54 protein-coding genes and 8 pseudogenes (1 of these 62 running past the window's edge) are annotated in these 54,002 nt (G+C 74.5%); 33 read left to right on the forward strand and 29 right to left on the reverse strand.

Going from position 1 to position 54,002, the window contains the following annotated elements:
* Positions 1-79 precede the first annotated feature (79 nt).
* The 5 genes and pseudogenes from IE245_RS02020 to IE245_RS02040 all read left to right on the forward strand — a co-directional run.
* Positions 80-202, forward strand: a pseudogene (locus IE245_RS02020) (IS5/IS1182 family transposase); the annotation flags it as partial.
* A 121-nt stretch (positions 203-323) separates the two neighbouring features.
* Positions 324-1,951 (forward strand): annotated as a pseudogene (locus IE245_RS02025) (ISAzo13 family transposase).
* 59 nt (positions 1,952-2,010) lie between these two features.
* Positions 2,011-2,202 (forward strand): hypothetical protein, encoded by a 192-nt coding sequence (locus tag IE245_RS02030; protein WP_189944865.1) that lies wholly within the window; start codon positions 2,011-2,013, stop codon positions 2,200-2,202.
* The gene (locus tag IE245_RS02035) at positions 2,190-2,396 is read left to right on the forward strand and encodes a hypothetical protein (protein ID WP_189944867.1); all 207 of its coding nucleotides are present in this window, start codon (positions 2,190-2,192) and stop codon (positions 2,394-2,396) included. The genes IE245_RS02030 and IE245_RS02035 overlap by 13 nt, the downstream gene beginning before the upstream one ends.
* Before the next feature lie 131 nt (positions 2,397-2,527).
* Positions 2,528-3,610 (forward strand): serpin family protein, encoded by a 1,083-nt coding sequence (locus tag IE245_RS02040; RefSeq protein ID WP_189944869.1) that lies wholly within the window; start codon positions 2,528-2,530, stop codon positions 3,608-3,610.
* Positions 3,611-3,668: 58 nt separating this feature from the next.
* Here IE245_RS02040 and IE245_RS02045 read toward each other — a convergent pair whose 3' ends face one another.
* The 3 genes and pseudogenes from IE245_RS02045 to IE245_RS02055 form a co-directional block, all read right to left on the reverse strand.
* Positions 3,669-4,337: an O-methyltransferase gene (locus IE245_RS02045; RefSeq protein WP_189944871.1), complete on the reverse strand. Its 669-nt coding sequence runs from the start codon at positions 4,335-4,337 to the stop codon at positions 3,669-3,671.
* Positions 4,334-5,428 (reverse strand): DUF2330 domain-containing protein, encoded by a 1,095-nt coding sequence (locus IE245_RS02050; protein WP_189944873.1) that lies wholly within the window; start codon positions 5,426-5,428, stop codon positions 4,334-4,336. The genes IE245_RS02045 and IE245_RS02050 overlap by 4 nt, the downstream gene beginning before the upstream one ends.
* 100 nt (positions 5,429-5,528) lie before the next feature.
* Positions 5,529-6,783 (reverse strand): annotated as a pseudogene (locus tag IE245_RS02055) (cytochrome P450).
* A 324-nt stretch (positions 6,784-7,107) separates the two neighbouring features.
* On the opposite strand from IE245_RS02055, the gene IE245_RS02060 reads away from it, so the two are divergent.
* A complete protein-coding gene (locus tag IE245_RS02060) occupies positions 7,108-8,286 on the forward strand; it encodes a steroid 3-ketoacyl-CoA thiolase (RefSeq protein ID WP_189944878.1) in 1,179 nt (392 codons plus the stop codon).
* A gap of 166 nt (positions 8,287-8,452) precedes the next feature.
* Positions 8,453-8,908, forward strand: a complete 456-nt coding sequence (locus IE245_RS02065) for a Cif family virulence factor (protein WP_189944879.1) — start codon at positions 8,453-8,455, stop codon at positions 8,906-8,908.
* Between the two features lie 149 nt (positions 8,909-9,057).
* Here IE245_RS02065 and IE245_RS02070 read toward each other — a convergent pair whose 3' ends face one another.
* The 7 genes and pseudogenes from IE245_RS02070 to IE245_RS02100 form a co-directional block, all read right to left on the reverse strand.
* Positions 9,058-9,459 carry an aggregation-promoting factor C-terminal-like domain-containing protein gene (locus IE245_RS02070; RefSeq protein WP_189944883.1) on the reverse strand — a complete coding sequence of 134 codons (402 nt, stop codon included), beginning with the start codon at positions 9,457-9,459 and terminating at the stop codon, positions 9,058-9,060.
* 334 nt (positions 9,460-9,793) lie between these two features.
* Positions 9,794-10,651 carry an ECF transporter S component gene (locus IE245_RS02075; protein ID WP_189944885.1) on the reverse strand — a complete coding sequence of 286 codons (858 nt, stop codon included), beginning with the start codon at positions 10,649-10,651 and terminating at the stop codon, positions 9,794-9,796.
* On the reverse strand, positions 10,648-12,411 hold the full coding sequence (locus IE245_RS02080; protein WP_189944889.1) for an ABC transporter ATP-binding protein: 1,764 nt from the start codon (positions 12,409-12,411) through the stop codon (positions 10,648-10,650). The genes IE245_RS02075 and IE245_RS02080 overlap by 4 nt, the downstream gene beginning before the upstream one ends.
* Positions 12,408-13,562 carry an energy-coupling factor transporter transmembrane component T gene (locus IE245_RS02085; RefSeq protein ID WP_189944890.1) on the reverse strand — a complete coding sequence of 385 codons (1,155 nt, stop codon included), beginning with the start codon at positions 13,560-13,562 and terminating at the stop codon, positions 12,408-12,410. Before IE245_RS02085 ends, IE245_RS02080 begins: the two co-directional genes overlap by 4 nt.
* Entirely contained in the window at positions 13,559-14,257 is a 699-nt protein-coding gene (locus IE245_RS02090) for an SCO2322 family protein (RefSeq protein ID WP_189944891.1), read from the reverse strand. The genes IE245_RS02085 and IE245_RS02090 overlap by 4 nt, the downstream gene beginning before the upstream one ends.
* Positions 14,254-15,513: an SCO2321 family membrane protein gene (locus tag IE245_RS02095; RefSeq protein ID WP_189944892.1), complete on the reverse strand. Its 1,260-nt coding sequence runs from the start codon at positions 15,511-15,513 to the stop codon at positions 14,254-14,256. Before IE245_RS02095 ends, IE245_RS02090 begins: the two co-directional genes overlap by 4 nt.
* 246 nt (positions 15,514-15,759) lie before the next feature.
* A pseudogene (locus tag IE245_RS02100) lies at positions 15,760-16,422 on the reverse strand (MBL fold metallo-hydrolase); the annotation flags it as partial.
* Between IE245_RS02100 and IE245_RS02105 the strand changes: the two are divergent.
* The 3 genes and pseudogenes from IE245_RS02105 to IE245_RS02115 form a co-directional block, all read left to right on the forward strand.
* Positions 16,336-17,205, forward strand: a pseudogene (locus IE245_RS02105) (aldehyde dehydrogenase family protein); the annotation flags it as partial. The pseudogenes IE245_RS02100 and IE245_RS02105 sit on opposite strands and share 87 nt — an antisense overlap.
* Positions 17,205-17,438 carry a ferredoxin gene (locus tag IE245_RS02110; RefSeq protein WP_189944893.1) on the forward strand — a complete coding sequence of 78 codons (234 nt, stop codon included), beginning with the start codon at positions 17,205-17,207 and terminating at the stop codon, positions 17,436-17,438. The pseudogene IE245_RS02105 and the gene IE245_RS02110, both read left to right, overlap by 1 nt.
* 85 nt (positions 17,439-17,523) lie before the next feature.
* Positions 17,524-18,099, forward strand: a complete 576-nt coding sequence (locus tag IE245_RS02115; protein ID WP_189944894.1) for a hypothetical protein — start codon at positions 17,524-17,526, stop codon at positions 18,097-18,099.
* Between the two features lie 14 nt (positions 18,100-18,113).
* Here IE245_RS02115 and IE245_RS02120 read toward each other — a convergent pair whose 3' ends face one another.
* Positions 18,114-18,746: a TetR family transcriptional regulator gene (locus tag IE245_RS02120; protein ID WP_189944896.1), complete on the reverse strand. Its 633-nt coding sequence runs from the start codon at positions 18,744-18,746 to the stop codon at positions 18,114-18,116.
* Positions 18,747-18,986: 240 nt separating this feature from the next.
* On the opposite strand from IE245_RS02120, the gene IE245_RS02125 reads away from it, so the two are divergent.
* From IE245_RS02125 to IE245_RS02140, 4 genes are all read left to right on the forward strand, one after another.
* On the forward strand, positions 18,987-20,300 hold the full coding sequence (locus tag IE245_RS02125) for a glycosyltransferase family 4 protein (protein WP_189944898.1): 1,314 nt from the start codon (positions 18,987-18,989) through the stop codon (positions 20,298-20,300).
* 67 nt (positions 20,301-20,367) lie between these two features.
* Positions 20,368-21,099, forward strand: a complete 732-nt coding sequence (locus IE245_RS02130; protein WP_189944900.1) for a class I SAM-dependent methyltransferase — start codon at positions 20,368-20,370, stop codon at positions 21,097-21,099.
* Positions 21,096-22,184, forward strand: a complete 1,089-nt coding sequence (locus tag IE245_RS02135) for a prenyltransferase (protein WP_189944902.1) — start codon at positions 21,096-21,098, stop codon at positions 22,182-22,184. Before IE245_RS02130 ends, IE245_RS02135 begins: the two co-directional genes overlap by 4 nt.
* 176 nt (positions 22,185-22,360) lie before the next feature.
* Positions 22,361-22,909, forward strand: a complete 549-nt coding sequence (locus tag IE245_RS02140) for a hypothetical protein (RefSeq protein ID WP_189944903.1) — start codon at positions 22,361-22,363, stop codon at positions 22,907-22,909.
* Positions 22,910-22,917: 8 nt separating this feature from the next.
* Here the strand turns inward: IE245_RS02140 and IE245_RS02145 are convergent, their stop codons facing one another.
* Positions 22,918-24,033: an alkene reductase gene (locus IE245_RS02145; protein WP_189944905.1), complete on the reverse strand. Its 1,116-nt coding sequence runs from the start codon at positions 24,031-24,033 to the stop codon at positions 22,918-22,920.
* A 66-nt stretch (positions 24,034-24,099) separates the two neighbouring features.
* Here IE245_RS02145 and IE245_RS02150 point away from each other — a divergent pair, with 66 nt between their 5' ends.
* Positions 24,100-24,468 carry a MerR family transcriptional regulator gene (locus IE245_RS02150; protein ID WP_189944907.1) on the forward strand — a complete coding sequence of 123 codons (369 nt, stop codon included), beginning with the start codon at positions 24,100-24,102 and terminating at the stop codon, positions 24,466-24,468.
* Here IE245_RS02150 and IE245_RS02155 read toward each other — a convergent pair.
* From IE245_RS02155 to IE245_RS02165, 3 genes are all read right to left on the reverse strand, one after another.
* Positions 24,465-25,463 (reverse strand): LLM class F420-dependent oxidoreductase, encoded by a 999-nt coding sequence (locus IE245_RS02155; protein WP_189945257.1) that lies wholly within the window; start codon positions 25,461-25,463, stop codon positions 24,465-24,467. The genes IE245_RS02150 and IE245_RS02155 overlap by 4 nt on opposite strands.
* Before the next feature lie 125 nt (positions 25,464-25,588).
* A complete protein-coding gene (locus IE245_RS02160) occupies positions 25,589-26,428 on the reverse strand; it encodes a hypothetical protein (RefSeq protein ID WP_189944909.1) in 840 nt (279 codons plus the stop codon).
* A gap of 100 nt (positions 26,429-26,528) precedes the next feature.
* Entirely contained in the window at positions 26,529-27,440 is a 912-nt protein-coding gene (locus IE245_RS02165) for an N-acetylmuramoyl-L-alanine amidase (RefSeq protein WP_189944911.1), read from the reverse strand.
* Between the two features lie 360 nt (positions 27,441-27,800).
* Between IE245_RS02165 and IE245_RS02170 the strand changes: the two genes are divergently transcribed.
* On the forward strand, positions 27,801-29,972 hold the full coding sequence (locus IE245_RS02170; RefSeq protein ID WP_189944912.1) for a hypothetical protein: 2,172 nt from the start codon (positions 27,801-27,803) through the stop codon (positions 29,970-29,972).
* Positions 29,973-29,985: 13 nt separating this feature from the next.
* Here the strand turns inward: IE245_RS02170 and IE245_RS02175 are convergent, their stop codons facing one another.
* Entirely contained in the window at positions 29,986-30,564 is a 579-nt protein-coding gene (locus tag IE245_RS02175) for a TetR/AcrR family transcriptional regulator (protein WP_189944914.1), read from the reverse strand.
* Between the two features lie 158 nt (positions 30,565-30,722).
* Between IE245_RS02175 and IE245_RS02180 the strand changes: the two genes are divergently transcribed.
* A complete protein-coding gene (locus IE245_RS02180; protein ID WP_189945258.1) occupies positions 30,723-31,358 on the forward strand; it encodes a dihydrofolate reductase family protein in 636 nt (211 codons plus the stop codon).
* Positions 31,359-31,377: 19 nt separating this feature from the next.
* Here the strand turns inward: IE245_RS02180 and IE245_RS02185 are convergent, their stop codons facing one another.
* Together IE245_RS02185 and IE245_RS02190 are read right to left on the reverse strand one after the other, a co-directional pair.
* The gene (locus IE245_RS02185; RefSeq protein WP_189944916.1) at positions 31,378-32,010 is read right to left on the reverse strand and encodes a class I SAM-dependent methyltransferase; all 633 of its coding nucleotides are present in this window, start codon (positions 32,008-32,010) and stop codon (positions 31,378-31,380) included.
* A 50-nt stretch (positions 32,011-32,060) separates the two neighbouring features.
* On the reverse strand, positions 32,061-32,468 hold the full coding sequence (locus IE245_RS02190) for an ATP-binding protein (RefSeq protein WP_229851042.1): 408 nt from the start codon (positions 32,466-32,468) through the stop codon (positions 32,061-32,063).
* 86 nt (positions 32,469-32,554) lie between these two features.
* On the opposite strand from IE245_RS02190, the gene IE245_RS02195 reads away from it, so the two are divergent.
* Genes IE245_RS02195 through IE245_RS02205 form a run of 3 tightly spaced genes read left to right on the forward strand, consistent with a single transcriptional unit; the run spans position 32,555 to position 34,094 of the window.
* Positions 32,555-33,403: a helix-turn-helix domain-containing protein gene (locus IE245_RS02195; protein ID WP_189944918.1), complete on the forward strand. Its 849-nt coding sequence runs from the start codon at positions 32,555-32,557 to the stop codon at positions 33,401-33,403.
* The gene (locus tag IE245_RS02200; RefSeq protein WP_189944920.1) at positions 33,363-33,644 is read left to right on the forward strand and encodes a DUF397 domain-containing protein; all 282 of its coding nucleotides are present in this window, start codon (positions 33,363-33,365) and stop codon (positions 33,642-33,644) included. Before IE245_RS02195 ends, IE245_RS02200 begins: the two co-directional genes overlap by 41 nt.
* A gap of 24 nt (positions 33,645-33,668) precedes the next feature.
* On the forward strand, positions 33,669-34,094 hold the full coding sequence (locus IE245_RS02205; protein ID WP_189944922.1) for a hypothetical protein: 426 nt from the start codon (positions 33,669-33,671) through the stop codon (positions 34,092-34,094).
* Here the strand turns inward: IE245_RS02205 and IE245_RS02210 are convergent.
* The 3 genes from IE245_RS02210 to IE245_RS02220 form a co-directional block, all read right to left on the reverse strand.
* Positions 34,054-34,662, reverse strand: coding sequence for a DUF1349 domain-containing protein (locus IE245_RS02210; protein ID WP_189944925.1), 609 nt, complete (start codon positions 34,660-34,662; stop codon positions 34,054-34,056). The two genes, IE245_RS02205 and IE245_RS02210, sit on opposite strands and share 41 nt — an antisense overlap.
* 127 nt (positions 34,663-34,789) lie before the next feature.
* Complete coding sequence (locus IE245_RS02215) at positions 34,790-35,110, reverse strand: hypothetical protein (protein WP_229851050.1); 321 nt, start codon at positions 35,108-35,110, stop codon at positions 34,790-34,792.
* A gap of 65 nt (positions 35,111-35,175) precedes the next feature.
* Positions 35,176-35,586 (reverse strand): DUF4259 domain-containing protein, encoded by a 411-nt coding sequence (locus IE245_RS02220; protein ID WP_189944928.1) that lies wholly within the window; start codon positions 35,584-35,586, stop codon positions 35,176-35,178.
* Positions 35,587-35,732: 146 nt separating this feature from the next.
* Here IE245_RS02220 and IE245_RS02225 point away from each other — a divergent pair, with 146 nt between their 5' ends.
* A complete protein-coding gene (locus IE245_RS02225) occupies positions 35,733-36,824 on the forward strand; it encodes a hypothetical protein (RefSeq protein WP_189944929.1) in 1,092 nt (363 codons plus the stop codon).
* Positions 36,825-36,872: 48 nt separating this feature from the next.
* Here IE245_RS02225 and IE245_RS02230 read toward each other — a convergent pair whose 3' ends face one another.
* Positions 36,873-37,289 carry a cupin domain-containing protein gene (locus tag IE245_RS02230; RefSeq protein ID WP_189944930.1) on the reverse strand — a complete coding sequence of 139 codons (417 nt, stop codon included), beginning with the start codon at positions 37,287-37,289 and terminating at the stop codon, positions 36,873-36,875.
* A 52-nt stretch (positions 37,290-37,341) separates the two neighbouring features.
* On the opposite strand from IE245_RS02230, the gene IE245_RS02235 reads away from it, so the two are divergent.
* On the forward strand, positions 37,342-38,364 hold the full coding sequence (locus IE245_RS02235; protein ID WP_189944931.1) for a GlxA family transcriptional regulator: 1,023 nt from the start codon (positions 37,342-37,344) through the stop codon (positions 38,362-38,364).
* Positions 38,365-38,446: 82 nt separating this feature from the next.
* Here the strand turns inward: IE245_RS02235 and IE245_RS02240 are convergent, their stop codons facing one another.
* A complete protein-coding gene (locus tag IE245_RS02240) occupies positions 38,447-39,118 on the reverse strand; it encodes a DUF4097 family beta strand repeat-containing protein (RefSeq protein WP_189944932.1) in 672 nt (223 codons plus the stop codon).
* 244 nt (positions 39,119-39,362) lie between these two features.
* Here IE245_RS02240 and IE245_RS02245 point away from each other — a divergent pair, with 244 nt between their 5' ends.
* The 3 genes and pseudogenes from IE245_RS02245 (at position 39,363) to IE245_RS02255 (ending at position 42,504) form a co-directional block, all read left to right on the forward strand.
* Positions 39,363-40,100: a GbsR/MarR family transcriptional regulator gene (locus IE245_RS02245; protein ID WP_189944933.1), complete on the forward strand. Its 738-nt coding sequence runs from the start codon at positions 39,363-39,365 to the stop codon at positions 40,098-40,100.
* 387 nt (positions 40,101-40,487) lie between these two features.
* Positions 40,488-41,015 (forward strand): annotated as a pseudogene (locus IE245_RS02250) (thiolase C-terminal domain-containing protein); the annotation flags it as partial.
* Between the two features lie 61 nt (positions 41,016-41,076).
* Positions 41,077-42,504: an MFS transporter gene (locus IE245_RS02255; RefSeq protein WP_189944934.1), complete on the forward strand. Its 1,428-nt coding sequence runs from the start codon at positions 41,077-41,079 to the stop codon at positions 42,502-42,504.
* Here IE245_RS02255 and IE245_RS02260 read toward each other — a convergent pair.
* Positions 42,501-43,133, reverse strand: coding sequence for a response regulator transcription factor (locus IE245_RS02260; protein ID WP_189945260.1), 633 nt, complete (start codon positions 43,131-43,133; stop codon positions 42,501-42,503). The two genes, IE245_RS02255 and IE245_RS02260, sit on opposite strands and share 4 nt — an antisense overlap.
* Before the next feature lie 90 nt (positions 43,134-43,223).
* On the opposite strand from IE245_RS02260, the gene IE245_RS02265 reads away from it, so the two are divergent.
* Entirely contained in the window at positions 43,224-43,460 is a 237-nt protein-coding gene (locus IE245_RS02265; protein ID WP_189944936.1) for a hypothetical protein, read from the forward strand.
* Here IE245_RS02265 and IE245_RS02270 read toward each other — a convergent pair.
* From IE245_RS02270 to IE245_RS02280, 3 genes are read right to left on the reverse strand one after another with little or no spacing between them, the layout of a single operon-like run.
* Complete coding sequence (locus IE245_RS02270; protein WP_189944938.1) at positions 43,441-44,589, reverse strand: sensor histidine kinase; 1,149 nt, start codon at positions 44,587-44,589, stop codon at positions 43,441-43,443. The genes IE245_RS02265 and IE245_RS02270 overlap by 20 nt on opposite strands.
* A gap of 15 nt (positions 44,590-44,604) precedes the next feature.
* Positions 44,605-45,345 carry an ABC transporter permease gene (locus IE245_RS02275; RefSeq protein WP_189944940.1) on the reverse strand — a complete coding sequence of 247 codons (741 nt, stop codon included), beginning with the start codon at positions 45,343-45,345 and terminating at the stop codon, positions 44,605-44,607.
* A complete protein-coding gene (locus tag IE245_RS02280) occupies positions 45,342-46,259 on the reverse strand; it encodes an ABC transporter ATP-binding protein (RefSeq protein ID WP_189944942.1) in 918 nt (305 codons plus the stop codon). The genes IE245_RS02275 and IE245_RS02280 overlap by 4 nt, the downstream gene beginning before the upstream one ends.
* Before the next feature lie 296 nt (positions 46,260-46,555).
* Here IE245_RS02280 and chsH3 point away from each other — a divergent pair, with 296 nt between their 5' ends.
* The 3 genes and pseudogenes from chsH3 to IE245_RS37890 form a co-directional block, all read left to right on the forward strand.
* Complete coding sequence (gene chsH3, locus IE245_RS02285; protein WP_189944944.1) at positions 46,556-47,410, forward strand: enoyl-CoA hydratase ChsH3; 855 nt, start codon at positions 46,556-46,558, stop codon at positions 47,408-47,410.
* Positions 47,411-47,431: 21 nt separating this feature from the next.
* A pseudogene (locus IE245_RS37885) lies at positions 47,432-48,005 on the forward strand (alcohol dehydrogenase catalytic domain-containing protein); the annotation flags it as partial.
* Positions 47,993-48,400 (forward strand): annotated as a pseudogene (locus IE245_RS37890) (SDR family oxidoreductase); the annotation flags it as partial. The pseudogenes IE245_RS37885 and IE245_RS37890, both read left to right, overlap by 13 nt.
* Positions 48,401-48,497: 97 nt before the next feature.
* On the opposite strand, the gene IE245_RS02300 reads toward IE245_RS37890, so the two are convergent.
* On the reverse strand, positions 48,498-48,635 hold the full coding sequence (locus tag IE245_RS02300) for a hypothetical protein (protein WP_189944947.1): 138 nt from the start codon (positions 48,633-48,635) through the stop codon (positions 48,498-48,500).
* 52 nt (positions 48,636-48,687) lie between these two features.
* On the reverse strand, positions 48,688-49,863 hold the full coding sequence (locus IE245_RS02305; RefSeq protein WP_189944950.1) for a hypothetical protein: 1,176 nt from the start codon (positions 49,861-49,863) through the stop codon (positions 48,688-48,690).
* 236 nt (positions 49,864-50,099) lie between these two features.
* Between IE245_RS02305 and IE245_RS02310 the strand changes: the two genes are divergently transcribed.
* From IE245_RS02310 to IE245_RS02325, 4 genes are all read left to right on the forward strand, one after another.
* Entirely contained in the window at positions 50,100-51,137 is a 1,038-nt protein-coding gene (locus IE245_RS02310; RefSeq protein ID WP_189944952.1) for an ABC transporter substrate-binding protein, read from the forward strand.
* A 67-nt stretch (positions 51,138-51,204) separates the two neighbouring features.
* On the forward strand, positions 51,205-52,023 hold the full coding sequence (locus IE245_RS02315; RefSeq protein ID WP_189944955.1) for a Nif3-like dinuclear metal center hexameric protein: 819 nt from the start codon (positions 51,205-51,207) through the stop codon (positions 52,021-52,023).
* Entirely contained in the window at positions 52,020-52,763 is a 744-nt protein-coding gene (locus IE245_RS02320) for a zinc ribbon domain-containing protein (protein WP_189945261.1), read from the forward strand. The genes IE245_RS02315 and IE245_RS02320 overlap by 4 nt, the downstream gene beginning before the upstream one ends.
* Positions 52,763-54,002: the 5' portion of a bifunctional RNase H/acid phosphatase gene (locus IE245_RS02325; RefSeq protein ID WP_189944956.1), read on the forward strand. It continues 173 nt past the right edge of the window; the window shows 1,240 of its 1,413 coding nt (coding positions 1-1,240); it begins with the start codon at positions 52,763-52,765; its stop codon lies off the right edge, out of view. Before IE245_RS02320 ends, IE245_RS02325 begins: the two co-directional genes overlap by 1 nt.

Consider the following 54,002-nt stretch of genomic DNA (forward strand, 5'->3'; position numbering starts at 1 on the left):
CCCAGCCTCACGGGCACCGCGACCCTGCACTCTGGGAAACCAGCGATAACCCACCGATGCAGGTGAAAACGACCTCTAAGAGCACGTTTTCGCCCGCCTGAAGACCTGGAAGATCCTCCGCGACTGCCGCCTCAAAGGCGACGGTGTCCACCACGCCATGCTCGGCATCGCCCGGATGCACAACCTCGTCCTCGCCGGGTAGACCGGCGGTCACACCACGACTGATCCTGCCCAGGAGGACCCGGAGATCATTTACGGGACAGCTCTTAGGGCCTGCCGATCATCAAGGTGTTGCTTTCAGAACTGGGGCTCGTTGGCGTCGTATGCGCATCCCGGACGAGATCCATGATCAACTTGCTGTGAAGTTCGCGGTGTTGTTCCCGCACCTGGACGAACGACAGCGGCGGCTGCTGATGGCCGCGGAGGCCCGAGGACTGGGCCATGGCGGCATTCGAGCCGTGGCCCGGGCGGCCGGGGCGAGCGGGACAACGGTTCGCAAGGGCATGTCCGACCTGGAGGCGGGCCAGTTCCTGACCGGGCGGGTGCGGCGGCCGGGCGGTGGACGCAAACGCGTCACGGAGCTCGGCCCCGGACTGCGGGGTGCCCTGCTGAGCCTGGCCGAGCCGGACGAACGTGGTGATCCGATGTCGCCGTTGCGGTGGACGACGAAGTCGACCCGCACGCTGGGGCCGAGCTGACCCGTCAGGGTCACCGGGTCGGTGCGGACACCGTCGCCGGGCTGCTGCGGCAGGAGGGGTTCCGGCTGCAGGCCAACGCCAAGACACTCGAGGGCAGCCAGCATGCCGACCGGGATGCCCAGTTCCGCTACCTCAATGAGCAGGCACGCGATCACCGGGATGCCGGCCAGCCGGTGATCAGCGTGGACACCAAGAAGAAAGAGCTGGTCGGCGACTTCCACAACCATGGCCGTTCCTGGCGGCCCACGGGCGATCCGGTGCCGGTCCGCGTCCACGACTTCGCCGATCCGCAGCTGGTCAAGGCCATCCCTTACGGCATCTACGACCTGGCGGCCAACACCGGCTGGGTCCATGCCGGCACCGACCACGACACCGCCGCGTTCGCGGTGGAGTCGATCCGACGCTGGTGGCACGACCAGGGCCGGACCGACTACCCGCACGCTTCCCGGCTGCTGATCACCGCCGATGCGGGCGGCTCCAACGGCTACCGCACGAGGGCCTGGAAACTCCACCTCGCCCGCCTGGCCGCGGAAACCAAGCTGGTCATCACGGCCTGCCACCTGCCGCCGGGCACGTCGAAGTGGAACAAGACCGAGCACCGGCTCTTCTCCCACATCACCATGAACTGGCGCGGTCGCCCGCTGACCAGCCACGAAGTCATCCTCGAGTCGATCGCCGCGACCACCACCCGCACCGGACTGCGGGCGAAGGCCGAGCTGGACACCCACACCTACCCCACCGGCCTCGGTGTCGGCGACGCGGAGATGGCGGCCCTGCCGTTGACCCGGCACACCTTCCACGGCGAATGGAACTACACCCTGCACCCCCAGCCGACCCCGGCCGTCCCGGCAGCCCGCAACGGCCGGCCACCGACACCGCGGTGGAGCCCAGCCCTCCTGTCCGACCCCGAACTGACCGGGCTGGCCCCGCACCAGTTGCAGCACCTCATCCGCACCCTGGCACCGGCAGGAGACACCCGGCGCGGACGCCCGCCCCGCCTCACCTTCGCCGACCAGGTCCTGGCCACCGTGCTCCACCTGCGCGTCAACCTGGCCGCGGAACCTCTTGCCGTTCTGTTCAACAGCAGCCGCACTGCCATGCACCGCACCCTGCTGAAGACCAGGAAACCGCTTGAAGCACAGGGCATCACCATCTCGCCGGCCATCACCCCACCAACCGCCCTGACAGCCCTCCGAGCCCGAGTGGCCACCCAAAGCAGCAGCCCCAACACCAAGATCAAAGCGGCAGGTTAATGATCGGCAGACCCTTAGCGTCCTCGGTAAGAACGCAGACGGACCGAGGGGACGACGACATGCCCGGCAAGGCTCAGGAGCGTGAAACGGACGCACGGCAGCGGGAGTACACGACCTACGCCCCTTCGGGCGAGGTGTGTCCCGCCTGCGACAAGCCGATCACCTCACTCGAACGCTGTCGCCGGGGAACGCTGCGCGAACCGTCCCAGCCCGACAGGGCCGTCTACCAGCACGTGAAGTGCCCCAAGTGATCGGCCCGGACGACATCGGCCGGCGCGTCGAGGACGGCGCGGGAAGGGTCGGCATCCTGCGTGACGTGATCCGGGACTACGAGGACCCCGCCGAGTTGCCCCGCGAGCGCCGGCAGCGCGCCATGGCGTTCCTGCGGCCCGAGCGCGGCGGGCGGGAGTGGCTGGTCCCGCCCGACCATGTGCGGCGAGCGTAAGGGGGCGTGGGCCGGCAGCGGGGGCCGGCGGCTTCTAGGCTGGCCGACCACGACGGCGCTCACGGTGTGAAGTTCTATGTGAGTGGCTTGACCCATTCGCTGATCTTCACGATGCTCATGAAAGGCAGGATATGACCGGGAACGGCGGGGCCGTGCGGGCGGGGGCGGTGCGGGAGTTGGCCGGGCGGCTGCTGCCGGGGGACGCGGCGCGGGACTTCGTCGGGTCGCCGGCCGGGTTGTGGGTGGCGCTCGGCGCCGTGGCGGCGGGGGCGCGGGGGCGGACCGCCGAGGAGCTGAGGGGGGTGCTCGGGGTGGCCGGCGCGGAAGCGGGGCCCGCCGTCGTCGGGGTGGCGGCGGAACTCGCGGGCACCTCGGGGGTCTGTGCCGGGGTCGCGGTGCGGAGCCGGGTGCCGGTGGAGGAGGCGTACCGGAGCGCGCTGCCGTGCGTCGGGTTCGGCGGGCTGGCCGGGGACGCGCGGGCGGAGCTGGACGCCTGGGTGGCCGAGGTCGGCGGGGGGCGGTCGGGCGGGCTGCCGGACGCGCTGGACGGGGGCGCCGACCTGGTCCTCGTCGGCGTGGTGGCCCTGGGGGCGGTGTGGCGGGAGGCGTTCGACGCGCGCGGGACCCGGCCCGCGCCGTTCACCGGGGCGGACGGGACCGCGGCGGAGGTGCCGACCATGCACCGGCGCGTTCCCGTCCGGTGGGCCTGGCGGGTCGGGGGCGGGGTCGTGGTGGAGCTGCCGTGCGCGGGGGAGCGGGCGCCGCGGGTGCGGTTCGTGCTCGGCCCCGCGGGCGCCGGGCCGGACGCGGTGGTGCCGCTCGGCTGGGCGGAGGAGGGGCGGGAGCCGGTACGGGCCGGGGGCGTCGAGCTGGCGCTGCCCCGGTTCGGGCTGCGCGGCCGGATCGACGCGCTGGCCTGGCTGGACTCGGTCGGGGTGACGGCCCCGGCGCGGCCCGGCGCCGACTTCTCCGGGCTCTCGTCCGAGCCGCTGTACGTCTCCAAGGCGGTCCAGGAGGCGGTGGTGGAGGTCGGCGAGGCGGGGGTGGAGGCGGCGGCCGTCACGCAGGTGGAGATGGCACGGAGCGCGGCCCGGCCGCTGCCCGTCGAGCGGATCGCCTTCGACCGGCCCTTCGGGGTGGTCGTCCTCGACGCCGACGGGCGGCTGCCGCTGTTCGTGGGGTGGTGGGCCGGGGGCTCCCGGGCCGGGGCGTGACCCGGCCGGGTCGGCCGGGTCAGGAGCTCACCCGGGCCGGCCCGGGAGGGAGGCCGGGTCAGGAGGTCACCCGGGCGACGAGGAGGCCGTCGTGGCCCTTCGTGCCGACCGTCTGGAAGGCGGTGGCGTCGAGGCGAGGCTCGTTCGCGACGAGCTCGAACATGGCGCGGATGCCGGTGATCGCCGGGTCCGAGGGGTCGGGGGTGGCGACGCGCCCGGCGCGGACGACGTTGTCCACGACGATCAGGGTGCCGGGGCGGGAGAGCTTCAGGGCCCAGGTCACGTAGTGCGGGTTGTTGGCCTTGTCCGCGTCGACGAAGACCAGGTCGAAGGGGCCCGCGGCCTCCTTCTCCAGGACGGGGAGGGTGTCGAGGGCCGCGCCGGTGCGGACCTCGACGCGGTCGGCGAGCCCGGCGCGGGCGAGGTTGGCGCGGGCCACCTCGGCGTGCCGGGGGTCGTACTCCAGGCTGGTCAGGTGCCCGTCGGCGGGCAGGGCGCGGGCCAGCCAGATGGTGCTGTAACCGCCGAGGGTGCCGATCTCCAGGATGCGGCGGGCGCCCTGGACCCGGGCGAGGAGGTTGAGGAGCTTGCCCTGGTTGGGGGCGACGGCGATCTCGGGGAGACCGGCCGCCGCGCTGTCGGCCAGCGCGGCGGTCAGGGCCTCGTCGGCGGGGACCAGCAGGTCGGTGACGTACGCGTCGACGTCGTGCCACTGAGGGTTCGTCATGCCGCCGACGGTACCCGGCGGCGGCGGTTCGCCCGGACGGTCAGGAAGACGGTGAGGCCGGTGATCACCGCCGCGCCCGCGGCCGCCGTCAGCATCCAGGCCGGGATCCCGGCGACCGTCAGCAGGTGCTCCCGGTAGACCACCTGGCGGTACGGCGTGTCGGCGACCGTCCGCAGGACGTGGTCGTCGTCGATGCGGGAGGGCTCGGGGAAGCGCTGCCGGAGGACGGTGAGGTGGACGGGGGCGCCGCCGGCGAGGGCGGCGACGGGGCCCTCGGGCCGGTCGATCCGGCCGGAGAAGGTGACCTCCGGGGCTTCGCCGCCGATCGGCGAGCGGGGCTCCATGCGGTGGGCGGCCAGGATCGACAGGCCGAGCGTCTGGCGGGTCTCGGCGAGGCGCGAGAGCCGCATGGGGTAGACGAGTTCGGAGGAGGCGAAGGTGATGCGGAGCGGGGTCAGGTCGCCGTACAGGGGCACGTCCTCGTCCTCCGGGACGAGGCGGATGGCGACGTACTCCCATTTCCGGTCGACGTAGGGCCGGAGTTCGGGGGCGAGCCGGTCGGGGAGCCGGAAGCCGTTGGCGTGGAGCCAGTCGCCGAGGGCGTCCGGGTCGGTGGCGCTGAGCCGGGCCACGTCGAAGGGGCCGAGCCGCTCGCGGCCGACGACGCCGACGCCGCCGCCGGGGGCCGCGCCGGCCGAGGCGCCGTCGCCGCGGCCGGAGTCGAAGGGCCAGTCGTCCTCGCGGGGCCAGAAGTAGGAGCGTTCCCTCTCCTCGGGGGCGGTGAGCTCCTCGATCGCGTCGAAGAGCCCGGGGTCGCCGAGGGTGACGTCCGCCCGGCTCGGCACCGGCATGATCCAGGCGGCCTGCTTGGCGTTGCCGCGGACGCGGAAGCGCATGACGATGGTCTCGGTCCGGCCGTCCCAGTGGACGGCGGACTGCTCCTGGTCGACGCCGAAGCGCTCCTCCGGGCGCGTGATCATCGCGCCGCAGCCGCACGCCCAGGCGGGTGCGACGAGCGAGCCGAGCTGGAGCGCGAGCAGCGCGAGCAGCGTGGTCAGGATTCTGGTCGTGGTGGTGTGTGTCCCCCGCATGCCCGCTCGGACGTGCGGGGGAGGACTCCGGTTCCCGGCGCGCCATCGCATCCCGGCGCGCCCTCGGATCCCGTCGGGATTCCGCTTCCCGTCGCGGTGTTCAGCGGGCGGTGCGGACGCGCAGGTCCTTCACGCCGTTGAGCCAGGCGGCCCGCAGCCGGCGCGGTTCCGCCGCGAGGGCGAGGTCGGGCAGGACGTCGGCGATCGCGTCGAAGATCAGCTCGATCTCCTTCACGGCGAGGGACTTGCCGAGGCGGAAGTGGGGGCCGCCGCCGAATCCCAGGTGGGGGTCGGGGTCGCGGGTGATGTCGGAGGCTTCCGGGTGCTCGAAGACCTCGGGGTCGTGGTGGGCGGAGGAGTGGAAGAGGCCGGTCCTGTCCCCCTTCTTGACCTTTTGGCCGTCGAGTTCGGTGTCCTGGGCGGCGGTGCGCTGGAAGGAGACGACCGGGGTGGCCCAGCGGACGATCTCCTCGGCGGTGGTCGCGGGGCGCTCCCGTTTGTAGAGCTCCCGCCGGCCGGGGTGGGTGAGGAAGGCGTGCATGCCGTGGCTGATCGCGTTGCGGGTGGTTTCGTTGCCGGCGACGGCGAGCAGCGGGACGAAGAACCCGAACTCGTCGGAGGAGAGGTTCCCCCGGTCCTCGGCGGCGACGAGCCGCGAGACGATGTCGGCGGCGGGGCACCGCTTGCGCGCCACGGCCCTGTTCATCGCGGAGCCGATGAGTTCCATGGCGGCCCCGACGCCGACCTCCTCGGTGATGGCGTACTCGGGATCGTCGTACGCGACCATCTTGTCGGACCCAGTCGAAGATCCGGGAGCGGTCCTCCTTGGGGACGCCGATGAGTTCGGCGATGGCCTGGAGCGGCAGTTCGACGGCGACCTCGGTGACGAAGCCGACGCTGTTGTCGGGGCCTTCGGCGGCGGCGGCCCGCGCCTCCTCGGCGATCGCGCGGGCGCGGGTGCGCGGGGCGGTCTCCAGGCCGCGGACGGCGCGCGGGGTGAAGCCGCGCTGGACGATCTGGCGGACCCGGGTGTGCTCGGGCGGGTCCACGTTGAGCATGATCAGCTTCTGGACGTCGATCTGCTCGCGTCCGATGCGCTCGTTGAAGCGGATGACCGCGGTGTTCTCCTGGGAGGAGAACAACTCGGGGTACGTGGAGACGTACTTGACGTCGGCGTGGCGGGTGACGGCCCAGCACCCCTCGTCGTCGAAGCCGGTGGTGCCGCGCGGCTGGGGACACCACCAGACCGGGGCGGTGCGCCGCAGCTCCGCGAACTCGGGGAGCGGGACGCGGCCGCGCAGCAGGTCGGGGTCGGTGGCGTCGAAGCCTTCGGGGAGGTGGGGGCGGGTCGTCATCGGCAGCACGCTCCATGACTGACGGGTCATCAGGAGTTGCCCGGAAAGCCGGTAACGAGTTCTGCGCGTGGCAAGAGGTGCGGGCCGAATGCGCCCGGGGCGTGGTCGCGTACGCCCCGGGCGTGGTCGCGTACGCCCCTGGGTGTGGCCGCGTACGCCCCCGGGCGCCGCCTCCGTCGCCGAACTCCTGCCTTCAGGGCCCTTGCGTACCGGCGGTAGCAGTCATCAGACTTCACTCGGAACTGGAACGCGTACTAGTTCTCCCGTGACGCCGACAGGACGGGGTGCCGGGACGCCCCGCCCGGTCGAGGAGAGGACGAGCTCATGGCCGCGGAACCCGTCATCGTCGAAGCCGTACGCACCCCCATCGGCAAGCGCGGAGGCGCGCTCGCCAACCTCCACCCCGCCTGCCTCCTGGGCGAGACCTACCGTGAACTCCTCGGCCGCACCGGCATCCCCGCCGACTGCGTCGAGCAGATCGTCGGCGGCACCGCCACCCACGCCGGCGAGCAGTCCATGAACCCCGCCCGCACCGCCTGGCTCGCCATGGGCCTGCCGTACGAGACCGGCGCCACGACCGTCGACGCGCAGTGCGGCTCCTCGCAGCAGGCCGGCCACATGGTCGCGAACATGATCGCGGCCGGGGTCATCGACGTCGGCGTCTCCTGCGGGGTCGAGGCCATGTCCCGCGTCCCGCTCGGTTCCGGCTCCAAGCACGGGCCCGGCAAGCCCTTCCCCGACGAGTGGAACGTCGACCTGCCCAACCAGTTCGAGGCCGCCGAGCGCATCGCCCGCCGCCGCGGCCTCACCCGCGAGCGCGTCGACTCCCTCGGCGTCATCTCCCAGGAACGGGCCGCCGTCGCCTGGTCCGAGGAACGCTTCAAGCGCGAGACCTTCGCCGTCCAGGTCCCGACCACCGAAGCCGAACAGCACGCGGGCCAGGGCATGTGGCGGCTCGTCGACCGCGACGAGGGGCTGCGTGACACCAGCATGGAGGGCCTGGCCCGGCTCAAGCCCGTCATGCCCACCGCCGTCCACACCGCCGGGAACTCCTCCCGGATCTCCGACGGCTCCTCCGCCGTGATGTGGGCCTCCAAGCGGATGGCCCGCGCGCTCAAGCTGCGGCCCCGCGCCCGGATCGTCGCCCAGGCGCTCGTCGGCGCCGACCCCCACTACCACCTCGACGGGCCCATCGACGCGACCCGCGCGGTCCTCGGCAAGGCCGGCATGTCCCTCCGGGACATCGACCTGGTCGAGATCAACGAGGCCTTCGCCTCGGTGGTGCTCAGCTGGGCGCAGGAGTTCGAGAAGGACCTCGACGGCCTGGAGAAGGTCAACGTCAACGGCGGCGCGATCGCCCTCGGCCACCCGGTCGGCGCGACCGGAGCCCGCCTCGTCACCACCGCGCTGCACGAGCTGGAGCGGTCCGACGGGGAGTTCGCGCTGATCACCATGTGCGCGGGCGGCGCGCAGGCCACGGGAACGATCATCCAGCGGCTGTAGCGGGGCCGCACGGCCCATGAGACCTGGCAGGGGTGCCCGGGAAAACCGCGGGGCCCCGTCCCTTCCGGAGCGGGAGGGGCGGGGCCCCGCGCCCGTGTCCGAAGACGCGGAACCCGGGAGCGGGGCGCCCGCGTCCCCCAGGGAGACCGATCACCAGGGGGGACGCATGACGACGCGCAAGGCGTGGAGATCGACGGCGGCCGGCTGGGTGCTGTTGCCGCTGTTGCCGCTGCCGGCGGGGTGCGCGGAGGAGCCCGAGCCCGTGGGGCGTACGGAACGGCAGACGGTCGACGCGTACGTCCGGGCGCTGAACGGACGGGACGCGGCCGCGCTCGCCGAGCTGGGGCCCCCGGGGTACGTGGAGGTCGAGGCGCACGTCCGGGAGGTCGTCGCCGCGGACGGGGGAAAGGGGATCACGGTCGCGGACGTCGAGGTCTCGCACGAGTTCGGCGATGACCTGGCGAGCGCGCGGGTCACCGGGAAGCAGCGGGACGGGCGGCCCTTCGACACGTACGTGCAGATGTTCCGCCAGGACGGCACCTGGGTGCTGGCCTTCGGGCACGCGCCCGGGGCGGCGGGGAAGGGCGGCAAGAGCCCGGCGTCCACCGAGCGGCCGGAGTAGCCGCGCGAGCCCGATTCCACCCAGCGGCCGGAGGGGGCACCCGCGAGCCAGGCGTCCGCCGGGCGGCCGGAGCGGCGGAAACGCCGCAGGCCCCGCCCCTCCGTGAGGAGGGCGGGGCCTTGCGGGGGCGCGTGACGGCGTGGTGACTCTTAGTACCAGCCGTTGGCCTGCCAGAACGCCCAGGCGGCGTTCGGGGAGCCGTAGCGCTCGTTCATGTAGTTGAGGCCCCACTTGATCTGGGTGGCCGGGTTGGTCTTCCAGTCGGAACCGGCGGAGGCCATCTTCGAAGCGGGCAGGGCCTGGACCAGGCCGTAGGCGCCGGACGAGGAGTTGGTCGCCTTGTGGTTCCAGCCGGACTCGTGCGAGACGATCTTGCTGAAGGCGGCGTACTGCGAGGCGGGCACGATCTCTCGGGCGAGCTCCTGCGGGCTGGCGGCGGAGGCCGTGCCCGTCGTGCCGAGCACCGCACCGGAGGCGCCGAGCAGGACGGCGGCGGTGGCGGCGAAGGACTTCTTGCGGGCGGCGGCACGAGTGGTGATCGAGCGGAACAAAACGTCTACCTAACGTCGGGGACTGGGGTCGCGCCGGGCGTCACGGCCGTTTCCGACCGTTTCCGGCATGCCGGAACCAGGGCCCGGGGGACCCGGGAACTGGGGGGAACCGGCCTGCCGCGGTGCCGCGCCCTCGCTGAGCGTTTCGCTTGCGCTGGGCCGAGCACCTGCTGCCTGGCGACGTCCACTACAGAAACAAATCCCCGAGGGCGGTGCAACGGTCCCCTGTACGAGGGAGGTTCGGACTCGCGAGGGTCACCCTGCCCTACGGCCTTCCGGCGTTTCCGCAGCTCACGCCCGCTAGTGGGCGTTTTGTTCGACTCGTCCGGTTCTACTATTTCCGGTCGTACGTGACCTGGGTCCTATGAGGCGCCTCACCCGCGGACCCCTTTCCGGGCCCCTCGAATGTGACCTGGGCCTCGAAGTTCGCCCGCCGGGTGGCCCTCCGCAGCGCCCGCAGCAGCGGCCCGCCCACCGTGAGCGTCAGGACCACGGTCAGCACGGCCCGGCCCAGGTCCCAGCCGAGGGAGGTGGCCAGCACGTACGCCAGGAAGCGGACCAGGTTCTCGGCCGCCGGCGCCCCCGGCACGAAGGAGATCCCCTGGCCGAGGCCGCCGACCGTCACCCACCCGTACAGATTGGTGACCGTGCCGTACGCGAACGCCGCCACGAAGCCGTACGCGGCCAGCACCAGCCGCTCCGGGCCGCCCCGCAGTCCCGCCGGCAGCAGGCCCGCCCCCATCGCGAACCAGCCCATCGCCAGCATCTGCGTCGGCATCCACGGCCCCACCCCGCCCGTGAGCAGAGCCGACGCGAACATCGTCACCGCCCCCAGGACGAAGCCGAAGCCCGGCCCGAGGACGCGGCCGCTCAGCACCATCAGGAAGAACATCGGCTCCAGGCCCGCCGTGCCCGCGCCCAGCGGGCGCAGCGCCGCCCCCACGGCGGCCAGCACCCCCAGCATCGCGACCGCCTTCGCGTCCATCCCGCAGTCCGCGATCGTCGCCACGACGACGGCGATGAGGAGGGGGAGGATCAGCGCGAAGAGCCACGGCGCGTCGGCGGCGTGGTCGGTGACGGCGGAGCCGGCGTCCGCGAAGAGCGGCCAGCCGATGCCGGCCAGACCGACGAGGGAGACGAGGACGAGGGCGGCGACGGAACGCGGCCCCAGCCGGATCGGATGCGTCCTCACGCGCGCAGCGCCCCTTCCACCTGCTCGACCGTGAGCCACGGCTCGGGGGCCAGGATCTTCGCGACCTGCGGGGCGAAGGCCGGGGACGAGACGACGACCTCGGCCGTCGGGCCGTCCGCGACGACCTCGCCGCCGGCGACGATCACCACCCGGTCCGCCAGCTCCGCCGCGAGCTCCACGTCGTGCGTGGCCAGCACGATCGCGTGCCCGTCGGCGGCGAGCCCCCGCAGCCGGGTCACGAGCCGGGCCTTCGCCGCGTAGTCCAGGCCCCGGGTCGGCTCGTCGAGCAGCACCAGCGGGGGCGCCGCCGTCAGCACCACGGCCAGCGCGAGCGCCAGCCGCTGCCCCTCGGACAGGTCGCGGGGGTGGGTCGCGTCGGCCACCCCCGGTACGAGCTCCGCCACGAGCGCCCGGCAGGTCCCGGGCTCCGCGCCCGCGTCGGCGTCGGCGGCCGCGCACTCGTCGCCGACGGACTCCGCGTACAGCAGGTCCCTCGGCTCCTGGGGCACCAGGCCCACCTGCCGGATCAGGGCCCGGGGCTCGGTCGCGTGCGGTACGAGGCCGGAGACGCGGACGGTGCCGGAGGTGGGGGCGATCATGCCGACGAGCGTCGAGAGCAGCGTGGACTTCCCGGCCCCGTTGCGGCCCATCAGCGCGACCGTCTCGCCCCGGGCGACCCGCAGGTCGACCCGGCGCAGGGCCTCGACGCGGCCGCGGCGGACCGCGAGGCGGTCGACGTCCACGAGCGGGGCGTCGGCCCGCGGCGCGGCGACGGGGGCGGACGCGGCGCGGCGCCGCCGGAACAGGGACCTTCCCGCACCCCGCCCCCTCCCGGGACCGGGGGCTCCGCCCCCGGCCCCCCGCGCATCGAGCACCGGCGGGGCCGGATTCCGGGAAGGGACGGGGCGGGGGAGGAGCCCCGCGGGGCCGCGCCCGGGCTCCCGTTCCGCCGGCCGCTCCGGCAGCCGCGCCCTCAGCCCGTCCGACCCGCGCCGCGCGTCCCGCACGGTCAGCGGCAGCGGGTCCCACCCGGCGAGGCGCCCCAGAGCGACCACCGGCGGGTACACGGGGGAGACGGCCATGATCTCCGCCGGTGTGCCGAGGACCGCCTCCGGCAGGAGGAGGACGCGGTCGGCGTACTGGACGACCCGCTCCAGGCGGTGCTCCGCCATGAGGACCGTCGTGCCGAGGTCGTGGACGAGCCGCTGGAGGACCGCGAGGACGTCCTCCGCCGCCGAGGGGTCGAGCGCGGACGTCGGCTCGTCGAGGACGAGGACCTTGGGGTGCGTGGTCAGGACGGACCCGATGGCGACCCGCTGCTGCTGGCCGCCGGAGAGCGTGGCGACGGGCCGGTCGCGGAGGTCCGCGAGGCCCAGCAGGTCCAGGGTCTCCTCGACGCGCCGCCGCATCACGGCGGGGGCGAGGCCGAGGGACTCCATGCCGTAGGCGAGCTCGTCCTCGACGGTGTCGGTGACGAAGTGCGCGAGCGGGTCCTGCCCGACCGTCCCGACGAGGTCGGCCAGCTCGCGCGGGTGGTGGGTGCGGGTGTCCCGCCCGTCGACGGTGACCCGGCCCCGCAGCGTCCCGCCGGTGAAGTGGGGGACGAGCCCGGACACCGCCCCCAGCAGGGTCGACTTGCCGACCCCCGAGGGGCCGACGAGGAGGACCAGCTCGCCCTCAGGGACCGTGAGGTCGACGTCCCGGAGGGTGGGCCCGGCGGCGTCCTCGTACGTCACCGAGACGTTCTCGAAACGGATCACGCGGACGGCTCCTCGTGGACGGCGGCACGGGCGGGCGGTACGGGGGCGACGAGGGCGGGCAGCAGGCCGGGGAGGACCGACAGGGCCGGCCAGAGCGGCAGCTCGGGGGCGATCAGGGGGACGACGCCGGGGTGGAGGGCGGCCGGCGCGTAGCCGTTGGCGTGGATCATGAGGGCCGCCACCGTGACGCCGGAGGCGGCGACCAGCCAGGAGCGGGGGCCGAAGCGGTCGGGGCGGTAGCGGGTGCGCAGGGTGCGCCGGCCGCCGAGCCGCAGGCCCGCGACGGCCGCGGCGAGACCGGCGGCGAGCAGCGGGAGCCCGTATCCGGCGCCCTGCGCGGCGAGCAGGCCGTACGAGCCGGCGCAGACGCCGAGGAGGCCGCCGAGCGTCAGGACGTTCGTGGTGCGGCGGACGCCCGGCGGGACCCGGGCGGTGCGCCCGTACCCGCGCGCGTCCATCGACGCGGCCACGGCGACCGACCGTTCCAGGGCGCCCTCCAGGACCGGCAGGCCGATCTGGAGGACCGCCCGCACCCCGCCCGTGGGCCGGCCGCGCAGCCGTCGGGCGGTGCGCAGCCGGACGACGTCCGCGACCAGGTTCGGCGCGAAGGTCATCGCCACGACGACGGCGACCCCGGCCTCGTACAGCGCTCCGGGCAGCGACTTGAGGAGCCGCGCCGGGTTGGCGAGCGCGTTCGCCGCGCCCACGCAGATCAGCAGGGCCGCCAGTTTGAGTCCGTCGTAGAGGGCGAAGACGAGTTGTTCGGCGGTGACCCGGCCGCCCACGCGGATGCCCCGGGCCCAGTCGGGCAGGGGGAGTTCGGGGAGGGTGAACAGTTCGTGCGCGCCGGGGATCGGGGAGCCCAGGACGACGGAGAAGACGATCCGGAGGGCGACGACGAACAGGCCCAGTTTCACGAAGGCGCCGTACGAGCGGGCCCACGGCGCGTCCGTGCGGCGCGCGGCCACCACGTATCCGGCGACGGCGACGACCAGGCCGAGCAGCAGCGGGTTGGTCGTGCGGGAGGCGGCGACGGCGAGGCCGAGGGCCCACAGCCACCAGGCGCCGGGGTGCAGCGCGTTGCCCCGGTCCGCCACGGGCGCCAGGAGGCGCCCCGGCGGGCCGGGGGCGACGGACGGGACCGGGGTCATGCGCGGCGGCGGGACTTCCAGACGGCGGCGCCGCCGAGCGCGAGGACGGCTCCGCCGCCGACGAGGAGGCCGAGGGACGGGCCGTCGCCGCCGTCGTCCTTCCCGGCGGACGCGGCGGCCGTCCCGTCGGCGGATCCGGCGGCCGTCTCCTCGGCGGATCCGGGGGGCGCGGCGGAGGCCACGGCCTCGCCGCAGCCCTTCTCCGGGTAGCCGGCGATGCCGCACAGCATCGCGGAGCCGTCGTAGCGCAGCGGCTCGGCGACGGCGGCGAGGGCGTCGGCGGCCGTGCCCTTCCCGTCGATCCGGGCGCAGCCGGTCGTGGGGGCGGTCTTCGGCGGGGTCTCGCCGGCGGGGGCGTCCTTCGGGGTGCCGAAGTCGACGACGACCGCGACCCGCTTCGTCCCCGGCGTCTTCTCGACGCCGCCGCAGACCGCGTCGAAGTCGGGTGCGGAGCTCGGCTTCGCGGCGTCGGCGGAGTCCTCGCTGAGCGCGAAGCGGAAGCCGACGGCGGCGCCGTCGGCGGGCCGGGCGGTCGCCGGGCCCTGGGTGGCGTACGTCCACTTCCCGGCGCCGGACTCCCAGAACGACCAGTAGCGGTAGCCCGCCGCCTGGGCCGGGGCCGCCGCGCCGAGGGCGAGCAGCAGTCCGGCGGCGGCGCCGGCCACCGCGCCGGTGGTCCTCTTCCGGAGGGTCACTTCTTGCGGCCGCTCAGGAGGAAGCCGATGCCGACGCCGACGACCATGCCGATGCCGATGATCCACCAGACGTCGAAGCCGAGGAACGAGTCGTCCTCCTCGTCCTCCGTGGAGGCGGCGGAGGTGTCGGGGGTCTTCGGGGCGGGACCGGTGGCGTTGAGCGCCTCGACCAGGTCGACCTTGCCGAACTCGCGGGGGTCGGCCTCCATCGCCCGCGCGGCGAGGATCAGCTGCGCGTAGGCGGCGGGGCCGGACTCCTTCGCCCAGGGGGCGGCGTTCTGCTCCAGCCACTGGAGCGCGGGCTCGGCGAGCCGGGCGGTGCCGGCGGCGGCGAGGGCGACGACGGCGTCGGCGGTGTTGCCGAAGTCCGGCTTCGGCTCGGTCTCGGTGGCGCCCGGCAGCGGCGGGGTGGTCAGGTGGCCGGTCTGCACGAGCGACTTCGCGAGGTAGGAGGCGCCGTTGAGGGCGGCCCGCTCGACGGTCGGCTCGGAGAGGTCGACGCAGGTCGGGGCCTGCGGCGGGGTGGCCTTGACGGCGGTGATGCCCTTGCCGAGCCCGGCGAGGGTGGCGGCGGCGGTGGCGTCCGCGTTGGCGGCGAGCCCGCCCTCCTCGTCGGGCTGGTACGCGAAGGCGCCCGGCCCCTCCTCCTCGGAGCAGGGCAGCGCGAGCGCGAGCAGCGCGTCGTACGGGGTGCGGCCCTCGGCGGAGGTGTACGAGCCGGGCTTGACGCCCGAGGCGGCGAGCGCGCTGACGACGATCGAGGTGGAGTTGGCGTCGCTGGGGCCGCCGGGGGTGTAGCTCCAGCCGCCGTCCTTGTTCTGCACGCCGCGCAGCCAGCCGTAGCCGGTCTTGACCGCGGTGTCGATCTTCGTCGGGTCGGCGGCCTCGCGGCGGACCGCGCCGAGCGCCTGGAGGGCGACGGCGGTGGCGTTGGAGTCCCGCACGGTCTTCGCGTCGCAGGGCTTGGTGGTGTCCGCGCGGTACGAGGCGAACGAGCCGTCGGCGCACTGCTGGCCGAGCAGCCAGTCGACGGCCTGGTCGGCGGGCTGGTAGCCGGTGGAGCGCTGGGCGAGGAAGGCGAGCGACTGGCGCCAGACGCCGTCGTACGTCGGGTCGCCCTTGCCGTACAGACCGGGCGGGAGCGCGGCGGCGGAGGCGCTGGGAGAGGGCGCGGCGGAGGCCGTGCCGGTCGCGGCGGTGCTGAGCACGGCCGCCGCTGCGGTGAGCGCGGCGGCGGCGCGACGGACGCTGATCATGGTTGCCTCTCGTGCGGGCACCGGACTCCGGCGCCCCGCGCGGGGCCCGCGTCCGGCGCCGTATTCCTCGACGGTGCCGGCGCTCACGTCCCGGGGGCAGGGCGTTCCGGCTCGCCGCGCCTCGGGAGGGCGGCTCACGGTTGCGGGTCAGCGCCGGATTCGCACCGGCTTTCCCCTGCTCGGGCATGAAGACGACCGGGCCACTGTACCGGCCCGTACGGCCCCGTCCGCGGGGTGCGAGCCGCGTCACACCGCCACGTACGCCACTGGCTCCGTCCCGGTCACGGCCTCCGCGCGGCCCGGCTTCACCAGCCGCCGGATGTGGGCCTCGGCCTCGCCGGCGGCGATGTTGCGGGAGCCGTACGGGATGCGGTCCCAGGGCCGGTTCCACTCCATGCGCTCCGCGAGCTGCCACGGGGTGAGCGGGGCGGCGAGGAGGGCGAGGAGGCCGGCGAGCCGGTCCTCGTGGTGGTCGAGGAGCTCGCGGACCCGGCCGGCGGCGTCGGGGAAGGCGTGCTGGTGGGCGGGGAGCACCTCGGCGACGCCGAGCCGCCCGATCCGCTCCAGGGAGTCGAGGGAGTCGCCGAGGGGGTCGGTGACGGTCTCGTCGTCGGGGTCCTCGTACAGCCCGGCGTGCGGGGAGATCCCGGGGAGGAGGTGGTCGCCGGAGAAGAGCCGGCCGTGGCCGGGGAGGCCGGCCGGGTGCCGCTCCTCCAGGTGGAGGCAGACGTGGCCGGGGGTCCGGACGGCGCGGAGCCGCCGCCCGGCGAGGTCGAGGAGCTCGCCGGGGACGATCTCCCGGTCGGGCAGGGCGGCCCCGGGGCCGCCCTGCCCGAGGGCGTCCTGTCGATCCTGCCCGCCGGCCGCGAGGTCAGCGAGTACCCGGTCGGGCACCCCGGCGTCGACAAGGTCTCCTTCACCGGCTCGGTCGCCGCCGGCAAGCGCGTGATGGAGGTCGCCTCCCGCAACCTCACCCGCGTCACCCTCGAACTCGGCGGCAAGTCGGCGGCGGTGATCCTCCCGGACGCCGACGTGGCGACCGCCGTCGCCGGGATCGTCCCGGCCGCCTGGATGAACAACGGCCAGGCGTGCGTGGCCCAGACCCGGATCCTCGCCCCCGGCTCCCGGTACGAGGAGTACGCCGAGGCGTTCTCCGCCGCGGCCTCCGCCCTCGTCGTCGGCGACCCGCTCGACCCCGCCACCCAGCTCGGCCCGCTCGTCGCCCGCCGCCAGCAGCGGCGCTCCCTCGACTACATCGGCATCGGGCAGGCGGAGGGCGCCAAGCTCCTCACCGGCGGCGGCCGCCCGGAGGGTCTCGACCGGGGCTGGTACGTCGAGCCGACCCTCTTCGGGGACGTCGACAACGCGGTGCGGATCGCCCGCGAGGAGATCTTCGGCCCGGTGATCTGCCCCCTGCCGTACGGGGACGAGGCCGAGGCGCTGCGGATCGCGAACGACTCCGACTTCGGCCTCAGCGGCAGCGTCTGGACCGGCGACGTCGAGCACGGCCTGGACTTCGCCCGCCGCGTCCGCACCGGCACCTTCGACGTCAACACCTTCAGCCTCGACATGCTCGGCCCCTTCGGCGGCTACAGGAACTCCGGCGTGGGCCGCGAGTTCGGCCCCGAGGGCTTCGGCGCGTACCTGGAGCACAAGACGATCCACCTGCCCGCCGGGTACGGGGACAACTGATGGGCGACCGCCGGCACGTGGAGGTCGACCGGAGCGTCTGTATCGGCTCCGGCACGTGCGTCGTCCACGCCCCGGACGGCTTCCGCCTCGACGCCGCCCGCCGGTCCCACCCGGCCCGCCCGGAGGCCGACGCGGGCGAACGGATCCTCGCGGCGGCGGAGGGCTGCCCGGTGGAGGCGATCCTCATCACCCTCGCGGACGGCGGCGAACCGGTCCACCCGCCGGAGGAGTAGGCCACCCCGGGGCCCGTCGGCGGCCTGTGCCACACTCCTCCCCGGTCACAGGGCGAACGGCCCCGTGACCGGGGAGGGAACACGCGTGCAGGGGAAGAGACGGGCCGTTTCGGCGGCCCTGACGGTGGTGCTCGCACTGGGGGCGGCGGGCTGCGGGGCACCGGACGCGGCGGCGTCGGCGGCCTCCGGCCGGGAGGCCGTTCAGACCGAGATCCGCACCGTCGTCGCCGACGCCGGCCTGCCGGAGTCGGCGACGACGGTGCCGGGGGAGACGACCCGATCCGCGAGCCCGTCCGCGAGCCCGTCGACGGACCGCGAGCGGGTGGCCCGGCGGATGGCGGACTGCACGGCCGGATGGCAGTACATCGGCCCCGCCGTGACCGGATCCCGGGCCGCGTACGACGCGGCGCTCGGCGCCTTGGCCGGGAGGGGCTGGGTGGAGTCCGGGAAGCGGATCGAAGAGAAGATCGACAAACGGGGCGGCGTCATGACCGGGGCCACGTTCAGGAAGCGGGGCTGGACCCTCGCCGCCCGGCACGCCGCTCCGGAGACGCTCAAGATGGATTCCGTCTCCCTCGTCGCCACGGAGGACGTGTGCATGGAAGGCTTCACCGAGGAGGAGCTGGACCTTTTGGGCGGGCTCGGGGACGGCACCGGCTGACCCGCCGGCTCCCGTCAGCGCGTGGTCGCGTGCTCCGGGGACGTCAGGTCGATCAGGCGGCAGACCGTCTCGATGTCGATCTTCACCTGGGCGATCGAGGCGCGCCCCGACAGCCAGGTGATGAGCGCCGAGTGCCAGGTGTGCTCGATGACGCGGACGGCCGACAGCTGTTCCGGCGTCGGCTGCTCCGCGCCCATCGCGTCGAGGATGATCGCGGTGGTCAGCCGGGAGACCGTGTCGACCTCGGGGCTGACGCTGCGGTCGGCGAAGGTCAGCGCCCTGACCATCGCGTCGGCGAGCTGCGGCTCGCGCTGGAGCGCGCGGAAGGCCCGCATCAGGGTCTCCGCGACCCGCTTGGCCGGGGCGGCGCCCGCCGGCGGCCGCTTCCGGAGGGTGGTGTGCAGGTGCTGGAGCTGGTCCTGCATGGTCGCCACGAGCAGGTGGATCTTGGACGGGAAGTAGCGGTAGAGCGTGCCGAGGGCGACGCCGGCCGCCTCCGCGACCTCCCGCATCTGCACCGCGTCGAAGCCGCCGCGGGCGGCGAGCCGGGCGCTGGCGTCCAGGATGCGGCGCCGCCGCGCCTCCTGGCGTTCCGTCAGGGGCGGTGCGGCGGAGGGGCGGTGGTCCGCTCTGCTCTCTGCGGTCATCGGGGGTCCCGTTCCGTGCGGTGGGGAGCGCCAGTATGGCGGAGGACGGCCGTGGCGCGAACCTCCGTGGACGGGTGGCGCGAATCACCTGTTCCGACGCTCACGGCGAAGCTACCTGCCGGTAGATTCTGTGCCTCCCGAAGGGGCAAGTGGTGTCGGGAACGATCAAGTCTGTAACTTGTTCTACCTTAGCGCCAGCGGCTACGCTCGCGCGAAACGCACGCTCGAAGGGGGTCGCGCATGACCGCTGAGGCCATAGAGGCAAGCCCCCGGCAGGGCCGCGCCGACTCCGGTGACGGTCCGTTGCGGATCGCTCTCCTCACGTACAAGGGCAATCCCTTCTGCGGCGGGCAGGGCGTCTACGTCCGCCACCTCTCCCGCGAGCTGGCCCGCCTGGGCCACACCGTCGAGGTCTTCGGCTCGCAGCCGTACCCGACGCTCGACGAGGGCGTCACGCTCAGCGAGATCGCCAGCCTCGACCTGTACCGCCAGCCCGACCCCTTCCGGACGCCGAAGCGCGAGGAGTACCGGGACTGGATCGACGGCCTGGAGGTCGCCACCATGTGGACCGGCGGCTTCCCCGAGCCGCTGACCTTCTCGCTGCGCGCCCGCCGCACCCTCGCCGCCCGCCGCGGCGACTTCGACGTCGTCCACGACAACCAGACCCTCGGGTACGGGCTCCTCGGCGGCCCCCGCGCGATCGGCGCCCCGCTGGTCACCACGATCCACCACCCCATCACCGTCGACCGGCAGCTGGAGCTCGACGCCGCCGCCGACTGGAAGCGCCGCGCCTCCGTCCGCCGCTGGTACGGCTTCACCCGCATGCAGAAGCGGGTCGCCCGCCGCCTGCCGTCCGTCCTCACCGTCTCCGGCACCTCCCGCGACGAGATCGTCGAGCACCTCGGCGTCCGCGAGGACCGCATCCGGGTCGTGCACATCGGCGCCGACACCGACCTGTGGTCCCCGGACCCCTCGGTCGCCGAGGTCCCCGGCCGGATCGTCACCACCTCCAGCGCCGACGTCCCCCTCAAGGGCCTGGTCTTCCTGATCGAGGCGCTCGCCAAGCTGCGCACGGAGCGGCCCGAGGCGCACCTCGTCGTCGTCGGCAAGCGCGCCGAGGACGGGCCGGTCGCCCAGGCGATCGAGCGGTACGGGCTCGACGGCGCCGTCCGCTTCGTGAAGGGCATCAGCGACGCGGAGCTCGTCGACCTCTACCGGTCCGCCGAGGTCGCCTGCGTGCCGTCGCTGTACGAGGGCTTCTCGCTGCCCGCGGCGGAGGGGATGGCGACGGGGACGCCGCTGGTCGCCACGACCGGCGGGGCGATCCCGGAGGTCGCCGGCCCCGACGGCGAGACCTGCCTCGCCGTGCCGACCGGCGACGCGGGCGCGCTCGCCGCCGCGCTCGGCCGGATGCTGGGCGACCCCGACCTGCGGACCCGCCTCGGTGCCGCGGGCCGGGCGCGCGTGCTGTCCAGGTTCACCTGGGCCCGCGCGGCCCAGGGCACCGCCGAGCTCTACCGGGAGGCCCTGGACCGCCAGGGCGCCCGCCGCTGAACCCGCACCCCATCCGTACCGCCGCCCCGCACCACCCGTACCCCCGCCACTCGGAAGGGCAGACCCCGTGCTGACCGTCGACTTCACCCGCTTCCCGCTCGCCCCCGGCGACCGCGTGCTCGATCTGGGCTGTGGCGGGGGGCGGCACGCCTTCGAGTGCTACCGGCGCGGCGCGCAGGTCGTGGCGCTCGACCAGAACGGCGAGGAGATCCGCGAGGTCGCCAAGTGGTTCGCGGCCATGAAGGAGGCCGGCGAGGCGCCGGCCGGGGCCACCGCCACCGCGATGGAGGGCGACGCGCTCAACCTGCCGTTCCCCGACGAGTCCTTCGACGTCGTCATCATCTCCGAGGTCATGGAGCACATCCCGGACGACAAGGGCGTCCTCGCCGAGATGGTCCGCGTCCTCAAGCCCGGCGGCCGGATCGCGATCACCGTCCCCCGCTACGGCCCCGAGAAGGTCTGCTGGGCGCTCTCCGACGAGTACCACGAGGTCGAGGGCGGCCACATCCGCATCTACAAGGCGGACGAACTGCTCGCCAAGATCCGCCAGGCGGGCCTGCGGCCGTACGGCACGCACCACGCGCACGCCCTGCACGCGCCGTACTGGTGGCTGAAGTGCGCCTTCGGCGTCGACAACGACAAGGCGCTGCCGGTCCGCGCCTACCACAAGCTGCTGGTCTGGGACATCATGAAGAAGCCCGCCCTGACCCGGGTCGCCGAGCAGCTGCTCAACCCGGTCGTCGGCAAGAGCTTCGTCGCGTACGCCACCAAGCCCCACCTCCCGAAGGCGGAGGCGTGAGCCCCGAGCGGATAGCGGAACACCTGGTCCTGCCCGGCGTCCTCACCGCCGAGCAGGCCGCCGACACCGTCGCCGGCATCCTCGCCGTCCAGCGCGAGGACGGCGCCGTCCCGTGGTTCCGCGGCCACCACCTGGACCCGTGGGACCACACCGAGGCCGCCATGGCCCTGGACACGGCCGGCGAGCACGAGGCGGCCGCCCGCGCCTACGCCTGGCTCGCCCGGCACCAGAACGCCGACGGCTCCTGGTACGCGGCCTACCGGGACGGCGACCCGGACGACGTCACCGACCGCGGCAAGGAGTCCAACTTCACCGCGTACGTCGCGGTCGGCGTCTGGCACCACTACCTGTCGACCGGCGACGACGCCTTCCTCGACCGGATGTGGCCGGTCGTCTACGCGGCGGTCGAGTTCGTCCTCCGGCTCCAGCGGCCGGGCGGCCAGATCGGCTGGAAGCGCGAGCCCGACGGCACCCCCGTCACCGACGCGCTCCTCACCGGCTCCTCCTCGATCCACCACGCCCTGCGCTGCGCCCTGGCGATCGCCGAGGCCCGCGAGGAGCCGCAGCCGGACTGGGAGCTGGCCGCCGGTGCCCTCGCGCACGCGATCCGCCGCCATCCGGAGCGCTTCCTCGACAAGTCGCGCTACTCGATGGACTGGTACTACCCGGTCCTCGGCGGCGCGGTCACCGGCGCGGAGGCGAAGGCCCGCCTCGACGCGCGCTGGGACGAGTTCGTGGTCCCCGGCCTCGGCGTCCGCTGCGTCGTCCCCAACCCGTGGGTGACCGGCGGCGAGAGCTGCGAGCTCGCGCTCGCCCTCTGGGCGACCGGGGAGTCCGACCGGGCCCTCGACGTCCTCCAGTCCATCGGCCACCTGCGGGCCCCGAACGGCCTGTACTGGACGGGGTACGTGTACGAGGGCGAGGACGGCCACGAGCCGGCGGTCTGGCCCGAGGAGCAGACCACCTGGACGGCGGGCTCCCTCCTCCTCGCCGTCGCCGCCCTCGGCGGCGAGCAGGCGACCGTCGCCGTCTTCGGCGGCGAGACCCTGCCGACGGGCCTGTCCCCGGACTGCTGCGGGGAGTGAGCACGGCCGTACGGCGAAGGGCCCGGGATCCGCTGGATCCCGGGCCCTTCCGTCCTGCGCGCCCCCGCGCCTCCCACGCCCGCGGCGGCGCCGGGCGACCCGGACGGCGTCGCCGGGATGGCGGCGGGACGGGGGCCGGGCGAGGCTGGCGGGACCAGTACCAGGGAGGCCCCGCTGTGTCCGGAAGTCTGAACCGCGGCGTCGTCGCGCTGCTCCTCTCCAGCACCCTGCTGTTCGGCACGGCCGCGTGCGGCGCCGACACCGACGCCAGTCTCAGCTCCGCGAGCAGCCCGTCGGCGTCGGGCACCTTCGAGCAGCAGAAGCTGGCGAAGACCCGTTTCGTGGCCAACGCCGGGCTCGCGGCCGGCGCCACGTACCAGTGGATCGTGAAGCCCTACAAGGCGGGGAAGTTCAAGAAGGGCGCGAACGGGCGCACCGTCGCCCTGGTGAAGGCCGGGCTCGCGGGCGCGTTCACGTACAACCGGCTGAAGGCGGCGGTGAACAACGCGAAGGGCGACCCGCTGCTCTCCAAGGCGGTGGCGCCGCTCACCGCCGGCATCGACTCCCTCAAGGACCTCGGCACGAAGCTCCGCAAGGGCGAGGTCGACGCGGCGGACGTCGGCGGCCTGGAGGGCGTCATCAACGGCATCAAGGACGCCGGGAAGTCCGCCGGGGCCGAGGTCGTGAACAAGGTCCCGTCGGCCTCCCAGCTCAGCGGCGGCTGATCCGCCGTTCACACGAGGGCGGCGGACCCGGCGAGGGTCGGGTAGTCGTTGTAGCCGACCTCGTCGCCGGAGTACATCCAGTTCGCCTCCCGCAGCGGGTTGAGCGGCGCGCCGGTGCGGAGCCGTTCGACCAGGTCGGGGTTGGCCATGAACGCGCGGCCCAGCGAGATCAGGTCGGCGCCGGCCTCCAGGAGCCGCTCGCCCGCCTCCTTCCCGCCGTCGGCGGGGAGGGGGCCGCCGAAGCCGAGCACCGGGTTGGCGATCAGGGTGCGCGGCCAGGCGGCGCGGATCCGCCGGTACAGCGGCTGCTCGGGGTCGGCGAAGATCACGTGCAGATAGACCGGGCCGAGGGCGGCGAGGGCGGGGACGAGCGCCGCGTAGATGTCGTCCGTGTCGCCCTCCTCGATGCCGTTGACCGTGACCCCGGGAGAGACGCGCACGCCGACCCGGTCGGCGCCGATGGCGTCGACGACCGCCCGGACGACCTCGAGGACGAACCGGACGCGGTTCTCCACCGGTCCGCCGTACTCGTCCGTGCGCCGGTTGGTGTTCTTCGCCAGGAACTGGTGGAGCAGGTGGCCGTTGGCGGCGTGCACCTCCACCCCCTCGAAGCCCGCGTCGACGGCGCGGCGGGCGGCGGCGGCGAAGTCCGCGACGGTCTCCCGGATGTCGTCGGCGGTCATCTCGCGGGGCACGACGGACGGCTTCCGGCCGGTCGGCGTGTGGATCTCCTCGGGCAGCGGGACCGGCGAGGGCGCGACCGGCAGGTGCCCGCTGTTGTCGGGGTGGCCGACCCGGCCGCCGTGCTGGAGCTGGACGAACATCCGCCCGCCCTCGGCCCGTACCGCGTCGGTGACCGCGCGCCAGCCGGCCACGTGGGCGTCGCTGTGGAGGGCCGGGATGTTCGGGTACGTCTGGCCGACCGCGTTCGGCGTGGTCCCCTCGGTGATGATCAGGCCGGCGCCGGCCCGCTGGGCGTAGTGGGTGACCATGAGGGACCGGGGGACGCCGTCGGCGGTGGCGCGGTTGCGGGTCAGCGGCGGCATCACCAGCCGGTTGGGGAGGGCGAGGGGGCCGAGGGCGGTGGACTCGAAGAGGCGGGAGGAGCTCGCTGCGTTCGTCATGCCGGTACCGTAGGAGTTGACACCAGTGTCAGGTTCAAGTCCTTCTACTCCCCGGCGAGGTGGCGGATGCGCATCGGTGAACTGGCCCGCCGCAGCGGCGTGAGCGAACGCTCGCTGCGCTACTACGAGACCCAGGGCCTGCTGCGCTCCGAGCGCACGCCGGGCGGCCAGCGGCGCTACGGCGAGTGGGCGGTCGACCGGGTCGTCCGGATCCAGGCCCTGTACGCGGCCGGCCTGAACAGCAGCAAGATCGCCCGCCTGCTGCCCTGCATGCGCGACGCGGACGGCGGCCCGAGCGAGATCGCGACGGCGCGGCTGGTCGACGAACTGGCCGCCGAGCGGACCCGCATCGACGCGATGATCGCCGACCTGGCCCGCACCCGCGGCATCCTCGACGAGGTCATCGAGTCGGCCTCCACCGGGGCACGTAGTTAGCCGTTCAGCTCCGCCGGCACCCGCAGGGTCTCCGGGTCGGGGGCGGTGACCAGGAGGTCCGTCACCGGGCCCGACCGCCACTCGGCCGGCCGTTCCGCGATCCGCGCCTCCGGCCCGACCGGGCAGATCTCGTCGGCGAAGGCGTCGGGGACGGCGAGGACGGCCTCCTCGCGGCGGCCCTCGGCGAAGAGGGCCTGGACGCGGCGCGCCTCGGCCCCGTACCCCATGCGGGCCATGAGGTCGGCGTGGAAGTTGCGGGTCGCGTGGCCCATGCCGCCGATGTGGAAGCCGAGCATGGCCTTCACCGGCAGGAGGCCCTCCGGCACGTCGTCGCAGACCTGGGCGCGGACCATCGGCGCGACCAGGAAGCCGTCGGGGAGGCGGTCCGGGAGGGCGTACGCCTCGCGGAAGCGGCGGGGCGACCAGTACAGCGGCAGCCGGCCGTCGGCGATCCGCAGGGTCTGCGCGATGTTCTTCGGGCCCTCCGCGCCGAGCAGGACGGGCGGGTCCGCGCGGAGCGGGTGGGTGATCGGCCGGAGGGGCCTGCCGAGGCCGGTGCCGTCCTCGCCCGCGTACGGGAAGGGGTAGTGCCGCCCCGCCAGGGTGACGGGCGCCTCCCGCCGCAGCACCTGCCGGATCACGTCCACGTACTCGCGGGTCGCCGTCAGCGGGGACCGGGGGAACGGCCGGCCGTACCAGCCCTCCACCACCTGCGGGCCCGAGAGCCCGAGCCGCATCCGGCCGCCCGACAGGTGGTCCGGGGCCAGCGCCTGCACGGCGGTCGCCGTCGGCGTGCGGGCCGCCATCTGCGCGACCGCCGTGCCGAGCCCGATCCGGCGGGTGTGCGCGGCGATCCAGGTGAGCGCGGTGAAGGCGTCCGAGCCCCAGGCCTCCGCCGTCCACACCGAGTCGTAGCCGAGGCGCTCCGCCTCGCGCGCGAGCTCCGGGTGGGTGGGGGAGGGGCCGCGGCCCCAGTGGCCGAGCGCGAGTCCCAGGCGCGTGACCGGACTCCTTCCTGACGTTGCGTCAGATCAGGGTGGTCCGGGGACTGTACGACGGCGGCCCCCCGACCGGAAGGGTTCCGGTCGGGGGGCCGCCGAGGGGGACGGAGCGGGCCCGCTCAGCCGCGCTGGATGCCCGTCGCGTCCTGGAGGACGCCGCGGCGCCCGTCCTGCGTCTGCGCGATCAGCGCCTGGCCGCGCTGCTCCACGGCCAGGTACCAGGTGCCGGGGGCCAGTTCGGCGATCTGCGAACCGGAGCCGTCCTCCGCGTACAGCGGGCGGGCGACCGGCACGGCGAACCAGAACGGGGTGAAGTCCCCGCCGCCCTGCGCCTGCGGCTCGGGCTGCGGCGCCGGCTGCGCGGCGGCCGGCTGCGGCTGGCCGTACGGCTGGCCGCCCTGCGAGGCGTCCTGCGGCGCCGGGTACGGCTGCGGGCCCTGGTGGGCGCCCGGGTAGCCGTAGCCGCCGCCCTGGACGCCCGGCTGGCCGGGCTGCGCGCCGTACGGCTGCGCGACGGCCGGGCGCGGGGCGCCGACGAGCGGGGCCTTGAGGGCGGGGACCATCGGGGCGGCCAGGACGGCGGCGGCCAGGACGAGCGCGGCGATCAGGCCGAGGATGAGGCCGGCGCCGGCGTTCTCCGCCTCGAAGATCCACATGAGCAGGGTCCACGCCGAGGCGATCGTGAAGGCCGCCCCGATCTGGCCGAGCTCCAGGCCCACGACCTTGCGGGGCTGCGGCATGCCGTGCGAGACGACGACGAGCGCCGCGCCGGCGATGCCGAGGAAGAAGGAGCCCCAGCCCAGGTAGGAGATCTCCCAGGAGTTCACGCTGGTGTAGTACCGCGAGCATTCTTCGGGCGTCCCGGCGCAGCCGGCGATGTCGAGGAACGAGGCGATGAACAGCACCACCGCAGCACCGATCACTACGCCATCGCCTCGGGTGAGGGAGCGGATATTCACGTAAGAAGTCCTTCGTCGGGTCGTCGTCGCGTCGGGCAGGCGCCGGGTCTCGGCACGGGGGCGGCCCCATCGTACGGAGCGAATCTATCGCTCGCGGGTTCTACCCCTGGAGGTAGGTCACGATGCCGTCGGCGATGCCCTGCGCCGCCTTCTGCCGCCACGCCCCGGACGTCAGCAGTGCCGCGTCCTTCGGATCACGCATATTGCCGCATTCGACGAAGACCTTGGGCACGGTTGAGAGATTGAGCCCGCCGAGATCGGACCGGACGTCCAACCCCGTGCCGTCGCCGAGGTAGTTGGCGGGCGAGGTGCCGGTCGTCCGGGCGAAGGCGGCGGCGATCCGCTCGCCGAGCGTACGCGACGGGGCGACGATCGGGCCGGTGTCCGCCGATCCTTCACGGACCTCGGCGGGGACGATCACATGGAAGCCGCGGTTCCCCACGGCCGAGCCGTCCGCGTGGACGGAGACGACGGCGTCGGCCGCCGCCTCGTTCCCGATCCGTGCCCGCTCGTCGATGCACGGCCCGTACGGCCGGTCCGCGTCGTGCGTCAGGACCACCTCGGCGCCGCGTTCCTCCAGGGCCTTCTTCAGCCGGTGCGAGACGTCGAGCGTGAAGGCGGCCTCCGTGTACGCGGCCTTCCCCCCGGACGCGTTCGTGGAGGTCCCGGTGGTGTCGCACTCCTTGCGGGCCGTCCCGATGTCGACCTTCTCGCCGATCTCCCGCGGGTGCCGGAAGTTCCCCGGGTTGTGCCCCGGGTCGACGACGACCGTGCGGCCGGCCAGGGGGCGCGCGGCGTCGGCGGCCGGGGCGCGGGAGGGCGCGGGGGAGGGGGTGCGGGACGGGTCCGGGGTACGGCTCCGGTCGGGCGTCGTGGCCGCCGCGGCCGGGCCCCGGGTGCCCTCCGCGGCCTCGGAGGCGGCGCCGCAGCCGGCGAGCGCGGCGGAGCAGACGAGGGCGGCCAGGGCGGCGGGCAGGGAGCGGGTCACGGGGTTCCTGTGGTCGTACGGCACCCCGCGACTCTAGGCCCTCGCCCGGGCGAAACCGCGGACCGGATGTACCGGCTCGGTCACGCGGCCGCAAAACGGTGGACGCGCGGCCGGGGACCCGGGAAGGCTGGTGTCACGGAGTGGCGTGGGGGTCACCGCGCCTGGACCCACGAGGGGGAACCGGTGGGGGAAGAACCGAACGACGCGCGTCCCCAGGACGCGCCGCCCAGACCGAACCTGGACAAGGGGGACCCGAACGGGGGGACGTCCGGAGACACGTCGTCCGTCCCCTCCGGCGAGACGGTACGCATCCGCCCGGCCCGGCCGACGCCCCGGGACGCGAGGCCGGGGGGAGGGACGCCCGGCGACACGGCGCGGGACTCGGTGCCCCAGGACACGGCGCCCCGGGACGCCACCCTCGCCGACGTCCCGCCCGCGCGGGCGGTACCGGGAGGCGCGGCGCCCGGGGACGCGAGGCCGGCGGACGCCGTGCCCCTGCGGCCGGGCCCGGCGGGCGCCGGGCGGACGGGCGCCTCCCCCGGGGGCGCTCCGGCCGAGGACGCCACGCCGACGGGCTCCTTCCGGCTGGCCGCTCCGGCGCCCTGGGAGGCCCCGGCGGGGACGGCGGGCCAGAACGGCGGCCGGTCCGCGCAGGCGGCCGGGAGCGACGGCCCGGCCGCTCCGACACCGCACGGAGGCCCGCTCGCTCCGGCGGGTCAGAACGGAGGCCCGCTCGCTCCGGCCGGTCGGGACGGCGGGGCGGCCGCTCCCGTGGGGCAGAACGGCGGTTCGGCCGTCGGGGCGGGGCACGGCGGCTCCTTCGAGGCGGCGGCCGGCCCCGGATTCGGGCCGGCCTCGGACGCCTCCGGCGGTTCCGGCGGCTTCGGGCCGCCCTCCGGCGGGTTCGGCACGGGGCCCGGCCCCGCCGCCCCGCACGGGCAGGCGCCCGCGACCGCGCCCGGGTGGGCCGGGGCGGGCACCCTCCCGCCGCCGCCCCCCGCGCCGCCCGGCGGTCCCGGCGGTCCCGGCGGGTCCGGCGGGCAGGGGGAGGCGCGTCCGCTCCAGGCCGTCGCGGTGGGCCTGCTGAACCTCTCGTGCCTCGGGCTCGGCTACGTCCTGCTGCGGCACTGGATCGGCGCGGCGGTCTGCTGGGCGGCCACGGCCGCGCTGCTGCTGCTCGCGCTCCCGGCCGACGCGAACGGCGTCCCGGCGGGCGCGCTCGTCGGGTACGGGGCCGTGCTGCTCGCCGCCGCCGCCGACGGCGCCCGGCGCGGGCTGCGGGCCCGGCTCTCGCTCGGGGCCACGGCCCGGCGCCTCGCGCTGCCGCTCGCCGTCGTGCTGCTCGCCGCGCCGGCCGGCGCCACCGTCGCGTACGGGGCGGCCCGTGAGGAGGCCCGCGAGGAGGCGTTCCAGCAGTCCCTCCTGGCCCGGCTCGCCGCCGCCGACGCGCTGGTGAAGGCGAAGGAGGGCGTGGGCTTCGACCACGCCGAGCGCGACTACCGCACCGCCCTCGACACGTACGAGCGGCTGGCGCTCGACCACCCGGGCTCCCGCGCCGCGAAGCTGGTGCCGGAGCGGATGGACGCCTACTTCGCGTCCGTCTCCGCGCCGTACACGGAGAAGAAGTACTGCGAGGCCGTCGATCCGCTCACGCACCTGCGGTCGCTGCCGGACTCCGTGGACGAGGGCGTGCTCGGAAACCGCGCCGACGGGCTCGACGACTCGCTGGCGCGCTCGCTGTACGAGTGCGGCGCGGCGGAGTTCGGCCGGGGGGCGCTCCAGTCCTCCTACGCCTCGTTCACCGGACTGGCCTCGCTCTTCCCGAAGTCGGAGCACATCGGCAAGGTCGAGCGGCTCGTCGGCGACGGCCTGCGGAAGGCGGCCGCCCCGCTGGGCGACGGCAACGCGCCGGACCCCTGCGCCACCACCGAGCAGGTGCGCAAGCAGCGGGACGACGCCGCCGGGCTCAAGGGGTACGCGCTCGGCGGTCCCGTCGCGGACGCGGGCCGGGCCGTCCAGAAGGGCGCCTTCTCCTGCGGCGCCAAGCAGTTCCGCGACGGGCTGTACTCCGAGGCCGTCACGTCCATGGACCGCTACGCCAAGGACTACCCGAACAGCCCGCAGGCCGCCCACGCCCGCACGATCTCGATCGCCGCGCAGATCGCGGACCACGAGCCCGCCGCCGGCAAGAAGCTGCCGCCGGCGACGGCTCCGGGCGGTTCCCGGATGCCGATGGTGGTCAGCAACGACGGCAAGGAGTCCGTGGAGCTGCTCTACACCGGCCCGGTCACCGGGAAGATCACCCTGGAGGCGTGCGGCACCTGCGAGAACTACGGCACCCTCCGGGACGCGATCGACCCGGACGCCAAGCCCTGCGGCGGCCCGTCCTCGAAGTACCCGAAGGCGACGCTGCGGCTGCCCGCGGGCACGTACCACTTCCTCCAGCGGAGGGCCGGCGGCGGCTTCGCGGTGGCCGGCGAGACGAAGACCAGCAAGGCCTCCGTCGAACCCGGCTACACCTACACCAACTGCCTGTACGTGACGACCGTCCGCTGAGGCGGCGGAGCGCCTAGTACCCGTCCACGATCCGGTCCACGGCCGCCGCCACCAGCGCGTCCCGCTCCTCCTCCGCGAAGACGCCGGGAAGCGTGAGCTGCTCCACGATCAGCCAGTTGAGGGCGAGCATGAGCAGCTTGACGGAGGTGGCGTCGCCGGGCAGCCCGGAGGACTCGTGGAAGGCGACGTTGGCATCGACGTCGGCCCGCACCCGCTCGGTCAGGATCGAGCGGAGGGCGGGCCGGCGGGTGGCCTCCAGGCGCAGTTCGAGCAGGGCGAGGTAGCCGGTGCGGAAGGACGAGACCCGCCCGACCAGCTCCCGCATGATCCTCGTGTACGTCTCCTTGTCCCGGGGCGCCGTCCGGGTCTCCTCCATCGTCGCCTCGTCGGGCTGGAGCCGTTCGTAGACCCGGGCGCCGGCCTGGGTGAGGAGGGCGTCGCGGTTGGCGAAGTAGTTGGACGCGGTCCCGGTGGGCACCCCGGCCTCGGTGTCCACGGCCCGGAAGGTCAACCCGCGGGCGCCCTCGCGGGCCAGCACCTCGATCGCCGCGTCCACGAGCGCGGCGCGCCGCTCCTCGTTCCGCCTCGCCATGCACACCACTCCGATCGTAGTACTACAACTGAACCCCTTCTCGTAGGGTACGCGCCCCCCGCGCGTCCCCGCGATGAGTTCGCGCCGTCCGGGCGGTCACCACTCCGGAACGACCGAGCGAGGAGGACCCCCATGCCCGCCAGGCCCCCAGGCCCCAGCTGTTGAAGGTCCAGAACTTCTGCGTCTCCGCCGACGGGATCGCCGCCGGCGAGGACCAGTCCCCGGAACGGCCCTTCGGCCACGTCGACCCGGGCAGGCTCTTCGCCTGGGCCGGAGCGACGGCGAGCTGGCCCAACCGCACCGACCCCGGCGGCACCCGCGGCCTCGACGACCACCTGGTCCGCGACTTCCACCACGGCATCGGCGCGGAGATCATGGGCCGCAACAAGTTCGCGCCCCTGCGCGGCCCCTGGCGGGACGAGGACTGGAAGGGCTGGTGGGGCGAGGAGCCGCCCTTCCACACCCCCGTCTTCGTCCTCACCCACCACCCCCGCCCGTCCTTCACCCTCTCCGACACCACCTTCCACTTCCTCGACGCCGACCCGGCGACGGCCCTGGAGCGCGCGAAGGAGGCGGCGGACGGCAAGGACGTCCGCCTCGGCGGCGGCGTGACCACGGTCCGCGAGTTCCTGGACGCGGACCTCGTCGACACCCTCCACATCGCCGTCTCGCCGGTGGAGCTCGGCACCGGCCTCAAGCTGTGGGACACCCCCGAAGAGCTCACCGACCGCTTCCACCTGGACGTCGTGCCCAGCCCGAGCGGCGTCACCCACCACCTCTTCTGGCGCAGGTGACCCGCCCGCCCGCCCCGCGTCAGGCCGTGCGGCGCAGCACCCGCAGCGAGTCCGTGACCGAGACCTCCTCGAAATCACCGGACCCCAGGGCGCGCAGATAGATCCGGTACGGCGCCTGACCGCCGTCCGCCGGGTCCGGGAACACGTCGTGGATGACCAGCAGGCCCCCGGGGGCGACCCGGGGGGCCCAGCCCTCGTAGTCGTTCGTGGCGTGCTCGTCCGTGTGCCCGCCGTCGATGAAGACGAGCCCGAGCTCCCCGCCCCACACCTTCGCGACCTGCGGGCTGCGCCCGACGACCGCGATCACGTGCTCCTCCAGGCCCGCCTTCCGCAGCGTCCGGCGGAAGGTCGGCAGCGTGTCCATCACCCCGACCTCCGGGTCCACCACGGTCGGGTCGTGGTACTCCCACCCCGGCTGCTGCTCCTCGCTGCCCCGGTGGTGGTCCACGGTCACCGCGACCGTCCCCGCCCGCCGCGCCGCGTCCGCCAGCAGGATCGTCGACCGCCCGCAGTACGTGCCCACCTCCAGGAGCGGAAGCCCGAGCCTGCCGGCCTCCTCGGCCGCCGCGTACAGGGCGAGCCCCTCGCCGACGGGCATGAACCCCTTCGCGGCCTCGAAGGCGGCGAGGATCTCGGGAGTGGGCTCGGACATGCGGTTCTCCTACTGGCGAGTAGTACGTCGGTACGGGCGCCCATCGTGCCCTACCCGTCGCACTCGAACCACACCGTCTTCCCGTCCCTCCGCTCCTCCACCCCCCACCGGTCCGTCACGCCCTCCACCACCGCGAGCCCCCGCCCGCGCTCCGCCGACGCCTCCGGCGCCTTCGCGTGCAGGGCGCACGCCACTCCGTCCGCGACCTCCACCCGCAGCCCGTGCGGCTCCCGCAGGAACAGCACCGAGCACCGCCGCCCCGGCACGTGCCGCACGACGTTCGCGACGAGCTCGGTCAGCGCGAGCGTCGCGGAATCGGTCACCTGGTCGAGTCCCCAGCGCGTGAGGAACATGCGCAGGATGGTGCGCATGTGGCGGGCCGAATGCTCACCCACGGTGAAGCCCATCCGGTAGCTGGCCTCAAGTGCCGCAGGATGCAAGTCTGTTGGTTCGTTCATGCCCCCAGAGTGAGTGCGAGTGGTTACGCTCGGCTACGGACTGAACGCAACGCCACGGTGCGTACGCATTGGGGGGTGACCTCGCCATGGTCAACATCCGCAGCCTCGACCCCAGCGCCTCGCCGCTGGACTACTACGGCTACGAGCTCCGCCGCCTGAGAGAGGAAGCGGGGCTGAGCCAGTCGCAGCTCGGCGACATCCTCTACTGCACGGGCTCGCTCATCGGCCAGATCGAGACGACGAGGAAGGTCCCGACCAGGGAGTTCTCGGAGCGGCTCGACGCGGCGCTGATGACGGGCGGGCTGTTCTCGCGGCTGGTGGGGTTGGTGCTGAGGAGCCAACTGCCGTCGTGGTTTCGGCCGTACGCGGAGATGGAACAGAAGGCGACGTTCATCTACTCGTTCCAGGCTCAGCTGGTCGATGGTCTGCTCCAGACGGAGGGGTACGCGCGGGCCGTCCTGGGCGCCAGGTTCGAGAGTGACCTCGACGGCCTGGTCGCCGCCCGTATCGAGCGGCAGCGGGTCATGGAGCGGGAGGATCCGCCCCTGCTCTGGGTCGTCATGAGCGAGACGGTGCTGCGTCAGAGGGTCGGTGGGCGAGAGGTGATGCGAGATCAACTGGCCCACTTGTTGAGGGTGCAGGACCGCGAATGGGTCAAGATCCAGATGCTCCCGTTCGAGGTCGGGGCGCATGGAGGGCAGATGGGTTCCTTCAACCTCCTCCGCTTCTCGGACGACCCGGATCTCGTCTACACCGAGGACTTCGTTCAGGGTCATATGACAGTGGATTCAGCCGCGTTCAAGCAGGGGTCGCTCCGTTACGATCACCTCCGAGCGGCCGCTCTCTCGGTGGAGGATTCGTCCGCGCTGATCACCCGCGTCATGGAGGAGCACTATGGAGACCAACCAGAGCCTGGCGGGAGCGCGCTGGCGTAAGTCCTCGTACAGCGGGGACACGGGCGGCCAGTGCATCGAGTGCGCCCCGCTCGGCACCGCCGCCTGGCAGAAGTCCTCGTACAGCGCCGACAACGGCGGCCAGTGCGTCGAGGTCGCCGACCTCGCCGCCCACGTCGCCGTACGTGACTCCAAGAACCCCGAAGGCCCCGCCTTCCTCGCCTCGCCGGCCGCCTTCACGGCGTTCGTGAGCGCCGCCGCCGAGGGGCGCATCGGTCGCTGACCGACGATGGCGACCCTCATGGGGATGGTGATCCTCGCCCTCGTCCTGCCGACGTGGGCGGGGATCACGTACGTGGGGCTCGTCCGGGCCCGGCGGGAGAACGCCGGGCTTCCGCACCCGCCCCGCCCCCGGCGTACGCCCGCGAAGAAGGCGGCCTGGGTCGCCGTGCTCGCCTACGTCCTCGGCGGGGCGCTGCACCTGTACGGGCTCTCGTACCTGCCGTTTCTCCAGCCGGAGGACGCCTGCTGGTTCAAGGCCGGGTACATGGCCGTACCGGACTCCAGCAGCGCGCTGCCGGTGAGCCTGGTCTGCGCGGGGGAGGAGATCGTCCCGGTGTGGCTGAACCCGGGGCTCGGCGTCCTCGCCGTCACCGCCGTCGGCGCGACCGTCGCGTCCGTCGCGCTGGCGGTCACCGCCCGTCGAAGAGGTGCGCCAGCGTCGTCGGGGTGAGCCGGAGGCGGTCGAACGCGGTCCGGCAGCCGTCCCCGGCGGGGGACTGGGCCACGACGCCGACCCGCACCGGCCGGTCGGTGCCGAGCGCGAACTGCCGTACCAGGCTCCACCGTTCGCCGTCCTCGGACGAGTGGAAGGCGAACCGGTCGCCGGTCCGGCTGATCCGCAGCCACAGCGCGTCCACGGTCACGGGCGCGGCGACGGCGTCGTCCGAACGTCCCCGGGTCACGACCGAGAAGACCCCGTCCGTCGCGTCGGGCGCGCGCTCGAACGTGAGCTTCGCCCAGTGGTCGTCGTCGGCGTGGGCGATGAGCGCCCCGGCGTCCCACGCGCCGGCGAACCCGACCCGTACCCGGGCGGACAGCTGCCAGTCGCCGTCCGGCGGCGCGGTCAGCGCGAGCGCGGCGTCCCGCCGCCGGGTGCCGTCCAGCGGATCGGTGAACAGGTCGGTGCGGGCGGCGGCGTTGACGGTCAGGACGTCACCGTCCAGGGACCAGGAGGCGGGCGGGGTCACCCACGCCAGGCCGAGCGGAAGGGGGAGAGAGGGAGAGGTCGCGGGGTTCATGCCGCCATGATCGTGCCCGGCCGCGCCCGGAGCCGTACCACCGCCTGAAGATCCAACAACCCGCGCGGAAGTCCATGCGGAACGCTCCCGGGGGCGAGCCCGCCGTCGATCGGAGCGGGCCCCGGGCTCACCCCAGGTCGGGCCGCCCCAGCCAGGCCGGACGCACGGGCACCCCGTCGTCGAACCGCTCGACGTCGGGCATCACCTCGCCTGCGGGCTTCGCCTCGGGCGCGGTGGAGTCCTCGACCAGCTCCGCGACGGTGAAGCGGGTGACGTACGACTGCCAGGCGCCGTCGACGACGAGCAGGAAGCCGTCCGTCCGCCGGAGGAGCCGACGCCGCCGGGGGCTGCGCGGATGCTCGGGCGTATAGGCCCGCGCGCGCCGCTCCAGCTCGGCGAGGGCCTCCTCGCGCGTGCCGGTGACGTACGCCGGCACGGACGCCTCCATGTGCTTGCCCTCGCCCAGGCCGACGGTCGTCTCGACGACCAGCCCCCACGTGGTCGAGGACGCGGTCACGCGCCGGCCTCCGCGAGCACGGCCCGCAGCCTCCGTATCCCCGCCTTCCACTCCTCGCCGCCCGACTCCTCCCACAGCTCCAGGAGTTCGGACGGCTCGGCGAGGACGCGGTCGAGCGCGGCGACGGCCTCCGCGCGCAGCTCCACCGGCAACGCCCCCAGCGGCTCCTTCGGGGCGTACGAGGTCGTCACCGGCTCCCCGCCGGGGCACTGCGCCGCCACCAGCGCGGCCGCCGCGACGGCCTCGACGGAGAGGTCCGCGTCCAGGTAGTCGTCCCCGGTCCCGGTCACCTCGCGGAAGGCCGCGCGCAGCACGTCCGCCTTCTTCCCCGCCCCGGCCTCGTCCACCGTGTACGAGAAGTCCGCCGCCGTGTCGCTGTCGAACGGCCCGATGTCCCAGGTCCCCATGGCGTGCCCGCCCCTTCACGATCGTCTCTCGGTCTGCCCTGGCTATCGTGGCAGCGCCCACTGACAACGCGAGGAGCGACGGCGTGAGGAACGACGGGGAGCGGGGGTCCTCAGGGCGGCGCGTCCTGCGCGCACCGAGGCGGCGCGTGCGGAACGCGATCGTCGCGGGGCTGGCCGGTGCCCTGCTGGGCGCGGGCCTGGCCGCGTGGGGGACCGGCGCGTTCGACCGGGAGGCGAAGGCGGCGCCGTGCTGGGGCGGCCTCGGCGACGAGACGCTCAAGGGCCTCTTCGGCGACGCCCGGATCCACGTCGAGGAGCAGCGGTTGATGCGGGGGCGCGGGGAAGCGGTCCTCGGCACCTGCCGGATCACCGAACAGGGGAAGTACTTCTACGAGGACCAGCTCACCGTCCGGGTCCACCGGCTCGACGGCCTCCGGGGGACGGACGCCCACGACTGGCCCGCCGAGTTCCTCAACCCGTTCATGGCCCCGCTCGGGAAGGACCTGCCGGGCATGGCCTCCACCACGCGCGCGTGGCTGGCGTTGTCCCCCCGCTGCACAGGTGAACTCCGCAGTGACGGTCCGGTGGTCGTGGACCTGGCCATGGGTCCGGCGAACTTCGACGACGACTGGGTCGGGGAGGACGACGACGCCCGGCGGGCCGCGATGGGCCGCGCCGTCGTCGGGACGGCGACGACCGTGCTCCGGTCCCTGGGGTGCTCCACCCCCCTCCCGGCCCCGCCCGCGACGCTCCCCGGCACCGTCGAGGAGAACCGCGCGGCCGACGAACCCCTGTGCGGCGTCAAGGGGCTCCACCTGCCGGCGTCGTACGCGAAGAAGCCGCCGCCCGGCGGCTGGGAGCCCTTCAGCCGGCACCGCAGGAGCGGCGACGACGCCCTGGTCCGGGTGTGCGACGCCGATCGGGGCCACGGTCCCCGGCTGCGGCTGACCACCGTCACCCACCCGGGCCTGGTGAACCTCTTCACCGCGAGCGCCCTGCGGGGCGGCGCGAGGGTCAGCGGCGCCGACAGGAAGGGCTTCGGTGCCGTGAACGCCGCCCGGGCCGCCTACAGGGCCGCGTGCCCCTCCGGAGAGGTCCTCTTCATGGTGGAGCAGTCGGACAACGTCCAGGGCCACCCCTACGACCTCACCGCCGCCCTCCTCCCCGGCTACGCGGCCGCGGAGGCGGAGCGCCTGGGCTGCGGCCCGCTGCGGATCCGGCCCGGCCCGGAGGACTGAGGGCCGGTCGCCCCGCGCGCGGCAGGGTGCGGGGCGTGCCGGGCCTGATCACAGTTCGAGGGCGTGGCCCGTCGTCGCGTCCACGTGGGCCGGGACCGGGTCGTGGCGGTCGCCGACCGTGGAGGTGCCGGTGGGTTCGAGGAGGAGGATCGACGCGCCGCCGGGGGCGTACGGCCGGTGCTCGACGCCCCGGGGGACGGTGAAGACCGAGCCCTTCGGGAGGCGGACCGTGCGCTCGCCGGCCGGTTCGCGGAGCGCGATCGACAGCTCGCCGTCGAGGACGAGGAAGAACTCGTCGGTGTCGTCGTGCGCGTGCCACAGGTGCTCGCCCTCGACCTTGGCCACGCGCACGTCGTAGTCGTTGACGCGGGTGACGATCCGGGGGCTCCACAGGGCGTCGAAGGAGGCGAGGGCGGCGGCGAGGGCGATGGGCTCGTCGCCGGTCACGGGTTCGTTGCTGGTCATGGGGTGATCCTCGCCGTGGCGGCGGGTCCGGCGGGAGTGCTAGGAATCGCACATGTCGCATGGATCCTCGCAGCGGGCCGCCCGGTCCTCCGCCACCGGGCGCCGCTCCGCCCTCCACCGGGTCGTCGTGATCGTCGACGCCAACTCCAACCCCTTCGAACTGGGCTGTGCCAGCGAGGTCTTCGGGCTGCGCAGGCCGGAGCTGGGCGAGGGGCGGGAGCTGCTGTACGACTTCCGGCTCTGCTCGCCGGAGCCGGAGACCCTCATGCGGGACGGGTTCTTCACGCTGACGGGGGTGCGGGGCCTGGAGGCGGCCGACACGGCCGACACGGTCATCGTGCCCAACCGGCCCGACGTGGCCGTGCCGCGCCGCCCCGCCGTGCTCGACGCGATCCGGCGGGCGCACGCGCGGGGGGCGCGGCTGGTCGGCTTCTGCAGCGGGGCGTTCACGCTCGCGGAGGCCGGTGTCCTGGACGGGCGGCGGGCGACCGCGCACTGGCAGTGGGCGGACGCCTTCCGGGCGCGGTTCCCGGCCGTGCGCCTGGAGGAGGACGTGCTGTTCGTCGACGACGGCGACATCCTCACGGCGGCGGGCAGCGCGGCCGCCCTCGACCTGGGGCTGCACGTGGTGCGGCGCGACCACGGGGCGGAGGTGGCGAGCGCGGTGAGCCGGCGGCTCGTCTTCGCCGCCCACCGGGACGGCGGGCAGCGGCAGTTCATCGAGCGGCCCGTGCCGGAGGTCCCCGAGGAGTCACTGGCGCCGGTGCTCGCCTGGGCGCAGGAGCGGCTCGACCGGCCACTGACGGTGGCCGACCTCGCCGCGCGGGCGGCCGTCAGCCCCGCGACCCTGCACCGGCGCTTCCGGGCGGAGCTGGGCACGACGCCGCTGGCCTGGCTGACGGGGGAGCGGGTGACGCTGGCCCGCCGGCTCCTGGAACGGGGGGAGGCCCGGCTCGACGTGGTGGCGCGGGCGAGCGGGCTCGGCACGGCGGCCCATCTGCGGACCCTGGTGCGCCGCGAGACGGGGCTGTCGCCGTCGGCGTACCGGAACCGCTTCGGCCCGGGCGGGACGTGAGTCCCGGCCCGGGCCGCGGGGGTCGTACGGATCATGCGGGGTGTGCGGGTCGTGCGGGGGCGCCATGCGGGCGGCGGCGGTCTCAGTTGGAGTGGGCGGAGATGTCGCCGTGGGAGGTGGTGGCGCGGATCGTGAGGCCGGCGCCCGCGCCCTCGGCGTTCCGGAGGGCGTTGCTGACGCGGCCGTAGGAGGTGCCGGCGTCGAGGGTCGCGGCGACGCCGCGGGCGGCGCCGACCGAGATCGAGCCGGACCGCGTGCTCAGCTCCACCGAACCGGCCGTCGCCTCGGCGATCCGCAGGTCGCCGCGGGCGGTGGTGAGTTCGGCGTCGCCGTTGACGCGGCCGAGGGTGATGTTCCCGTCCTGGAGGCCGATCCGGACGCGGCCGGCCTCGTCGAGCTTGACCGGGCCCCGGGCGGCCTCGAAGGTGACGTCCCCGAGCCGGCCGACGCCGCGCAGGTCGCCGGCGGCGGCCTTGCCCTCGACGGAGGAGCCGGCCGGGAGCTGGACGGTGATCTCGACGGAGCCGGAGGCGCCGAACAGCTGGTTCTTCGCCTCGGGGGCGGTGATCCGCAGGACGCCGTCCGCGAAGGAGACCGAGGTCTCCTCGGCGGCCTTCACGTCACGGGACCGGCCGGCGGAGGCGGGGCGGACGTCGACGGTGACGTCCGCGCGGTCGGCGGCGATGAAGCGGAGGTGGCCGGCCGGGACGGAGACGAGGGCGGCGATCGGGGCGGTGGCGGCGAAGGTCTGCATGGTGGGCGCTCCTGTGGAGTGGTGTTCCCGTCGGCGTTTCCGACATGAGAAAAGCTACGTTGCTTTCCATTCTTCAGCAACTAGTTCGTTGCACTGGATCGATGAAATACCTGGTGGTTGCCGATATTTCGTTGCAATGAAATAAGAATTGATGCAACGGCCTGAAGGTGTCGCGTTGCAATGGAGGGAGGGTGAACGCTATGCTGGCCGCGTTGTGGACGTACGGGGTCGAAAGGGGAGTGCGATGCCGGGAGGCAGGCTCACTCAGCAGGAACGTCAGCAGATCGCGCTGGGGCTGGCGGACGGGCTCGCGTACGCGGAGATCGGCAGGCGGCTCGACCGCCCCACCTCCACCGTCACCCGCGAGGTGATGCGCAACGGCGGCCCCACCGCCTACCGCCCCGACCTCGCGCACCGCGCCACCGAGGGTCGCGCCCGCCGGCGCCGGCCCGGGGGCGCCGCCGCGGTGCCGGCCGCGCGGGCGGACGGGCGGGACGCGGCGGCCGTGCGCGACTACGAGGAGGCGTTCGCCACCGTCTTCATGCAGAGCGGCCTGCCCCGGATGACCGCCCGCGTCCTCGCCGCCCTCTACGCCACCGACGCGGGCAGCCTCACCGCCGGCGAGCTCGGCGAGCGGCTCCAGGTCAGCGCCGGCTCCATCTCCAAGGCCATCGCCTTCCTGGAGAGCCAGAGCCTCATCCGCCGCGAGCGCGACGACCGGCGCCGCGAGCGGTACATCGTCGACGACGAGCTCTGGTACCAGTCCATGATCGCCGCCGCCAAGGCCAACGAGCAGATGGTCGAGATCGCCCGGCAGGGCGTCGCCGTCCTCGGCCCCGGCACCCCCGCCGCCGCCCGCCTGGAGAACGTCGCCCGCTTCATGGACTTCGTCAGCGAGGGCATCGTGCGCGCGGCCGAGCAGGCCCGGGAGATCCTGCTGACGAAGCCCGCGGAGCCGGAGGGCGCGCCGGACGGGGAGTGAGGCGGCCCGTCCGGGGGTGCTCGGGGGCTCGTCCGGAGGTGCGGGGACGTGGGCCATATCTGACCTATCGTCAGATATGGCCTTCCGTGCAATGGAACGTGTTCTGCTCTGCGCGCCATGGGCATCGCCGTCACGCACGAACAGCGGGACCTCGCCCGGCCCGTCCGCGCCTGGCTCACCCGCGCCGCACCCCCCGAAGAGCTCCGCCGCCGGCTCGACGCGCCCGAGCCGCCGGCCGGCCCGCCCACTGGGACGCCGCCGCCGCGCAGGGCCTCCTCGGGATCCACGTACCGGAGGAGCACCGTCGTCGGTGTCGGCACGACGAGGTTCGAGAAGCCCGGGACCCGGGACCGGCAGCACTGGGACATGGCCCGCGAGGCCGGCACCGCCGCCCTCGTCGCCTCCGCGCGCTTCGTCGCCGAACACGGCCCGGAGGAGCGGGCCGTGGAGATCGCGGGCCAGGCCATGACCACCGACACCGGCGAGTCCTTCGCCTCCGGCTCCTGCGTCGACGCCGTCGGCCGGCCCATGTCCCGGGAGGCGGCGCGGCGGGCGTACGAGGCCTCCGGGCTCGGCATCGAGGACGTCGACGTCATCGAGCTCCACGACTGCTTCTCCGTCAACGAACCCCTCACCTACGAGGCCCTCGGCCTGTGCGCGGAGGGCGCCTCGGGGAAGCTCGTCGAGTCCGGCGCCACCACCTACGGCGGACGACGGGTGGTCAACCCCTCCGGCGGGCTCATCTCCAAGGGGCACCCGCTCGGCGCCACCGGCCCCGCGCAGGCCGCCGAACTCGTCCGGCAGCTCCGCGGCGAGGCCGCCGACCGCCAGGTCCCCGGTGCCCGCGTCGGCCTCGCCCACAACATCGGCCTCGGCGGCGCGGCGGTCGTGACCCTCCTGCGTCGCAGGGCGTAGGTCCTTCTTCCCCGGGAACGGGCCTTTCCGCGCATGTACGGGGCGGAAGCGGTCTGCGACCATGACACGCATGCCGCAGACCGACTCCGCCCCCGGAAGCACCGTCACCCGCCGCCCCATACGCACGGCCCGGCCCTGGCTCGTCGTCCTCGTCGCCTGCGCCGGGCAGTTCCTCGTCGTCCTCGACGTGTCGGTCATGAACGTGGCCCTGCCCTCCCTCAAGGCCGACCTCGGCCTCGGCGCCCTCGGGCTCCAGTGGGTCCTCAACGCCTACGCGATCGCCTTCGCCGGCTTCATGCTGCTCGGCGGCCGGGCGGCCGACCTGTACGGGCGCAAGGCCATGTTCCTCGCGGGCCTCGGGCTCTTCACCGCCGCCTCCGTCGTCGGCGGCCTCGCCCCCGAGGGCGGCTACCTCATCGGCGCGCGGGCCGCGCAGGGACTCGGGGCGGCGGCGCTCTCCCCGGCCACCCTCACCCTCGTCACCTCCGCCGTCCCCGCCGGCGCCGCCCGCACCCGCGCCATCGCCACCTGGACGGCGGTCGGCGCGGCGGGCGGCGCCGCGGGCGGCTTCGTCGGCGGCCTCCTCGTCGACCTCCTGAACTGGCGCTGGGTGCTCCTCGTCAACGCCCCCCTCGGCGTCCTCATCCTCGCCGCGGCCGCGCTCTGGCTCTCCGAGAGCCGCACCGCCGCCGGACGCCGCCCGGACCTGCCCGGCGCGGTCCTCGTCACCGGCGGCCTGGCGACGCTCGCGTACGGCATCGTGCAGACCGAGATGGCCGGCTGGGCCTCCGCCGCGACCCTGCTGCCGCTCCTCGGCGGCCTCGCGCTCCTGGCGGTCTTCGTCGCGGTCGAGAAGCGCGCGAAGGAGCCCCTCGTCCCGCTCGGCATCTTCCGCAACCGGGCCGTCTCCGCCGCCAACACCGGCATCATGCTGTGCGGCGCGAGCTCCTTCGCCATGTGGTTCTTCATGACCGTGTACGCCCAGAACGTCCTCGGCTACACCCCGCTCCAGGCCGGACTCGCCCTCGTGCCCAGCTCGCTGGCCGTCCTCGTCGGCTCCAAGGCCGCGCCCCGCCTGATGGCCGTCACCGGCGCGCGGACGCTCGCGATCGCCGGCATCCTCACGGCGGCGGCCGGCTTCGCCTGGCAGTCCACGCTCACCGCCGACGGCACCTTCCTCACCACGGTCCTCGGCCCCGGCATCGTCATGATGGCCGGCATCGGCCTCGCCACCACGCCGCTCGCCACCCTCGCCACCTCCGGAGCCGCCCCCGGCGACGCCGGCCTCGTCTCCGGCCTCGTCAACACCTCCCGGACGATGGGCGGCGCGATCGGCCTCGCCCTGCTGACCACGGTCGCGGCCGCCGCCACCCCGGACCCCGACCACCTCGTCCCCGGCTACGCGGCGGCCTTCCGCGTCTCCGCCGCCATCCTCCTGACGGCGGCGGTCCTGATGACCCTCTGGCTCCCCAGGAAGGCCGCCGCCTAGAGCCACCCCTGCTGCCGTGCGGCCCGAGCCGCCTCCATCCGGTTCCGCGTCCCGGTCTTCCCGATGGCGGCGGAGAGGTAGTTCCGCACGGTCGACTCGGACAGCCGCAGCCGCCCCGCGATGTCGGCGACCGTCGCCCCGTCCACCGCCGCCGCCAGCGCCTCCCGCTCACGGGCGGTCAGCGGGTTCGGCCCGGCGCCGAGCGCGGCGGCGGCGAGCGCCGGATCGACGACGGTCTCGCCGCGCAGCACCGCCCGGATCGCCTCCGCCAGCTCCTCCACCGGCCCGTCCTTCACCAGGAACCCGGCCGCCCCCGCCTCCATCGCCCGCCGCAGATACCCCGGCCGGCCGAACGTCGTCAGGATCAGCACCCGGCAGTCCGGCACCTCGTCCCGCAGCTCCGCCGCCGCGTCGAGCCCCGACCGTCCCGGCAGCTCGATGTCCAGCAGCGCCACATCGGGCCGCGCCAGCAGCGCCCGCTCCACGATCTCGTCCCCCCGCCCCACCTGGGCGACGACCTCGATGTCCGCCTCCATCCCGAGCAACAGCGCGAGCGCCCCGCGCATCATCCCCTGGTCCTCGGCAAGCAGCACCCGAACCGACTTGCCGGGCCGGTGGTCCTGCGGCATCTCGTTCACACCCGAAAGCGTAGGCCGGGCGGGCTTCCCCCGCGGGGTGGAACGCGCGTGCCCTCGTCACGGGATGATCGTTTCCCCGGCATGAAGAAGATCATCAGCGTCACCGCCCTCGCCCTCGCCGCCCTCGCCTCCGCCGCCCCGGCCCACGCCGACGACGAATCGAACTTCGGCGGCGGGGTCGACGCCGCCGACAACTGGAACTTCACCGCCGCGGACGTCTGCGTCCAGGAATTGGCCGTGGTCCCCGCCCTCAGCGACTGGACGGGGAACCACAAGAACAACTGCTCCAACGGCAACGTCATCGACCACGCGAAGTAGCCGGCTCCGCCGCCCGTGGCGTCGCCGGAAGTTTCGCCGAGAGACGGAAGCCGCCGCCCGGGGCACCGGCCGTCGTGAGGGAGCCGCCCGCCGCCGCGAGGCGCTCTCCCAGGCCGCGCAGACCGCTGCCGGAGGGGTCCGCGGCCGCGCCCCGGCCGTCGTCCGTGACCGTGAGGCGGACCTGCTCCAGAGCGCTCGACACGACGATCTCGCAGCGGGTGGCGGCCGCGTGCCGGACGACGTTCGTCACCGCCTCCCGCACCACCCAGCCGAACAGCTCCTCCGCCACCGGGTCGAGCGGCGGGCCCGAGCGCCGTATCACCGGCTCCACCTCCGCCGCGGCCAGCGCCGACCTCGCCCGGTCCAGCTCCGTGCCCAGACCGCTCTCGCGGTAGCCGGTCACCGCCTCCCGGATCTCGGTCAGTGCCTGCCGGCCCACCGATTCGATGTCCGTGATCTGGCCGAGCGCCGCGTCCGGGTCGTGCGGCACGAGCCGCCGCGCCGCCTCCGACTTCACCACGATCACCGACAGCGTGTGGCCGAGCAGGTCGTGCAGGTCCCGGGAGAAGCGCAGCCGCTCCCGCTCCACCGCCGAACGGGCCAGCTCCTCGCGGGTGGCCCGCAGTTCGGCGACCGTGTCGTTCAGCGCGAGGATCGCCGCCGTCACCATGGTCGAGACGAACGTCCCGTACACGATCCCGATCGAGTCCCAGCCGTCCCGCCAGAAGGTCACCAGCCCGACCGCCGCCACCAGCGGCAACGTCAGGCGCCGGAGCTCCCGGGCGCCCCGCGCGACCGCGCCGAGCGCCAGCCCGAGCAGTGGGCACAGCAGCAGCCATTCGCGGCCGTAGCCGATCGCGAGGGCGAAGGTGACGGCCGCCAGCGCGCCCAGCAGGACCCAGGTGGTGGTTCTCGCACGGCGGCTCTTGTCGAACGCGCGGAGGACGACGGCGATGTAGAGGGTGTTGAAGGCCAGCAGGCCCGCCATGCCGAGCCAGGGGTTGGGGGCCTCGCCGCTGACGAGGTGCGAGAGCGAGCCCATCCCCATGAGCAGCCACGGCAGCAGGCTCAGCCCGCCCGGCCTCCGTTCCTTGCGGCCCTCGCCCCGCTTCCGCGATCGGATCCCCATCTCGCGCTCCCCGTGTCAGACCGTCCGTGCGGAACGACGGTACGAGACCGCCGCGTACGTCCCGAAGACCGCGGCCCACGCGGCGAGCAGCGGCACCGCGGCCGCGGTCGGCGTGTGCCCCTCTGCGAAGGCCGTGCCCAGCTCCGCGAAGCGGCGGGTCGGGGTCCAGGCCGAGACCGCCGCCAGCCAGTCGGGGAAGAGTGCCACCGGGAACCAGAGGCCTCCGACGACCGCGAGTCCGAGGGTGCACGCCACGTTCACCGCCCCGGTCGTCTGCGGTGCAAGGCGGTATCCGTTGCCGAGGCCGAGCAGTGTGAAGGGCAGCGAGCCCAGCCACAGCGCCACCGCCGTCGCCGCCCACTGGAGCGGCGGCATCCGTACGCCGTTGAGCAGCCCGCCGGCCAGCAGCACCGCCCCGATGGACGGCAGCACCACCACCGCCCCGGTCAGGGCCCGCCCCGCGACCACCCGGCGCGGGCTCATCGGGGTGATCCGTAGCTGCCGCAGCCAGCCGGTCGACCGGTCCTCGGCGACGGCGCCGCCGAGCGAGACGGCCGCGCCGAGCGCGCCGTACGCGGCCATGCCCACCATGGCGGCGGTCCTGGCAGCGGGGTCGTGCTGCCCGCCGAGGTTGGTGAACAGCAGGTACATCAGCACCGGGATGCCGACGGTGGAGATGACGAACCCCTGGTCCCGCAGGGTGCGGAGGGCCTCCAGGCGGGCGTACGCGACCGTGGTGGACAGGGCGGTGTTCATCGGTTCGCCTCCGGGTTCCGGGCGGTCCCGTCGGCGCGGGTGAGGCCGAGGAAGACGTCCGCCAGGGCGGGCGGGGCGACCTCCAGGCCCCGGATCGCGTCCCGCGCGGCGAGGGCCCGTACGGTCGCGTCCGGGTCGTCGGTGCGGAGCCGGGCGCGGTCGCCGCGGATCTCCACCTCCGTCACCCCGGGCAGCCCGGAGAGGAACGCCGCCGGGGCACCGGCCAGGTCCACGGCGACGAGCGCCCCGCCGGTCGTCCGCCTCAGCTCCTCGGGCGTGCCGTCGGCGACAACCCGGCCGCCGTCGAGGACGACGATCCGGTCGGCGAAGGAATCCGCCTCCTCCAGGTGGTGGGTGGAGAAGAGGGCGGTTCCGCCCCGCCGGGCGTAGCCGCGCATCGCCTCCCAGAACGCGCCGCGGGCCGCCACGTCGAGCGCCACCGTCGGCTCGTCCAGGACGACCAGCTCCGGGGCGCCGGCCAGCGCGACGGCGAACCGGACCCTCTGGGCCTGGCCGCCGGAGAGGCGGCCGACCCGGCGGTCGGCGAGGGCGGTCAGCCCGGCGAGGGCGAGGGCGTCGGCGACGGGCATCGGCCGGGGGTAGGTCCGGGCGACGAAGCCGACGAGTTCGCGCACGGTGACCCGGGGGACGGCACGCCCCTCCTGGAGCATCGCCCCGACCCGGCCCGCGCGGACGGCCTGCCCGGGGGTGCCGCCGAGGAGGGAGACCCGCCCGCTGTCGGGGGTGTCGAGACCGAGGAGGAGACCGAGGGCGGTGGACTTCCCGGCACCGTTGCGGCCGAGCAGGGCGAGGGTCTCACCACGCCGGACGGCGAGATCCACCCCGTCGGCGGCCCGGACGGGGCCGTACGTCTTGGTGACCGCCTCGAAGACGGCCGCGGGTTCCTGTGTCATGGGCCCGAAGGTACGGAGCGGGGCACGGGCCGCGGCAGGCTCCCGCGTACGGACTTCGCGGTGACAAATGTCCCGGGTCCCGGGACCTGTGGCGCATTCTGACGTACCGTCAGAAGCGTGGGTGCACGAGGGTTCCCAACGCTTCGGCCCTCCGCTATACATGGGGGACACCGAACTGGAACGCGTTCTACACCGGCGCGTACGGGACGGTTCCCGCACGGCCTCGGCGTGACCGACGGTGCGGACGGTCGCGCCGAGGTCTTCCCCTCCAAGGACCTCCAAGGAGCAGCAAGCCGATGCCCATTGACGCCGCCAAGGCCCTCGCCGCCGAGCCCCGCAGCGCCGAGATCGCCTGGGACCACAAGGACGTCCAGCTCTACCACCTCGGCCTCGGCGCCGGCAGCCCCGCGACCGACCCGGCGGAGCTGAGGTACACCCTCGAATCCCGGCTGCACGTGCTGCCCAGCTTCGCCACCGTCGCCGGCGCCGGCATGGGCGTCGTCGGCGGGCTCTCCGCCCCGGGCATCGACATCGACCTCGCCGCCGTCCTCCACGGCGGCCAGTCGATCACCCTCCACCGCCCGCTGCCCACCGGCGGCCGCGCCGTCTCCACCTCCCGCGTCGCCGCCGTGTACGACAAGGGCAAGGCCGCCGTCCTCGTGCTGCGCTCCGAGGCCGCCGACGACGAGGGCCCGCTGTGGAGCTCCGACGCCCAGATCTTCGTCCGCGGCGAAGGCGGCTGGGGCGGCGACCGCGGCCCCTCCGAGCGGCTCGAACTCCCCGAGCGGGCACCGGACCGGACCGTCGAGCGGGCCGTCCGCGAGGACCAGGCCCTGCTCTACCGCCTCTCCGGCGACTGGAACCCGCTCCACGCCGACCCCGACTTCGCGAAGCTCGCGGGCTTCGACCGGCCGATCCTGCACGGCCTGTGCACCTACGGCATGACGCTCAAGGCGGTGGTGGACACGGTGCTCGACGGAGACGTCGCCAGGGTCCGCTCGTACCGCACCCGCTTCGCCGGGGTCGTCTTCCCCGGCGAGACCCTGCGCATCCGGATGTGGGCCGGGGGCGGCCGCGTCCAGGTGACGGTGACGGCCGTGGAGCGCGACGACGCGCCCGTACTCGCCGACACCCTCGTCGAACACGCCTGATCCGCTGATGGGAGCCGCACCATGCGCGCAGCCGGACTGCACGAGATCGGCCAGGACAAGCTGGAGGTCCTCGACGACGTCGAGGCGGTGGGCTTCGGCCCGGGCAGGGTGCGGATCCGGGTGCGGGCCACCGGCCTGTGCCACTCGGACCTCTCCGCCATGAGCGGCGTCCTGCCGCAGCCCGCGCCCTTCGTCCCCGGCCACGAGGGCGCGGGCGAGATCCTCGACGTCGGCGACGGCGTCACCGGACTCGTCCCCGGCCGGCGGGTCCTGCTCTGCCGGCTGCCCGCCTGCGGAAGCTGCGCCGCCTGCCGACGCGGCCAGACCCGGCTCTGCCTCGCCGGCTTCGTGAACGCCGGCACCCCCAACTTCAAGCGCCCCGGCGGGGACGTCTTCGGCTTCGCCGGCACCGGCACCTTCACCGAGGAGGTCGTCGTCGACGCCGGCTGCGCCGTCCCCATCCCGGACGACGTGCCCTTCGACATCGCCGCCCTCATCGGCTGCGGCGTCACCACCGGCCTCGGCGCGGCCATCAACACCGCCGAGGTGGAGGCCGGTTCGTCGGTCGCCGTGATCGGCTGCGGCATCGTCGGCCTCACCACCTCCACGGCGCTCGCCCTCGCCCGGTACGGGGTGACCGCCAACGCCATCTGCCCCCGGGCCCGCACCCGCATGACGGAGGACGCCTTCGCCGGCTTCGCCGAGCCCACGGGCGAGGACGAGCTCGACCCGCTGTCGCCCGAGCACGTGGCCCCGCTCGTCGGCTACCTCGCCTCCCCGGCGGCGGCCCGCGTCAACGGGCAGCTGCTCGTCGTCCACGGCGGGATGGCCGCCGTCGTCGAACGGCCCCGGGTGGCGGCCACGTTCGACACCGCCAAGGAGGCCTTCGGCTTCGAGGAGCTCGACGGGCTGCTCACCCCGTACTTCGCGGAGCGCCCGCCGAACGAGACCTTCGCGGCCGCCGAGGTCCTGGGGCTGAAGAAGGGCTGAACCCCGGCCCGCGGGACGGGGCCGGCGGCGGGGACGGCGAAGGGCCCCGGGGGAGCGGATCCCCCGGGGCCCGGCGCCGTCGCGCGCGGACGAGGAGCTAGCCCTCGTTCGCCTCGCGGCGGTGCCGTCCGTGCGGGGCGGAGGTGGTCTCCTCCGCCGGCGCGGCCGGGCCCCGGTGCCGTCCGGCACCCGTGCCCTGCGCCTCCTCCGTGGACTGCGTGCTGTCGTTCGCCATGTCGTGCTCACCCCGTGGACGTGCCTGTGCGTGCGGTACTGCGGCGGTGAGTCTAACCAGCGGGTCTACGGTCCGTCAGAGGCGCCTGCTGGAGCGGCACCGGCCGCAGCGCGCGCGGCTGCCCCTCCTCCGCCGAAGGCACCGCTTCCGCTTCCGTCCCCGCTTCCGCCCTCGGCTCCGGCTCCGGCTCGTCCGGCACCGTCAGCCCGGCCAGCGCGCACGGCAGCTCCGCCGTGGAGCACGGCAGCCGCAGGACGCCCTCCGGCGACCACGCCCCGGCCCCCGCCACCCACCCGGGCGGCGCCGCCACCTGGTGCATCCGCCGCCCCGAGGGCCGCCACAGGCCCACCCAGCTGCCGCCCGCCGCGTCGATCCGCAGCGCCACCCCGCAGCTCTCCGGCATCAGCACCTGCCCCGGCTGGACCGCGAACGGCGTCACCGCCGCGTCGTCGAGGCGCAGGCACTCGGGGAAACGCACCGGCAGCAGGCTCCCCAGCACCCCCCAGCCGAGCCGCTCGTGCCCCGGCGAGGGCGCGTCCGACCGGATCAGCAGCAGCCCGCTGTCCGGGTCCGCGAGCAGCAGCCGGTCGTCGCTCGCCTCGGTGATCTGGAGCAGCGGCGACACCTCGCCGCCCCGCTCCAGGTCCACCGCCACCGTCTTCACCGGCCCGTCGCCCAGCCGCCGGTCCAGGGCCAGCATCCGCCCCGTACGGTCGAGCCACACCCCGCCCGCGCAGTGGCCCGGGAGCACCGCGACCCGCTCCGGGCCGAAGGCGCCGCCCGCCACCAGCCAGAGCGTGGTGGACTCCGGGCCGATGTGACGCGCGTAGGCGCAGATGCCGTCCGGGGACGGCGGCAGCAGCTCCACCGGGCCGGGGCCGGGCGCCTCCACCGAGCCGAGCCGCAGCTCGCCGGTGCCGGGACCGGTCGGGTACAGCAGCGAGAAGGTGTGCCGCCGCCCGTCCACCCGGCGGCACACCAGGACCCGCCCGTCGGCGAGCGGCAGCAGCTGCGCCTCGCGCTCCTCGGGCTGGTCCAGGGGGAGCGGCACGGCGTACGGCTCCGGGCCGTCGAGGGTCCAGCGCTCCGCGTACAGGGCGTCCCCGGAACCCGCGAGCCGGGCCGCGTAGGCGCCGTTCGCGGTGATCGTGAAGCCCGCCGGGGGGTGGACGGCCGTCCCCTCGTGGTCGCCGTCACCGGCCGTGGTCTCGATGGCCAAGGCTGTCATCGACTCGTCACCTCCGGCCACGAAGCTAGTTTTCGCACTTCCAGCCGAACAACACGAGCCCGCGCACTTCACACATATGGATGGCGGTGCGCCGGTTCGATTGAGCGGAGGGGCCGGTTGTGCTGGCGGGGCCAGGGGTACGTAAGGTAAGGCCAACCTAAGCGGATCCTGTGACTCCGCGGGTACGCCCTTCGCGTCGTCCCCCTCGACGTCCGCCATCGAAGAGGAGCCTTTCGATGTCCATCCGCCGCCGCGGCACCGCCGCCGTCGTCGCCCTCGCCGCCGCGCTCTCCCTCGCGGCCTGCGGAGGCGGCACCGACTCCTCCGACGCCGCGGAGAAGGAGGACGCCGCGAAGAAGAAGGACGTCGCCACCGGCGGCAAGGACTTCGGCGACGCGGCCGCCAAGACCGCCGCCCTGGGCACCGACGCCAAGCCCGGCCAGTTCCCCCGCACCCTCACCCACGCCATGGGCAAGAGCGAGATCAAGGCCGCCCCGAAGCGGGTCGTCGTCCTCGACGTCGGCGAGCTCGACAACGTCGTCTCCCTCGGCGTCCAGCCCGTCGGCTACGCCCCCTCCGAGGGCGACGACGGCATCCCCGGCTACCTCGCCAAGGACGCCGGCAGCCCCAAGTCCGTCGGCACCATCAACAACCTCAACCTGGAGGCCATCGCCAACCTCCAGCCCGACCTCATCCTCGGCAGCCAGCTCCGCGCCGCCGACAAGTACGACGAGCTGTCGAAGATCGCGCCGACCGTCTTCTCCATCCGCCCGGGCTTCACCTGGAAGGAGAACTACCTCCTCAACGCCGCCGCGCTCGACAAGACCGCCGAGGCGAAGGAGAAGCTCGCCGCGTACGAGACGAAGGCGAAGCGGCTCGGCACGGACGTCGGCCCGGACAAGCCGACGATCTCGATGGTCCGCTACCTGCCCGGCAAGATCCGCCTCTACGCGAAGGCGTCGTTCATCGGCACCATCCTGGAGGACGCCGGCCTGCCCCGGCCGAAGAACCAGCAGGTGGACGACCTCGCCGTCGAGGTCAGCCCGGAGAAGATCGACCAGGCCGACGCCGACTGGATCTTCACCGGCGTCTACGGCGACGCCAAGGCGACCAAGAAGGACGCCGCCCAGGGCAACCCGCTCTGGAAGAACCTGGAGGCCGTCAAGGCCGGCCGGGCCAAGGACGTCCCGGACGAGACCTGGTACCTGGGCCTCGGCGTGACGGCGGCGAACAGCGTCCTCGACGACCTGCGCGCCGACCTGGTGAAGAAGTAGGGGCCCGGCCCCCGGGTCGTCCACGGCCCAGGACGGCGGGGCACGGAGGACAGGTAGCCTTTCCTCCGTGCCCCGTCTGTCTGAAGTCATCGCCGAGCTCGACGCCCTCTGGCCGCCCCAGCGGGCGGAGCAGTGGGACGCCGTCGGCACCGTCTGCGGCGACCCCGACGCCGAGGTGGCCCGCGTCCTCTTCGCCGTCGACCCCGTCCAGGAGATCGCGGACGAGGCCGTCGCCCTCGGCGCCGACCTGATCGTCACCCACCACCCGCTCTACCTGCGCGGGACGACGACGGTCGCGGCCGGCCACTTCAAGGGCCGCGTCGTGCACACGCTGATCAAGCACGACGTCGCGCTGCACGTCGCCCACACCAACGCCGACACCGCGGACCCCGGCGTCTCCGACGCCCTCGCCGGCGCGCTCGACCTGCGCGTCACCGGGCCGCTCGTCCCCGAGAACAACCTCGGCCGGATCTGCGAGCTCGACCACCCGGAGACCCTCGCCGCGTTCGCGGCCCGCGCCGCGAAGCGGCTGCCCGCCACCGCGCAGGGCATCCGGGTCGCCGGCGACCCGGACATGACCGTCCGCCGCGTCGCCGTCAGCGGCGGCTCCGGCGACAGCCTCTTCGACGCGGTGCGCGCCGCCGGAGTGGACGCCTTCCTCACCGCGGACCTCCGCCACCACCCCGTCTCCGAGGCCACCCAGCACTCCCCGCTGGGCCTCGTCGACGCCGCCCACTGGGCCACCGAATGGCCCTGGTGCGAGCTGGCCGCCGCCCAGCTCGACGAGATCTCCGACCGCCACGGCTGGGACCTCCGCGTCCACGTCTCGAAGACGGTCACCGACCCCTGGTCCTCCCACCACACTTCCTCTGGAGCCCCCAACTGAACGCCGCGCCCGCCGACCAGATCCGCCTCCTCGACGTCCAGGCACTGGACGTCCGCCTCCAGCAGCTCGCCCACAAGCGCAGGGCGCTGCCCGAGCACGCGGAGATCGAGGCGCTGACCAAGGACCTCACCCAGCTGCGCGACCTGCTCGTCGCCGCGCAGACCGAGGAGAGCGACTGCGCCCGCGAGCAGACCAAGGCCGAGCAGGACGTCGACCAGGTCCGCCAGCGCTCCGCCCGCGACCAGCAGCGGCTCGACTCCGGCGCCGTGTCCTCCCCGAAGGACCTGGAGAACCTCCAGCGCGAGATCACCTCGCTCGCCAAGCGCCAGGGCGACCTGGAGGAGGTCGTCCTGGAGGTCATGGAGCGCCGCGAGTCCGCGCAGGAGCGCGTCGCCGAGCTCACCGAGCGCGTCGCCGCCGTCCAGGCCAAGGTGGACGACGCCACCGGCCGCCGCGACACCGCCCAGGCCGGCCTCGACGAGGAGGCCGCCGGCGTCGCCAAGGAGCGCGAGGTCGTCGCGGGCACCGTCCCCGCCGACCTCCTCAAGCTGTACGACAAGCTCCGCGAGCAGCAGGGCGGCGTCGGCGCGGCCCGCCTCTACCAGCGCAAGTGCGAGGGCTGCCACATCGAGCTCAACATCACCGAGCTGAACGAGGTCCGGGCCGCCGCGAAGGACGCGGTCGTGCGCTGCGAGAACTGCCGCCGGATCCTGGTCCGCACGGCGGAGTCCGGCCTGTAATGCGCGAGCTCGTGGTCGAGGCGGACGGCGGCTCCCGGGGCAATCCCGGGCCCGCCGGCTACGGGGCCGTCGTCCTCGACCCGGCCACGGGCGAGATCCTCGCGGAGGCCGCCGAGTACATCGGCGTCGCGACCAACAACGTCGCCGAGTACAAGGGCCTCATCGCGGGCCTCCGCGCCGCCCTGGACCTGGCGCCCGACGCCACGGTCCGGGTCAGGATGGACTCCAAGCTCGTCGTCGAGCAGATGTCCGGCCGCTGGAAGATCAAGCACCCGGACATGAAGCCGCTCGCGGCCGAGGCGTCCCGCGCCTTCCCGCGCGACCGCGTCACCTACGAGTGGATCCCCCGCGAGCGCAACAAGCACGCCGACCGCCTGGCCAACGAGGCGATGGACGCGGGCGGGCGCGGCGAGCGGTGGACTCCCCGCGACACCTCCGCGGCCCGGGTGGCGGCCGCCCTGCCGCCGTCGGGCCCCCCGGGCGACGCGGCGGCCGGAGCGGCCCGCGCCAGGGCGGCCCTGTCGGCCGCCGCCGGGGCGCCTGCGACGGCGGGCGGCGCCACGGCGCTCGCGGCCGCCGCCGGGGCCGAGGCCGCTCCGGCCGCGGGCAGTCGTTCCGCGGGGCACGGGGGCGCCCCCTCCGGGGGAGGGTGGGCGCAGCCCCCGGTGCCGGGCACCGTCGCCGAGGACCCGTCCGCCGCCGAGCCCGTACCGGCCGCGCCCGCACAGGGGCCCGCGCCCGCAGAGGGCCCCGTACCGGCCGTCGCGGGCCCCGTACCGGACATGGCCGCCCCCGCCACCTTCGTGCTCCTCCGGCACGGCGAGACCGCGCTCACCCCCGAGAAGCGGTTCTCGGGGAGCGGCGGGTCCGACCCCGAGCTCTCCGAGGCGGGCCGCCGGCAGGCCGCCGCCGTCGCCGACGCGCTCGCCGCCCGCGGCACGATCCAGCACATCGTCAGCTCCCCGCTCACCCGCTGCCGCCAGACCGCCGAAGCCGTCGCCGCCCGTCTGGGCCTGGACGTCGTCATCGAACAGGGGCTCCGCGAGACCGACTTCGGCGCCTGGGAGGGCCTCACCTTCGCGGAGGTCCGCGCGCGGTACCCGGAGGACATGGACGCCTGGCTCGCCTCCCCGACCGCCGCCCCCACCGGCGGCGGCGAGAGCTTCGCCTCCGTGACCCGCCGCGTCGCCGCCGCCCGCGACCGCCTCGCCGCCGCCCACGCGGGCCGCACGGTCCTCG

Source organism: Streptomyces roseolus (genome assembly GCF_014649855.1).
GTDB classification, from domain to species: domain Bacteria; phylum Actinomycetota; class Actinomycetes; order Streptomycetales; family Streptomycetaceae; genus Streptomyces; species Streptomyces roseolus.

Bases quoted from the DNA above. Each gene is read 5' to 3' on its own strand.
- IE245_RS02040 (WP_189944869.1), top strand. From the start codon at position 2,528: ATGACCGGGAACGGCGGGGCCGTGCGGGCGGGGGCGGTGCGGGAGTTG.
- IE245_RS02205 (WP_189944922.1), top strand. From the start codon at position 33,669: ATGGTGATCCTCGCCCTCGTCCTGCCGACGTGGGCGGGGATCACGTAC.
- IE245_RS02120 (WP_189944896.1), bottom strand. From the start codon at position 18,746: ATGACCGCAGAGAGCAGAGCGGACCACCGCCCCTCCGCCGCACCGCCC.
- IE245_RS02280 (WP_189944942.1), bottom strand. From the start codon at position 46,259: ATGACACAGGAACCCGCGGCCGTCTTCGAGGCGGTCACCAAGACGTAC.
- IE245_RS02175 (WP_189944914.1), bottom strand. From the start codon at position 30,564: ATGGCGAGGCGGAACGAGGAGCGGCGCGCCGCGCTCGTGGACGCGGCG.
- IE245_RS02050 (WP_189944873.1), bottom strand. From the start codon at position 5,428: ATGCGGGGGACACACACCACCACGACCAGAATCCTGACCACGCTGCTC.
- IE245_RS02065 (WP_189944879.1), top strand. From the start codon at position 8,453: ATGACGACGCGCAAGGCGTGGAGATCGACGGCGGCCGGCTGGGTGCTG.
- IE245_RS02275 (WP_189944940.1), bottom strand. From the start codon at position 45,345: ATGAACACCGCCCTGTCCACCACGGTCGCGTACGCCCGCCTGGAGGCC.
- IE245_RS02200 (WP_189944920.1), top strand. From the start codon at position 33,363: ATGGAGACCAACCAGAGCCTGGCGGGAGCGCGCTGGCGTAAGTCCTCG.
- IE245_RS02215 (WP_229851050.1), bottom strand. From the start codon at position 35,110: ATGGAGGCGTCCGTGCCGGCGTACGTCACCGGCACGCGCGAGGAGGCC.
- IE245_RS02195 (WP_189944918.1), top strand. From the start codon at position 32,555: ATGGTCAACATCCGCAGCCTCGACCCCAGCGCCTCGCCGCTGGACTAC.
- IE245_RS02060 (WP_189944878.1), top strand. From the start codon at position 7,108: ATGGCCGCGGAACCCGTCATCGTCGAAGCCGTACGCACCCCCATCGGC.
- IE245_RS02150 (WP_189944907.1), top strand. From the start codon at position 24,100: ATGCGCATCGGTGAACTGGCCCGCCGCAGCGGCGTGAGCGAACGCTCG.
- IE245_RS02255 (WP_189944934.1), top strand. From the start codon at position 41,077: ATGACACGCATGCCGCAGACCGACTCCGCCCCCGGAAGCACCGTCACC.
- IE245_RS02220 (WP_189944928.1), bottom strand. From the start codon at position 35,586: ATGGGGACCTGGGACATCGGGCCGTTCGACAGCGACACGGCGGCGGAC.
- IE245_RS02210 (WP_189944925.1), bottom strand. From the start codon at position 34,662: ATGAACCCCGCGACCTCTCCCTCTCTCCCCCTTCCGCTCGGCCTGGCG.
- IE245_RS02270 (WP_189944938.1), bottom strand. From the start codon at position 44,589: ATGGGGATCCGATCGCGGAAGCGGGGCGAGGGCCGCAAGGAACGGAGG.
- IE245_RS02235 (WP_189944931.1), top strand. From the start codon at position 37,342: ATGTCGCATGGATCCTCGCAGCGGGCCGCCCGGTCCTCCGCCACCGGG.
- IE245_RS02110 (WP_189944893.1), top strand. From the start codon at position 17,205: ATGGGCGACCGCCGGCACGTGGAGGTCGACCGGAGCGTCTGTATCGGC.
- chsH3 (WP_189944944.1), top strand. From the start codon at position 46,556: ATGCCCATTGACGCCGCCAAGGCCCTCGCCGCCGAGCCCCGCAGCGCC.
- IE245_RS02145 (WP_189944905.1), bottom strand. From the start codon at position 24,033: ATGACGAACGCAGCGAGCTCCTCCCGCCTCTTCGAGTCCACCGCCCTC.
- IE245_RS02190 (WP_229851042.1), bottom strand. From the start codon at position 32,468: ATGAACGAACCAACAGACTTGCATCCTGCGGCACTTGAGGCCAGCTAC.
- IE245_RS02095 (WP_189944892.1), bottom strand. From the start codon at position 15,513: ATGATCAGCGTCCGTCGCGCCGCCGCCGCGCTCACCGCAGCGGCGGCC.
- IE245_RS02260 (WP_189945260.1), bottom strand. From the start codon at position 43,133: ATGCCGCAGGACCACCGGCCCGGCAAGTCGGTTCGGGTGCTGCTTGCC.
- IE245_RS02300 (WP_189944947.1), bottom strand. From the start codon at position 48,635: ATGGCGAACGACAGCACGCAGTCCACGGAGGAGGCGCAGGGCACGGGT.
- IE245_RS02240 (WP_189944932.1), bottom strand. From the start codon at position 39,118: ATGCAGACCTTCGCCGCCACCGCCCCGATCGCCGCCCTCGTCTCCGTC.
- IE245_RS02085 (WP_189944890.1), bottom strand. From the start codon at position 13,562: ATGACCCCGGTCCCGTCCGTCGCCCCCGGCCCGCCGGGGCGCCTCCTG.
- IE245_RS02030 (WP_189944865.1), top strand. From the start codon at position 2,011: ATGCCCGGCAAGGCTCAGGAGCGTGAAACGGACGCACGGCAGCGGGAG.
- IE245_RS02265 (WP_189944936.1), top strand. From the start codon at position 43,224: ATGAAGAAGATCATCAGCGTCACCGCCCTCGCCCTCGCCGCCCTCGCC.
- IE245_RS02045 (WP_189944871.1), bottom strand. From the start codon at position 4,337: ATGACGAACCCTCAGTGGCACGACGTCGACGCGTACGTCACCGACCTG.
- IE245_RS02230 (WP_189944930.1), bottom strand. From the start codon at position 37,289: ATGACCAGCAACGAACCCGTGACCGGCGACGAGCCCATCGCCCTCGCC.
- IE245_RS02245 (WP_189944933.1), top strand. From the start codon at position 39,363: ATGCCGGGAGGCAGGCTCACTCAGCAGGAACGTCAGCAGATCGCGCTG.
- IE245_RS02310 (WP_189944952.1), top strand. From the start codon at position 50,100: ATGTCCATCCGCCGCCGCGGCACCGCCGCCGTCGTCGCCCTCGCCGCC.
- IE245_RS02125 (WP_189944898.1), top strand. From the start codon at position 18,987: ATGACCGCTGAGGCCATAGAGGCAAGCCCCCGGCAGGGCCGCGCCGAC.
- IE245_RS02305 (WP_189944950.1), bottom strand. From the start codon at position 49,863: ATGACAGCCTTGGCCATCGAGACCACGGCCGGTGACGGCGACCACGAG.
- IE245_RS02185 (WP_189944916.1), bottom strand. From the start codon at position 32,010: ATGTCCGAGCCCACTCCCGAGATCCTCGCCGCCTTCGAGGCCGCGAAG.